The organism is Bacteroides sp. OM08-11 (assembly GCF_003438665.1).
Taxonomy (GTDB): Bacteria; Bacteroidota; Bacteroidia; order Bacteroidales; family Bacteroidaceae; genus Bacteroides; species Bacteroides cutis.
The window spans coordinates 173,015-230,685 of record NZ_QSTJ01000005.1 but is presented as its reverse complement, the minus strand read 5'-3'; the positions used below and the strand labels follow the sequence as shown (position 1 = coordinate 230,685).

At 38.5% G+C, this 57,671-nt stretch carries 46 protein-coding genes, 3 tRNA genes and 2 pseudogenes (1 of these 51 cut by a window edge); 21 read left to right on the top strand and 30 right to left on the bottom strand.

Translation table 11 applies throughout. From position 1 onward, the window contains the following. Positions 1 to 396: 396 nt before the first annotated feature. The 5 genes from DXC10_RS11115 (at position 397) to DXC10_RS11095 (ending at position 7,787) form a co-directional block, all read left to right on the top strand. Complete coding sequence (locus tag DXC10_RS11115) at positions 397 to 2,925, top strand: ATP-dependent Clp protease ATP-binding subunit (protein WP_101542801.1); 2,529 nt, start codon at positions 397 to 399, stop codon at positions 2,923 to 2,925. 98 nt (positions 2,926 to 3,023) lie between these two features. Next, complete coding sequence (htpG, locus tag DXC10_RS11110) at positions 3,024 to 5,072, top strand: molecular chaperone HtpG (RefSeq protein ID WP_101542802.1); 2,049 nt, start codon at positions 3,024 to 3,026, stop codon at positions 5,070 to 5,072. A 180-nt stretch (positions 5,073 to 5,252) separates the two neighbouring features. Further along, on the top strand, positions 5,253 to 7,547 hold the full coding sequence (locus tag DXC10_RS11105; protein WP_101542803.1) for a patatin-like phospholipase family protein: 2,295 nt from the start codon (positions 5,253 to 5,255) through the stop codon (positions 7,545 to 7,547). 75 nt (positions 7,548 to 7,622) lie between these two features. Continuing rightward, positions 7,623 to 7,696 (top strand) — tRNA-Arg (locus DXC10_RS11100). Positions 7,697 to 7,713: 17 nt separating this feature from the next. Continuing rightward, a tRNA-Arg gene (locus DXC10_RS11095) sits at positions 7,714 to 7,787 on the top strand. A gap of 131 nt (positions 7,788 to 7,918) precedes the next feature. On the opposite strand, the gene dapA is transcribed toward DXC10_RS11095, so the two are convergent. Together dapA and ligA are read right to left on the bottom strand one after the other, a co-directional pair. Continuing rightward, on the bottom strand, positions 7,919 to 8,812 hold the full coding sequence (gene dapA / locus DXC10_RS11090) for a 4-hydroxy-tetrahydrodipicolinate synthase (protein ID WP_101542804.1): 894 nt from the start codon (positions 8,810 to 8,812) through the stop codon (positions 7,919 to 7,921). A gap of 103 nt (positions 8,813 to 8,915) precedes the next feature. Then, positions 8,916 to 10,913, bottom strand: coding sequence for an NAD-dependent DNA ligase LigA (ligA, locus tag DXC10_RS11085; RefSeq protein WP_117737882.1), 1,998 nt, complete (start codon positions 10,911 to 10,913; stop codon positions 8,916 to 8,918). A gap of 110 nt (positions 10,914 to 11,023) precedes the next feature. Between ligA and trmD the strand changes: the two genes are divergently transcribed. After that, complete coding sequence (trmD, locus tag DXC10_RS11080; RefSeq protein WP_101542806.1) at positions 11,024 to 11,701, top strand: tRNA (guanosine(37)-N1)-methyltransferase TrmD; 678 nt, start codon at positions 11,024 to 11,026, stop codon at positions 11,699 to 11,701. 93 nt (positions 11,702 to 11,794) lie between these two features. Here trmD and DXC10_RS11075 read toward each other — a convergent pair whose 3' ends face one another. From DXC10_RS11075 to DXC10_RS11055, 5 genes are all read right to left on the bottom strand, one after another. Then, entirely contained in the window at positions 11,795 to 12,706 is a 912-nt protein-coding gene (locus DXC10_RS11075; RefSeq protein ID WP_101542807.1) for a dihydroorotate dehydrogenase, read from the bottom strand. Continuing rightward, complete coding sequence (locus tag DXC10_RS11070; protein ID WP_101542808.1) at positions 12,694 to 13,470, bottom strand: dihydroorotate dehydrogenase electron transfer subunit; 777 nt, start codon at positions 13,468 to 13,470, stop codon at positions 12,694 to 12,696. Before DXC10_RS11070 ends, DXC10_RS11075 begins: the two co-directional genes overlap by 13 nt. 96 nt (positions 13,471 to 13,566) lie before the next feature. Next, the gene (locus tag DXC10_RS11065; protein WP_101542809.1) at positions 13,567 to 14,037 is read right to left on the bottom strand and encodes a helix-turn-helix domain-containing protein; all 471 of its coding nucleotides are present in this window, start codon (positions 14,035 to 14,037) and stop codon (positions 13,567 to 13,569) included. An 874-nt stretch (positions 14,038 to 14,911) separates the two neighbouring features. Further along, entirely contained in the window at positions 14,912 to 15,931 is a 1,020-nt protein-coding gene (gene holA / locus DXC10_RS11060) for a DNA polymerase III subunit delta (protein ID WP_101542810.1), read from the bottom strand. A gap of 6 nt (positions 15,932 to 15,937) precedes the next feature. Beyond that, positions 15,938 to 16,714, bottom strand: coding sequence for an AMP nucleosidase (locus DXC10_RS11055; protein ID WP_101542811.1), 777 nt, complete (start codon positions 16,712 to 16,714; stop codon positions 15,938 to 15,940). 66 nt (positions 16,715 to 16,780) lie between these two features. Between DXC10_RS11055 and DXC10_RS11050 the strand changes: the two genes are divergently transcribed. Beyond that, positions 16,781 to 17,230 (top strand): type I restriction enzyme HsdR N-terminal domain-containing protein, encoded by a 450-nt coding sequence (locus tag DXC10_RS11050; RefSeq protein ID WP_101542812.1) that lies wholly within the window; start codon positions 16,781 to 16,783, stop codon positions 17,228 to 17,230. Between the two features lie 252 nt (positions 17,231 to 17,482). Here DXC10_RS11050 and DXC10_RS11045 read toward each other — a convergent pair. The 6 genes and pseudogenes from DXC10_RS11045 to DXC10_RS11020 all read right to left on the bottom strand — a co-directional run. Next, positions 17,483 to 17,608 (bottom strand): annotated as a pseudogene (locus DXC10_RS11045) (class A beta-lactamase); the annotation flags it as partial. A gap of 91 nt (positions 17,609 to 17,699) precedes the next feature. Beyond that, positions 17,700 to 20,822: an efflux RND transporter permease subunit gene (locus DXC10_RS11040; RefSeq protein WP_117737881.1), complete on the bottom strand. Its 3,123-nt coding sequence runs from the start codon at positions 20,820 to 20,822 to the stop codon at positions 17,700 to 17,702. Between the two features lie 30 nt (positions 20,823 to 20,852). Then, complete coding sequence (locus DXC10_RS11035) at positions 20,853 to 21,953, bottom strand: efflux RND transporter periplasmic adaptor subunit (protein WP_117737908.1); 1,101 nt, start codon at positions 21,951 to 21,953, stop codon at positions 20,853 to 20,855. 22 nt (positions 21,954 to 21,975) lie between these two features. Then, positions 21,976 to 23,391 carry an efflux transporter outer membrane subunit gene (locus DXC10_RS11030; protein WP_117737880.1) on the bottom strand — a complete coding sequence of 472 codons (1,416 nt, stop codon included), beginning with the start codon at positions 23,389 to 23,391 and terminating at the stop codon, positions 21,976 to 21,978. Positions 23,392 to 23,472: 81 nt separating this feature from the next. Then, positions 23,473 to 24,300 (bottom strand): zinc ribbon domain-containing protein, encoded by an 828-nt coding sequence (locus DXC10_RS11025; RefSeq protein ID WP_101542815.1) that lies wholly within the window; start codon positions 24,298 to 24,300, stop codon positions 23,473 to 23,475. A gap of 5 nt (positions 24,301 to 24,305) precedes the next feature. Beyond that, a complete protein-coding gene (locus DXC10_RS11020) occupies positions 24,306 to 25,400 on the bottom strand; it encodes a Nif3-like dinuclear metal center hexameric protein (protein ID WP_101542816.1) in 1,095 nt (364 codons plus the stop codon). A 106-nt stretch (positions 25,401 to 25,506) separates the two neighbouring features. Between DXC10_RS11020 and DXC10_RS11015 the strand changes: the two genes are divergently transcribed. Then, complete coding sequence (locus DXC10_RS11015; RefSeq protein ID WP_101542817.1) at positions 25,507 to 25,905, top strand: DUF4891 domain-containing protein; 399 nt, start codon at positions 25,507 to 25,509, stop codon at positions 25,903 to 25,905. Between the two features lie 5 nt (positions 25,906 to 25,910). Here the strand turns inward: DXC10_RS11015 and DXC10_RS11010 are convergent, their stop codons facing one another. From DXC10_RS11010 to DXC10_RS11000, 3 genes are all read right to left on the bottom strand, one after another. Continuing rightward, positions 25,911 to 26,705: an ABC transporter permease gene (locus DXC10_RS11010; protein ID WP_101542818.1), complete on the bottom strand. Its 795-nt coding sequence runs from the start codon at positions 26,703 to 26,705 to the stop codon at positions 25,911 to 25,913. 61 nt (positions 26,706 to 26,766) lie between these two features. Then, positions 26,767 to 27,048: a hypothetical protein gene (locus DXC10_RS11005; RefSeq protein ID WP_101542991.1), complete on the bottom strand. Its 282-nt coding sequence runs from the start codon at positions 27,046 to 27,048 to the stop codon at positions 26,767 to 26,769. 11 nt (positions 27,049 to 27,059) lie between these two features. Further along, a complete protein-coding gene (locus DXC10_RS11000; RefSeq protein WP_101542819.1) occupies positions 27,060 to 27,683 on the bottom strand; it encodes an ATP-binding cassette domain-containing protein in 624 nt (207 codons plus the stop codon). Positions 27,684 to 27,773: 90 nt separating this feature from the next. Here DXC10_RS11000 and DXC10_RS10995 point away from each other — a divergent pair, with 90 nt between their 5' ends. Genes DXC10_RS10995 through DXC10_RS10985 form a run of 3 tightly spaced genes read left to right on the top strand, consistent with a single transcriptional unit; the run spans position 27,774 to position 30,390 of the window. Beyond that, complete coding sequence (locus DXC10_RS10995; RefSeq protein WP_101542820.1) at positions 27,774 to 28,310, top strand: ferredoxin domain-containing protein; 537 nt, start codon at positions 27,774 to 27,776, stop codon at positions 28,308 to 28,310. 18 nt (positions 28,311 to 28,328) lie between these two features. Beyond that, on the top strand, positions 28,329 to 29,444 hold the full coding sequence (locus DXC10_RS10990; RefSeq protein WP_101542821.1) for an agmatine deiminase family protein: 1,116 nt from the start codon (positions 28,329 to 28,331) through the stop codon (positions 29,442 to 29,444). Between the two features lie 58 nt (positions 29,445 to 29,502). Beyond that, positions 29,503 to 30,390 (top strand): carbon-nitrogen hydrolase, encoded by an 888-nt coding sequence (locus DXC10_RS10985; RefSeq protein ID WP_117737879.1) that lies wholly within the window; start codon positions 29,503 to 29,505, stop codon positions 30,388 to 30,390. A gap of 1 nt (position 30,391) precedes the next feature. Here the strand turns inward: DXC10_RS10985 and DXC10_RS10980 are convergent, their stop codons facing one another. The 3 genes from DXC10_RS10980 to DXC10_RS10970 all read right to left on the bottom strand — a co-directional run bounded on the left by DXC10_RS10980 (position 30,392) and on the right by DXC10_RS10970 (position 33,747). Beyond that, positions 30,392 to 30,772, bottom strand: coding sequence for a GtrA family protein (locus tag DXC10_RS10980; RefSeq protein ID WP_101542993.1), 381 nt, complete (start codon positions 30,770 to 30,772; stop codon positions 30,392 to 30,394). A gap of 19 nt (positions 30,773 to 30,791) precedes the next feature. Then, the gene (gene aspS, locus DXC10_RS10975) at positions 30,792 to 32,549 is read right to left on the bottom strand and encodes an aspartate--tRNA ligase (RefSeq protein WP_101542822.1); all 1,758 of its coding nucleotides are present in this window, start codon (positions 32,547 to 32,549) and stop codon (positions 30,792 to 30,794) included. Positions 32,550 to 32,703: 154 nt separating this feature from the next. Continuing rightward, a complete protein-coding gene (locus DXC10_RS10970; RefSeq protein WP_101542823.1) occupies positions 32,704 to 33,747 on the bottom strand; it encodes a diacylglycerol kinase family protein in 1,044 nt (347 codons plus the stop codon). A gap of 208 nt (positions 33,748 to 33,955) precedes the next feature. On the opposite strand from DXC10_RS10970, the gene DXC10_RS10965 reads away from it, so the two are divergent. After that, complete coding sequence (locus DXC10_RS10965; RefSeq protein ID WP_101542824.1) at positions 33,956 to 35,143, top strand: aminotransferase class I/II-fold pyridoxal phosphate-dependent enzyme; 1,188 nt, start codon at positions 33,956 to 33,958, stop codon at positions 35,141 to 35,143. 183 nt (positions 35,144 to 35,326) lie between these two features. After that, positions 35,327 to 36,013, top strand: coding sequence for a hypothetical protein (locus tag DXC10_RS10960; RefSeq protein WP_101542825.1), 687 nt, complete (start codon positions 35,327 to 35,329; stop codon positions 36,011 to 36,013). On the opposite strand, the gene DXC10_RS10955 is transcribed toward DXC10_RS10960, so the two are convergent. From DXC10_RS10955 to DXC10_RS10935, 7 genes are all read right to left on the bottom strand, one after another. Beyond that, on the bottom strand, positions 35,987 to 38,326 hold the full coding sequence (locus tag DXC10_RS10955) for an ABC transporter permease (RefSeq protein ID WP_117737878.1): 2,340 nt from the start codon (positions 38,324 to 38,326) through the stop codon (positions 35,987 to 35,989). The two genes, DXC10_RS10960 and DXC10_RS10955, sit on opposite strands and share 27 nt — an antisense overlap. 87 nt (positions 38,327 to 38,413) lie before the next feature. Continuing rightward, positions 38,414 to 39,088, bottom strand: a complete 675-nt coding sequence (locus tag DXC10_RS10950; protein ID WP_117737877.1) for an ABC transporter ATP-binding protein — start codon at positions 39,086 to 39,088, stop codon at positions 38,414 to 38,416. Positions 39,089 to 39,126: 38 nt separating this feature from the next. Next, complete coding sequence (locus DXC10_RS16335; protein ID WP_158557846.1) at positions 39,127 to 39,288, bottom strand: hypothetical protein; 162 nt, start codon at positions 39,286 to 39,288, stop codon at positions 39,127 to 39,129. A gap of 151 nt (positions 39,289 to 39,439) precedes the next feature. Further along, positions 39,440 to 39,571, bottom strand: a complete 132-nt coding sequence (locus tag DXC10_RS16645; protein ID WP_255419810.1) for a hypothetical protein — start codon at positions 39,569 to 39,571, stop codon at positions 39,440 to 39,442. A gap of 13 nt (positions 39,572 to 39,584) precedes the next feature. Beyond that, positions 39,585 to 41,987 carry an ABC transporter permease gene (locus tag DXC10_RS10945; RefSeq protein ID WP_117737876.1) on the bottom strand — a complete coding sequence of 801 codons (2,403 nt, stop codon included), beginning with the start codon at positions 41,985 to 41,987 and terminating at the stop codon, positions 39,585 to 39,587. Positions 41,988 to 42,205: 218 nt separating this feature from the next. Further along, the gene (locus DXC10_RS10940) at positions 42,206 to 43,456 is read right to left on the bottom strand and encodes an efflux RND transporter periplasmic adaptor subunit (RefSeq protein ID WP_117737875.1); all 1,251 of its coding nucleotides are present in this window, start codon (positions 43,454 to 43,456) and stop codon (positions 42,206 to 42,208) included. A gap of 123 nt (positions 43,457 to 43,579) precedes the next feature. Further along, the gene (locus DXC10_RS10935) at positions 43,580 to 45,067 is read right to left on the bottom strand and encodes a TolC family protein (RefSeq protein WP_101542830.1); all 1,488 of its coding nucleotides are present in this window, start codon (positions 45,065 to 45,067) and stop codon (positions 43,580 to 43,582) included. A gap of 176 nt (positions 45,068 to 45,243) precedes the next feature. Between DXC10_RS10935 and DXC10_RS10930 the strand changes: the two are divergent. Together DXC10_RS10930 and DXC10_RS10925 are read left to right on the top strand one after the other, a co-directional pair. Then, positions 45,244 to 46,617, top strand: a pseudogene (locus tag DXC10_RS10930) (sigma-54-dependent transcriptional regulator). Further along, on the top strand, positions 46,614 to 47,579 hold the full coding sequence (locus DXC10_RS10925) for a PAS domain-containing sensor histidine kinase (RefSeq protein ID WP_101542832.1): 966 nt from the start codon (positions 46,614 to 46,616) through the stop codon (positions 47,577 to 47,579). The pseudogene DXC10_RS10930 and the gene DXC10_RS10925 overlap by 4 nt, the downstream one beginning before the upstream one ends. Before the next feature lie 48 nt (positions 47,580 to 47,627). On the opposite strand, the gene DXC10_RS10920 is transcribed toward DXC10_RS10925, so the two are convergent. Both DXC10_RS10920 and DXC10_RS10915 read right to left on the bottom strand, forming a co-directional pair. After that, on the bottom strand, positions 47,628 to 47,984 hold the full coding sequence (locus DXC10_RS10920; RefSeq protein ID WP_101542833.1) for a lipocalin family protein: 357 nt from the start codon (positions 47,982 to 47,984) through the stop codon (positions 47,628 to 47,630). A 24-nt stretch (positions 47,985 to 48,008) separates the two neighbouring features. After that, positions 48,009 to 48,344, bottom strand: coding sequence for a hypothetical protein (locus tag DXC10_RS10915; RefSeq protein ID WP_117737874.1), 336 nt, complete (start codon positions 48,342 to 48,344; stop codon positions 48,009 to 48,011). Positions 48,345 to 48,536: 192 nt separating this feature from the next. On the opposite strand from DXC10_RS10915, the gene DXC10_RS10910 reads away from it, so the two are divergent. Then, a tRNA-Pro gene (locus tag DXC10_RS10910) sits at positions 48,537 to 48,611 on the top strand. 70 nt (positions 48,612 to 48,681) lie between these two features. On the opposite strand, the gene DXC10_RS10905 is transcribed toward DXC10_RS10910, so the two are convergent. After that, positions 48,682 to 49,389: a tRNA1(Val) (adenine(37)-N6)-methyltransferase gene (locus tag DXC10_RS10905; RefSeq protein WP_101542835.1), complete on the bottom strand. Its 708-nt coding sequence runs from the start codon at positions 49,387 to 49,389 to the stop codon at positions 48,682 to 48,684. A gap of 173 nt (positions 49,390 to 49,562) precedes the next feature. Between DXC10_RS10905 and lon the strand changes: the two genes are divergently transcribed. From lon to DXC10_RS10890, 3 genes are read left to right on the top strand one after another with little or no spacing between them, the layout of a single operon-like run. After that, on the top strand, positions 49,563 to 52,043 hold the full coding sequence (gene lon / locus DXC10_RS10900) for an endopeptidase La (RefSeq protein ID WP_117737873.1): 2,481 nt from the start codon (positions 49,563 to 49,565) through the stop codon (positions 52,041 to 52,043). Next, the gene (tgt, locus tag DXC10_RS10895) at positions 52,040 to 53,170 is read left to right on the top strand and encodes a tRNA guanosine(34) transglycosylase Tgt (RefSeq protein WP_101542837.1); all 1,131 of its coding nucleotides are present in this window, start codon (positions 52,040 to 52,042) and stop codon (positions 53,168 to 53,170) included. Before lon ends, tgt begins: the two co-directional genes overlap by 4 nt. Continuing rightward, positions 53,167 to 54,309: an LptF/LptG family permease gene (locus DXC10_RS10890; RefSeq protein WP_101542994.1), complete on the top strand. Its 1,143-nt coding sequence runs from the start codon at positions 53,167 to 53,169 to the stop codon at positions 54,307 to 54,309. Before tgt ends, DXC10_RS10890 begins: the two co-directional genes overlap by 4 nt. Before the next feature lie 244 nt (positions 54,310 to 54,553). Here the strand turns inward: DXC10_RS10890 and DXC10_RS10885 are convergent, their stop codons facing one another. Continuing rightward, the gene (locus DXC10_RS10885; RefSeq protein ID WP_101542838.1) at positions 54,554 to 55,057 is read right to left on the bottom strand and encodes a thioredoxin-like domain-containing protein; all 504 of its coding nucleotides are present in this window, start codon (positions 55,055 to 55,057) and stop codon (positions 54,554 to 54,556) included. Positions 55,058 to 55,336: 279 nt separating this feature from the next. On the opposite strand from DXC10_RS10885, the gene serB reads away from it, so the two are divergent. Further along, entirely contained in the window at positions 55,337 to 56,566 is a 1,230-nt protein-coding gene (gene serB, locus DXC10_RS10875) for a phosphoserine phosphatase SerB (RefSeq protein ID WP_101542839.1), read from the top strand. A 41-nt stretch (positions 56,567 to 56,607) separates the two neighbouring features. Then, on the top strand, positions 56,608 to 57,671 hold the 5' portion of the coding sequence (locus DXC10_RS10870; RefSeq protein ID WP_101542840.1) for a DEAD/DEAH box helicase. The gene runs 205 nt beyond the window's last position; only the first 1,064 of its 1,269 coding nucleotides appear in the window; the start codon lies at positions 56,608 to 56,610; its stop codon lies off the right edge, out of view.

Here is a 57,671-nt window from a genome sequence, read left to right as displayed (position 1 = left end):
ATTATACATTTTAGGGTTTGTGAAAAACCACGCTAAAGTACTGCTTTTTTACGATATACAAAAGTTTTCATCTATAAACTTTGTTGCCATTGTGCACAATTTCGCTTTATACTTTTTTATAGCGTGTAGCCATTTCCTGACGAGCTGCCTATCAACTCATACATATACCAACAAACACCCACACTTGGTCCGTTTTCCTCTTTAAAAACGTTTATATATGAAGCGAAAACCTGTTTCTAATCTAGCAGCTGTATATAATAATATGTATAAAACAAAAACACTCTTTATTTGTGGCATAAGATTTGTACAGTAATAAATTGAATTATATGATACATGAATTTAATTAATACGTATCTTTGTATATAATAACCTTTTAATTGAGGAGAAATAATAAGTATGAACAATCAATTTTCACAAAGAGTTTCGGATATCATCACTTATAGCAAAGAAGAAGCCAATCGATTGAGGAATAGATATATTGGTCCTGAACACCTCCTACTCGGTATGTTGCGAGACGGTGGAGGGAAAGCTATTGAAATTATGATGAAACTCGATATAGATTTAAAACAGGTTAAGAGTCGTTTAGAGAGCTTCTTAAAGGATGCGGAAGATGATACTCTTTTGCCTGATGCAGATGTGCCCCTATCTCCAATGGCTGCCAAAATATTAAAAATGTGTATATTGGAGGCTCGTCTATTGAAGAGTGCAACTGCAGATACCGAACATGTATTGCTGGCTATTTTGAAAGATGGAGATAATTTGGCTGCGACAGTTTTGGAAGAGAACCAGATAAACTATCAGTCTGTATTCGAACTGCTTTCGATGAAATCTACCAATCCTAATGCAGGAATGGGATTTACGGAAGACGATGAAGAAGATGAAGAAGATATGAATATGTCACGTTCTTCGCGTGATTCCGCTAATGGTCCATCATCATCTGCACAAACAACTTCTAAGAAACCATCCAATGATACTCCTGTATTGGATAATTTCGGTATGGACATGACTCATGCCGCCGAAGAAGGGAAATTAGATCCAGTGGTGGGTCGTGAACGAGAGATCGAACGTCTGGCACAAATTTTGAGTCGCCGCAAGAAGAACAATCCAGTGTTAATTGGTGAGCCGGGAGTCGGTAAATCTGCTATTGTAGAAGGGTTGGCATTACGTATCGTGCAGAAAAAGGTATCACGTATCCTGTTTGACAAACGTGTGGTAATGCTTGATATGGCATCTGTTGTAGCCGGAACAAAATATCGTGGTCAATTTGAAGAACGTATCCGTTCTATAATCAATGAATTACAGAAAAATCCGAATGTCATTCTTTTTATCGATGAAATCCACACAATCGTAGGTGCCGGTGCCGCAGCCGGTTCCATGGATGCTGCCAATATGCTGAAACCGGCTTTAGCACGTGGTGAAATACAATGTATTGGTGCTACTACACTCGATGAATATAGAAAAAACATCGAAAAAGACGGTGCCTTGGAACGTAGATTTCAAAAAGTAATTGTAGAACCTACCACTGCTGAAGAAACTCTTCAGATATTGAAAAATATCAAAGAAAAATACGAAGATCATCATAATGTGAATTATACGGACGAAGCTCTGGAAGCATGTGTCAAGTTGGCAGACCGTTATATCACAGACCGCAACTTCCCCGATAAGGCTATCGATGCCCTGGATGAAGCTGGTTCACGCGTACATTTGACAAATATCAACGTTCCTAAAGAAATTGAAGAACAAGAAAAGTTGATAGAAGAAGCACGCAATCTAAAGGCTGAAGCTGTAAAATCGCAGAATTTTGAACTTGCGGCCAGCTATCGTGATCGTGAAAAAGAACTGTCCGCGCGTCTGGATGAAATGAAAGATGAATGGAAAGCTCGTTTAAAAGATAATCGTCAAACTGTAGGAGAAGAAGAAATAGCAAATGTCGTATCCATGATGTCCGGTGTGCCTGTACAGCGTATGGCACAGGCAGAAGGACTGAAGCTCGCAGGTATGAAAGAAGAATTGCAAGCCAAAGTCATTGCTCAGGATGCCGCTATTGAGAAATTGACCAAAGCTATTCTGCGAAGTCGTGTGGGATTGAAAGATCCGAATCGCCCTATCGGTACGTTTATGTTTCTTGGCCCTACTGGGGTTGGTAAAACACACTTGGCAAAACAGTTGGCCCAATACATGTTTGGTTCCAGCGATGCATTGATACGTATCGATATGAGTGAGTACATGGAGAAATATACCGTATCTCGTATGATTGGTGCAGCTCCGGGATACGTCGGCTATGAAGAAGGTGGGCAGCTGACTGAGAAGGTGCGCCGTAAACCTTATTCCATAGTCTTGTTGGACGAAATAGAGAAGGCTCATCCGGATGTGTTCAATATCCTGTTGCAAGTATTGGATGAAGGACGTCTGACTGACAATTATGGCAGAACCATTGACTTCAAGAATACGGTCATCATTATGACTTCAAATATCGGTACCCGACAATTGAAAGAGTTTGGTCATGGTGTAGGTTTTACTGCACAAAGCCGTACTGACAATAATGAACATTCTCGTGGCGTGATACAGAAAGCCTTGAACAAGACTTTCGCTCCCGAGTTCCTAAACCGTCTCGATGAAATCATTACTTTCGATCAGCTTTCATTGGATGCTATTACTAAAATTGTCGATATCGAGCTGAAAGGATTATTTGAACGCGTTGAAGCTATTGGATATAAATTAGTTGTAGATGAAGACGCTAAAAAATTCCTTGCTTCCAAAGGTTATGATGTACAGTTTGGTGCACGTCCTTTGAAGCGTGCCATCCAGAATTATCTGGAAGATGGACTTTCTGAACTAATTGTATCATCCGGTATACAACCGGGAGATACCGTAAATATCTCCGTAGATAAAGAGAAGGATGAATTGAGTATCAAGAGAGCATAACAGTCCTTTCGATAAAAAACCGTCAAAATGTCAGTCCATAGTGGCTGGCATTTTTTTTGTTTCATCTTTACCAAAAACAATAAAAATATAAACGTAATATGCAAAAAGGAAGTATTGGGGTAACTACCGAGAACATTTTCCCCGTCATTAAAAAGTTTTTGTACAGTGATCATGAAATTTTTCTTCGCGAGTTGGTTTCTAATGCAGTAGACGCTACTCAGAAACTGAAAACCCTGGCCTCAATAGGTGAATTTAAAGGCGAGATTGGAGATTTGACCGTTCATGTTTCTTTGGATAAGGATACGATTACCGTGTCTGATCATGGTATCGGTTTAACAGCAGAAGAAATCGATAGATATATCAATCAAATTGCATTCTCTGGAGCTAACGACTTCTTGGAAAAATACAAGAATGACGCAAATGCCATCATTGGACATTTCGGATTGGGTTTCTATTCAGCTTTCATGGTAGCCAAGAAAGTTGAAATTATCACCAAGTCCTATCAAGAAGGTGCTCAAGCTGTAAAGTGGACATGTGACGGTAGTCCTGAATTTACTATTGAAGACGTTGACAAGACTGAACGCGGTACTGATATCGTACTTTATATTGATGATGATTGCAAGGAATTCCTTGAAGAAACCCGTATTTCTTCTTTATTAAAGAAATATTGCAGTTTCCTCCCTATCCCTGTCGCATTCGGTAAAAAGAAAGAATGGAAAGATGGTAAGCAAGTGGAAACAAACGAGGATAATATTATCAACAATGCCAATCCATTGTGGACTCTGAAACCCAATGAATTAAAAGATGAAGATTATAAAAAGTTCTATCGTGAGCTCTATCCGATGTCCGACGAACCTCTATTCTGGATTCATTTGAATGTAGATTATCCGTTCCATCTCACCGGTATCCTTTACTTCCCTAAGGTAAAGAGTAATATCGAATTGAATAAGAATAAGATACAGCTTTATTGCAATCAAGTATATGTGACGGATTCTGTTGAAGGAATTGTTCCCGATTTCCTCACTCTACTTCATGGAGTACTGGATTCACCGGATATTCCGTTGAATGTATCCCGTTCTTATTTGCAAAGCGACTCTAACGTAAAGAAGATATCCACCTATATCACCAAAAAAGTATCAGACCGTCTGCAATCAATTTTTAAGAATGATCGAAAACAGTTCGAAGAAAAGTGGAATGATTTGAAAATCTTTATCAATTACGGAATGCTCACACAAGAAGACTTCTATGATAGAGCGAAAGATTTTGCCCTTTTTACCGATACAGACAACAAATATTATACTTTTGAAGAATATAAGACTCTGATTAAAGATAACCAAACAGATAAGGATGGAAATTTGATATATCTGTATGCCAACCATAAAGATGAACAGTACAGTTATATTGAAGCAGCCAAGAATAAAGGTTACAATGTATTGTTAATGGACGGTCAACTGGATATCGCTTTAGTTAGTATGTTGGAGCAGAAGTTTGAAAAAACACGCTTCACTCGCGTAGATAGCGATGTGATTGATAATCTGATTGTCAAAGAAGACAAAAAGAACGATGTTCTGGAAACCGAAAAACAAGAAGCATTGTCTACTATCTTCAAGAGTCAACTGCCCCAAATAGAGAAGGCCGAGTTTAACATAACGACACAAGCTTTGGGAGAGAATTCTGCACCGGTAATGATTACTCAGAGCGAATATATGCGCCGTATGAAAGAAATGGCCAATATTCAGGCAGGAATGAGCTTCTATGGAGAAATGCCGGATATGTTCAATCTGGTACTGAACTCCGATCATAAGCTTGTAAAAGAGATTTTATCGGACGAAGATAAGGAATGTGCCTCAAAGATTGTGCCTATTCAGAAGGAAATGGATGAGGTAAACCAACAACGAAACGATCTGAAAAAGAAACAGGAAGGTAAGAAGGATGAAGAAATACCTACTACTGAAAAAGATGAGGTGAATAAATTGGATCGGAAATGGGAAGAATTAAAGGTACAGAAAGAAAATATATTTGCCGGATATGCTGCTAAAAATAAGACCGTTCGTCAACTGATTGACTTAGCATTACTTCAAAACGGTATGTTAAAGGGAGAAGCCCTGAATAACTTTGTTAAAAGAAGCATAGACTTAATTAAATAATCCCCTTTAGATTTTATTTATATACAAGGGTATTGCAACTCATACGAATTGCAATACCCTTTTTTGTTCGTTTTTACTGTTATACAGGTGTTTTTTCCCGTTGGATACGATGTTTTTGGAAACTATTGTTTATATTTGAGCGTTGAATAAATCAGCACGTTTCACTCGGAATTATTAGTCATGAAGAGAATTCTGTTGTTTTTGTCGTTTTACCTATGTTTGTTATCAGTAGTTCAGGCTCAGAAAGTGGGGCTTGTTCTTAGTGGTGGTGGTGCGAAAGGTATGACACATATTGGTATTATCCGTGCCCTAGAAGAAAACAATATCCCAATTGATTATATTACCGGCACTTCTATGGGAGCCATTATCGGTTCATTATATGCGATGGGATATTCTCCAGACGATATGGAGGCTCTGTTACGATCTCCGGACTTCAAACGTTGGTATTCTGGAAAGGTAGAACCTAAATATGAATATTATTTTAAGAAAAACCGTCCTACCCCTGAATTTTTCAATATTCGATTTGCTTTCAGAGATTCAATGCATCTGAAACCACAGATACTTCCTACCAGTATGGTCAATCCCATACAGATGAACTTGGTGTTTGTAGAACTATTTGCACGAGCTACGGCATCTTGTAACGGCGATTTTAATAAGTTGTTTGTTCCTTTTCGCTGTATCGCTTCTGATGTGTATAATAAAAGGCCTCTTATAATGAGAAAAGGAGACTTAGGAGATGCTGTACGTGCCTCCATGAGCTTTCCTTTTGTTTTTAAACCTATAGAGATTGATAGTGTATTGGCTTATGATGGAGGAATTTACAATAATTTTCCTACGGATGTGATGCGGGAAGACTTTTGTCCCGATATAATTATTGGTAGTGTGGTGGCAGCCAATCCCAGTAAACCGAAAGAGAACGACTTGATGAGTCAGATAGAAAATATGGTAATGCAGAAAACGGATTATTCTCTTCCCGATTCTTTGGGTATTATAATGAATTTCAAGTACGATGACGTAAATCTGCTGGATTTTGACCGTTTACAAGAATTACATGATATCGGTTATAACCGGACTATCAGTTTAATGGACTCTATAAAAAATCGCATCCATCGACGTGTAAATGCTGATAACGTGCGATTAAGACGATTGGTCTACCGAAGTAATCTGCCACAACTCCGTTTTCGCGATATTCGTATCGAAGGAGCTAATGAACAACAACAAGTCTATATCAAAAAAGAATTTCACGATGAAGATCATGAAGTGTTTACTTATGAAGACTTGAAACGGGGTTATTTTCGTTTATTAGCAGATAATATGATATCAGAGATCATACCCCATGCTGTTTATGATCCAGAAAATGATTTGTATGAACTCCATCTAAAAGTTAAAATGGAGAATAATTTTTCGGTCCGCATGGGTGGAAGTGTTTCTACTACAAGTTCTAATCAGATATATCTAGGATTAGGATATCAAAATTTAAACTATTATTCCAAAGAAATTACTTTCGACGGCCAGTTAGGTAAAGTTTATAATAACGCCCAATTGATGGCAAAAATTGATTTACCCACCCGTATCCCTACCTCATATCGTTTCATCGCGTCCATAAGCACCTTTGATTATTATAAAAAAGATAAACTCTTCTCCAAGAATGACAAACCGTCTTTCAATTCAAAGGATGAACGTTTTGTAAAGCTGATGGTTGCTCTGCCTTTCCTTTCAAACAAGCGTGCGGAATTTAGTATTGGATATGGAGCGCTTGAAGATAATTACTTCCAGTCCAATGTAATAAACTTTGATGAAGATCGTTCGGACAAGAGTACTTATAAGTTGTTAAGTGGAACTATTGGGTTTTATGGAAGCACTTATAATGCCCGTCAGTATGCAACAAGAGGGTATTATGAAAAACTGATAGCTCAGGTGTTTACCGGAAAAGAAAAGTTCCGCCCCGGAAATCCTAAAGAGGAAGTTTCTACCAAAGGGCGCCAATCTTGGCTTCAAATTTCTTATATGAAAGATGCTTATCACTCCATGAGCCCTAAATTCACTTTAGGATGGATGGCAGAAATGCTCTATTCATCGAAAAATTTTTCAGAGAATTATACGGCAACAATGATGCAGGCTGCAGAATTCACACCTACTCCGCATAGCAAGTTGATGTATAATGAAGCTTTTCGTGCCAACCAATTCCTGGCAGTGGGTATCAAGCCAATATTCATTTTTAATGATATGTTTCAGTTCCGTACCGAATTTTATGGATTCATGCCAGTATTTCCCATTGAAAAAAATGCATTAAATAAAGCTTTTTACGGAAAAGCATTTTCAAAGTTTGAGTATATGGGAGAAATTTCTGTAATATGTCAATTACCTTTCGGTACTATAGCAGCATATGTAAATCATTATAGCTCACCGAAAAAGGAGTGGAATGTAGGATTAACCATCGGTTGGCAGCTGTTTAACTACCGTTTCATCGAATAAAATTCTTCAAAAAAAGTTGGCGTAACATTTGCTAATTCAGAAAAAGTACGTATCTTTGCACCCGTTAAACAAAAAGGCCGCGTAGCTCAACTGAATAGAGTAGCTGACTACGGATCAGCCGGTTACAGGTTTGAATCCTGTCGCGGTCACAATGTTTTAGTAAAAGGGTCGCGTAGCTCAACTGAATAGAGTAGCTGACTACGGATCAGCCGGTTACAGGTTTGAATCCTGTCGCGATCACTAAGAACCTCTGCAAAACTTTGTAGAGGTTCTTTTTTATTTATATATTTTAAGTTGTTCCCCTATAATAAAAGAGAATAAAAAAAGCCCTGCAATGACAAGGCTTTTTCATATAACATAAAAGGGATACCTCAACACTTAATATTCAATTCATCCAAAATCTTCCGCATTGCTTCAAAAGTGGTAATTCTTGTTGGTACTAGTGGCAAACGAAGTTTATTTTCAATCATACCCATCACATTCAACATAGCTTTTACACCTGCAGGATTACCATCAACAAATAAAAGTTTAAATAACTCAGCAAATTTATGATGAATAGTCAGGGCATTAATATAATCTCCTTGCAATGCCAGACGCACCATACGGCTGAATTCACGCGGAAACGCATTTCCAATGACCGATATGATACCAACTGCCCCTAAGGTAATCAGAGGGAAGGTTATACCGTCATCCCCCGAAATAACGTCAAAATTAGCAGGTTTATTCTTGATTATATCATCCATTTGGGAAATATCCCCTGACGCCTCCTTAATAGCAATCACATTTTTAAAATCACGTGCAATACGTAATGTCGTTTCAGCTTTCATATTTACACCCGTACGTCCCGGTACATTATAAAGTACAATAGGCAACTCCGTCGCTTCAGCAATAGCTTTATAATGTTGATATATCCCTTCTTGTGAAGGCTTATTATAATAAGGAACAACGGAAAGAATAGCATCGACACCAGTAAAGTCATCATTTTTCAGCGTTTCTACTATGGCACGGGTATTATTACCACCTACTCCAAGCAAAATAGGAATTCTTCCATTCACACGCTCAATGACCATTTTCTTGATTTTTCTCTTTTCATCGTCCGTAAGAGTAGGAGTTTCTGCCGTGGTGCCCAATACGCATAGGAAATCAGCATTATTTTGCAACAAATAGTCTACCATACGTATCAATGCATCATAATCAACGCTTTCGTCCTCTTTAAATGGAGTAATTAGCGCTACCCCCATTCCTTTCAATCTTGTCTGTATCATGAGTATTATAAAGTAATCTCTAATTAAATGACTCGCAAAAGTACGATTTTTTTCGATTTAGTCTACAAAAACAAGCTATAAAAAAGTTTTTTGCAGAAATTTGTTAGGATAATAACTCTAGAAAATCATCTTCACTCATAATCTTTACCCCCAGCTTCTGAGCTTTCTCAAATTTGGCAGGTCCCATATTCTCACCGGCCAGTATAAAACTAGTCTTAGCAGAAATACTCCCCACATTCTTTCCACCATTTTTTTCGATCAATTCTTTATATTCATCTCTTGAGTGGTACACAAACACACCGCTGATAACGATGGATTGTCCAACAAGTTTGTCAGTATATCCACTCAAGTCTTCTTCTTTCCTGCAAAATTGCAAACCCGAGATTTTCAGTCGCTCTATTAACTCTCTATTTGAGGGATTAGAAAAATAGTTAATAATACTTTGCGCTATCTTTTCACCGATTTCATCGATGTTTTTGAGTTTTTCAAGGCCTGCACTCTCTAATTCTTCAATATTTGCAAATGACTTTGCAATCTTCTTCGCTACAGTCTCTCCCACAAACCGGATACCCAAAGCAAAAAGAACTCTTTCAAAAGGCACCTCCCGACTAGCAGCTATACCATTAATTATATTTTCAGCCGATTTTACACCCATTCGGTCCAAATTCTTGATATCATCTATTTTCAACCGATAGAGGTCTGCTGTATCTTTGATTAATTTCAACCGATAGAACATATCTACGGTTTCAGGACCTAATCCATCTATATTCATAGCCTTACGACTGATAAAATGCTCTATCTTACCCTTTATCTGAGGTGGACAAGCCGTTTCATTAGGACAATAGTGTGCAGCTTCTCCCTCATATCGAATTAATTTACTGCCGCACTCAGGGCAATGAGTGATAAATCTCACTTTTTCACCGATAAGCATATTACGTGCCTCTTTGTCAACCCCTGTGATTTTAGGAATTATCTCTCCACCTTTTTCCACGTAAACCATATCACCTATATGTAAATCAAGCCCTTCAATAATATCTGCATTATGTAAAGAGGCCCTTTTCACAATAGTTCCAGATAATTGTACCGGATCTAAATTAGCAACAGGAGTAACAGCACCAGTACGTCCCACCTGATAAGAAACTTTGTTCAAACGTGTCAATGCTCGCTCCGCCTGGAATTTATAAGCAATTGCCCATCGGGGAGATTTTGCGGTGAAACCGAGATTTTTCTGCTGTTTCAAACTATTTACTTTTAGCACAATACCATCAGTTGCCACTGGCAGATTTTTACGTTCAGTATCCCAATATCTGATATATTCAAAGACTTCTTCCAGACTATGAGCCTTTTTCACATGCTCTGAAATCTTAAATCCCCAACTGGCAGCCACTTGTAGGTTTTCGTAATGACCGTCACAAGGTAATTCTTCTCCCAATAGATAATACAGGTAGGCATCAAGCTTGCGTGATGCTACAATTGACGAATTTTGCAGTTTCAATGTACCCGAAGCGGCATTACGCGGATTGGCAAAAAGTGGTTCCTCACGAGCCTCTTTTTCGCGGTTAAGCTCCTCAAATACTTCCCAAGGCATCAATATTTCTCCCCTAATCTCAAACAATGGAGGATAATTACCATGAAGTACCAATGGAATAGCGCGGATAGTCTTCACATTATCCGTCACATCATCACCTTTTTCACCGTCACCACGCGTAACAGCACGTAGCAACTTACCATTTTCGTATGTCAGTGAAATAGAAGTACCATCATACTTCAATTCACAGCAGATTTCAAAATCTTCATTCAATGTTTTTTTGACTCGATCATAGAAATCCGCCACTTCACTTTCCGAGTAGGTATTGCCCAAGGAAAGCATTGGATATTTGTGAGGGACTTGCGTAAAGTTCTTATTCAAATCACTTCCTACGCGCATAGTGGGAGAATTCCCATCTTGATATTCAGGATATTCTTTTTCAAGATCCTGCAATTCACGCATCATATCATCAAACTCCTTATCGGATATTTCAGGAGTGTTCAACACATAATAATTGTAGTTATGCTGATGCAATTCGGCACGGAGCTGGTTTATTTTTTCTTTTGCAGTCATAGCGATTTCAGATTGTTTTAACGCAAAAATACAGGTTTCTAACCGAATATTTATGTTTTTGTTTTATGAAAATAGAATGTATCACTATTTTTGCAGAAAAATAAAGTTTTATGCGAATTGATATTATCACAGTCTTACCGGAGATGATTGAAGGTTTCTTTAATTGCTCCATTATGAAACGTGCTCAAAATAAGGGGCTTGCCGAAATTCACATCCACAATCTCCGTGACTATACAAAAGATAAATATCGTCGCGTGGACGATTATCCCTTTGGTGGATTTGCCGGAATGGTGATGAAAATAGAACCTATAGAACGATGTATCAATGCTTTAAAAGCCGAAAGAAATTACGATGAGGTGATTTTTACTACCCCCGATGGCGATCAGTTTTGCCAGCCGATGGCAAATGCACTCTCGCTAGCCCAAAATCTTATTATTCTTTGCGGACATTTTAAGGGTATTGATTACCGTATTCGCGAACATCTCATTACGAAAGAAATCAGTATAGGAGATTATGTACTGACAGGAGGTGAACTCGCCGCCGCCGTTATGGCAGACGCTATTGTACGAATTATCCCTGGCGTAATCTCCGATGAGCAATCTGCACTTTCCGACTCATTCCAAGACAATTTACTGGCTGCTCCAGTTTATACACGGCCTGCTGATTACAATGGTTGGAAAGTTCCTGATATTTTACTATCTGGCCATGAGGCAAAAATTAAGGAATGGGAACTTCAACAGTCACTCGAAAGGACTCGGAAATTACGCCCGGACTTATTGGGAGAGTAAAGTCAAAAGTGTAAATAAAAAGAAAAAGGACATTTGCTTACAAATGTCCTTTTTTATGAATTATACCTGCGAATGGCAATCTTTTGTTTTTCATTACACCTCAAGTGCGCCGATAATCTCCTTTACAGACTTATATCCATGTCTATTAAGATAGTCATCGATACCTTCCTCAACCTTTATTGTAATCTCCGGATCTATGAAGTTTGCCGTACCTATTTGAATAGCAGAAGCACCTGCAAGCATAAATTCCACTGCATCTCTCCAGTTCATAATACCCCCCAACCCAATGACAGGTATTTTTACCGCTTTAGCAACTTGCCATACCATGCGTAGCGCAATAGGCTTCACAGCCGCACCGGACATTCCACCTGTTACCGTAGATAGTACCGGACACCTACGTTCCGCATCTACAGCCATTCCTAGCAAGGTATTAATGAGTGAAACACTATCTGCCCCCCCATTTTCTGCCGCACGAGCAATTTCAGTGATATCCGTTACGTTCGGTGAGAGCTTTACGATAAGTGTCTTTTTATATACCGCACGTACAGCTTTTACCACTTCCTCAGCTCCTTTGGTCGTGACCCCAAATGCCATTCCTCCTTGCTTCACATTAGGACAGGAAATATTCAATTCTATAGCAGGAATATTTACAAGATCATTGATAATAGATGCAGTTTCAACATAATCTTCTATAGCCGACCCCGAAACATTTACAATCATATTAGTTTTTATATCCTTGATACGCGGATATATATGTTCAACAAAGTAATGCACACCCTTATTTTGCAGTCCCACAGCGTTTAACATGCCCGATGGAGTTTCCGCCATACGCGGATAAGGGTTACCTTCACGTTTGTGAAGAGTAGTTCCCTTTACAATTATACCACCTATTCGCGATATATCGACGAAATCGGCAAATTCTTCACCATATCCAAATGTCCCAGAAGCCGTCATAACGGGATTCTTCATTTGTAATTCACCTATATTTACATTTAAATCTGCCATAATAGTTTGTTTATATTAAAAACCGGACCTTCTTTACATACACACAAATGGCCTTCTGTAGTATTCTCCACGCAACATAAGCAAGCACCTATACCACAAGCCATCATATTTTCCAGAGATACTTCGCAGTTGATATCTTTACTTTTGGCATATTTTGCCACAGCCATCATCATCGGTTTCGGACCACAAGTATATATCTGTTCAAAATCCACCTTATTTAATATAGAATGCTGCGTAACATAACCTTTTTCTCCATGACTACCATCTTCTGTAGTAGTATATACTTCACCATAGGCAGCAAATTGTTCCAATTGGAGCAAATCATTATCACTTCGAGCCCCTAACAAGAATACTGGTCTACTACCATTTTTGGCTAATTGTTCACCTAAATAAAGCATTGGAGCCGTACCCACACCACCTCCTATCAAAAGAAGCTTATCAGAGGGATTTTCAGGCATTGTGAAGCAATTTCCCAGCGGGAGTACCACATTGATCATATCGCCAGCTTTAGCTTCCCCTAAACGCTTGGTTCCGTCACCAACAAGTTGTATAAGGAACCATACCTCATTCTTCTGTCTATCCACATAATTGATAGAAATAGGACGACGTAGGAAAGTAGTAGGTGAACCGTCTACGCGAATTTCCGCAAATTGTCCCGGCAGCATTTCCGGAAGCGGAGACGGAGAAGTCAGTTTTAACAATACATAGTTAGCATGCAATCGGACATTCTCTGTCACAGTCAGATCTAAAATATATTTTTTCATATCATCAAAAAAGAAGGAATTATATCTTTTGTTTGCAAAGATAGTGCAAACTGAATGCAGACACAAATTTATTTGCACTATCCATCTTTACACTCCTTAATTTTCGGGTTTAAATGTTTCATAAGTATTGTCATCAAAGAAAATCCTTATTTCAGTAATTCTCCTAGGAGGTCTTTCTTTATAGATAATCTCTTGTTTTACAATCTCTTTAGGTACTTTTTGGAGCATTTCTGATGCAATTTCCTTGCGATTTTCCGCTGCACTCGGTCCATTGGACAGATTTTCGGGATTCTCAGCAAATAAAGGGTAGTCGAAACTACCGTCTTCAACAAAATCGGAATTATTACCATCATTACTCATATTACCATTGCCGGTAAGTAACCATTCCAGATTTATGTCATTATACCGCTGATGTAGCCGAAGAATAACTTCCGTACTTGGATACTTATTACGGGGACCTAAAATATGAGAGATAGTAGCTTGAGCTACTCCAATACTTTCTGCAAATGCTCCAGCTGTCATTTTCTCCCGATCCATAATCATTTTAAATCTGTCTTTTATACTCATAATACAGGCATAATTACAATTGTATATTCATCAATCTTGATCACAAAAGTAAAAAAAGAAAATCACAAATGCAAATTATAATTGTAAATACCAAAGTTTTACATTTGTATAATAAATATTCCAAAAGTTAATAACACAGTTGTTACTGCCAAAAACAAACTACTTATAACATTACATTTTAGCTCTAACAAAATATTATAATATACTGAAATTCACTATATTATATCTCATAATATTCATTTAAAAGCCTATATTACATTTGTTTTATCGACATCTTCCCCCTTATCTTCATTAAACTATTTAATAAAATACAATATTCAATAGATATTCAGAAGTTTATATATACAAATACATCTTGTTAAGCCGTATCGATAAACATTTGTAAAACATCTATTCCTTGATTTAATTCACATTATTTACATCCGTAAACAGCTTAATATATTCACAAAAGAAATATCACAAAAGGGATTGCCATATAAACGTAATAGTCAAATATTACAATAATAAACTTACATAGTTGCATACAACAACTATCACATCGATTAATTTTCTTATTTTCTTATAAATACTTTTGGGAAACATGAAAATTGGCTGACAATGCTTTATTTCCGTATAAATCTCCGACTGATTGAAAAAAAACAATTCTGAGAGCCTTATTTTTAACACAATAAATTGTATGTCAATGTATTATCCCAATATTGTAAGATTTAGAACAACCGCCAAATAAAAAAATTGAATGATTTTACTTTTTGAATAAAAGAAGAAGGGATTATTTAGGTAAAAGGATCTAGCTATAGAATTTAAAATGATACAACCATATTGGGTAAAGGGGTACACCCATTACCCGTAGTAAAGCAATACACTTTTCAAAGAATTAATGTAAGATTTTAAATACCAATTCCCGCAGAATATCTCCGTCATTTAGTGAAGAATTGCCTACTCCTTTAGATTTGGCATCTGCGTATCTGATTTCTCCAATAATTTGCATTGTTTTCACTCCACTATACCGTCTCATAGCAGATATATATTCGCGAGATTGCCAAGGACTTTTCAGGCCTACAAAATTAGCGATACCCTGCTCTGTTTTTTCAGGTGCATAATATGCCAACATTAAATTAGAGAAGAAGCCGAAAAGTAAAGATAAAGTCATTTGAATTGGATTTGTTTTCGGATTTTCTTCAAAATATTTTATTATCTTATTGGCTTTTAAAATATCCTTTTCGACGATTGCGCTACGAAGCTCAAAATTATTGTAGTCTTTACTAATTCCAATGTTCCGCTCAATCTGTTCAGGAGTAACACGTGTCTGACCTTTTGGAAGTGTAATAATCAGCTTTTCCAGTTCTCCGGTGAGACGGCTAAGATCAGTTCCTACAAAATCAGCAAGCATTGCAGTTGCCTTAGGTTCGAGGTCTACTCCCTTACGTTTCATATAAGAAGAAATAAATGCCGGTAACTGGGCATCCTTCATCTTCTTAGATTCAAATAAAACACCTGATTTTTCTATTTCGGCTGCTAATTTTTTCCTTCTGTCCAATACGCCATGTTTGTGGCATATCACCAATATAGTAGAAAGCAAAGGTTTTTGAAGATAGAAAGAAAGTTCTTCCATATTACGGATATTCTGAGCCTCCTTTACCACTACAACCTGATACTCAGACATCATCGGATATCGCTTAGCAGCATTGATAACCGTAGCTATATCTACATCCGCGCCATAAACAACAGTCTGATTGAATTCTTTCTCCGTTTCAGTCAGGACATTATCTGTAATATAGTCGGCAATAAGATCGATATAATACGGTTCTTCTCCCATCAGATAATAGACAGGACGATATTGTTTAGCTCTCAACTCCTTCAAAATATCGTCACAAGTAATCTCTTGTTTTGCCATATTGGTTTACCAGTCGAATTTCAGATGTTTTACAGTTTTCTTTTCATCAATAATCATCTTTAATGATGCAATACCGATTTCTACATGTTCGGTCACATAATTCTTAGTTACCAAATTGTCACTTTTATCCGTTTTCACTCCTTCAGGAATCATGGGCTGGTCTGACACTAACAGAAGAGCACCGGTTGGAATATGATTGGCAAAGCCACAACTGAATAAAGTTGCAGTTTCCATATCAACAGCCATAGCACGTGTTTTCTTCAGATATTCCTTAAATGCTTCGTCGTGTTCCCAAATACGCCGGTTAGTAGTATATACAGTACCTGTCCAGTAATCACGGGCATAGTCACGGATGGCAGAAGAAACAGCACGCTGCAACATAAAAGCCGGAAGTGACGGCACCTCGGGTGGAAAATAATCATTGGAAGTACCTTCACCACGAATAGCGGCAATAGGAAGAATAAGATCCCCTATCTTATTTTTCTTGTCGATACCACCGCATTTACCTAAAAACAAACAGGCTTTAGGATGTATGGCACTCAGCAAATCCATGATAATAGCAGCATTAGGACTACCCATACCGAAATTGATAATAGTAATTCCTTCTGCACTGGCCGATATCATATTGGCGTCTTTACCAAGGATCGGAACATTGAATTGCCCCGCAAATATTTCTACATACTTGTTGAAGTTAGTCAGCAGAATATACTCCCCAAAATCCTCCAGGTTACGTTTTGTGTAACGAGGTAGCCAATTAGCTACGATTTCTTCTTTTGTTTTCATAAGATTTTATTAAATTTGTATTCCCCAAGGTTTGGGAGACCATTATTTAACTTACAAATGTAGTAAATGTTATCGTTAAACCTACCAGCATTCGATGCTAAAATTGCCGCAAGGAACGGAAAAAATGTTATATTCGACGTAATACGTCGTCGATATGTTGCTCTCACCCCTGAGGAATGGGTACGGCAACACTTCGTACACTTTCTTCTTGCTCATAAAGGATATCCACAGGCACTTATGGCAAACGAAGTCCAGGTTCAATTGAACAGTACAAAGAAACGATGCGACACGGTGCTTTACCGACGTGATCTTACCGCCCGGATGATTGTGGAGTACAAAGCTCCCGATATTGAAATCACACAGAAGGTTTTCGACCAGATAACTCGTTACAACATGGTATTGAAAGTAGATTACCTCATTGTCAGCAACGGATTACAGCACTATTGTTGCCGGATGGATTACGAACATAACACATATATTTTTCTGCACGATATTCCTGAGTATCAAAGCCTATAGCTTTGAACGTCTTTCTCGCCAGGACCAAATCCTTTTCACTACCATACCGAAAGGCAATAACCCCCGGATATATTCCATCAAAACACCCGGATGTTTTATATGAAAACACCCGGATGTTATCACTCAAAACATCCCCATGTTTTACAGCGTAACATCCGGGTGTTTTGGGAATTCTGTATAAAACAGAAAGGGGATAAGTCCCTATTTCATTACAGTTAAGCTACCATATCATTACGGTAAAGCCCCCACTCTTTATTTCATCACATCATATATCATGCGCGATACATGAGCAATGATCTCAGCATTGGTTTCATCCGTTTCACACGAATTCATGATGAAAACGGCTATGTAATATTTCCGCCCGTCAGGAAGAATAATGGCAAGATCCTGATTGGGAATTTTTTTCCGCAAAGGGCTGTATGTATCTTGTCTCAGTTGGGTAGTCTTTATATGAAAACTACGTTTCCTCTCACTTCACTTCCTTCTTACTGCTGAACTTCTCCTGCAACTTCTGCATCAGTTCATAGAAATTCGGAATATAAACCGTAGCAAGTAATGTATTTAAAGCCATACCAAACACTACGGCGGCACCAAGGGCAACACGGCTACCCGCTCCCGCTCCTGTTGCAAATAATAATGGCATCACACCCAACACAAATGCCAGCGAAGTCATCAGGATTGGGCGTAGCCGGATATGCCCCGCCTGGAAAGCAGCATCGCGGATAGAATTACCTTGTGCGCGGAAATCACGGGCAAATTCCACTATCAGAATACCATTTTTAGCAGAAAGAGCAACAAGCAGAATTATACCGATTTGAGTATAAATACTGACCGGTGTCCCCATAACGTAGCATCCAAACATGGCACCGAGCAAAGCTACCGGAAGTCCCATAACCGCCGCCACCGGACTGGTCCAGCTCTCGTATTGAGCAGCAAGAACAAGGAATGCTACAATCAATGCCATAATGAAAACTACGGAAGTAGTTGTTCCCGCCTGTGTTTCCTGATAGGCCACTGATGTCCACTCGTAACCGAACTCATTGCCAAGCTGGTCTTTTATCAGGTTTTCCATTTGCTTGATAGCTTCTCCCGAACTACTTCCAGGAGCTATATTACAAGTAACGGCAGCGGTGGAATACATATTATAACGATTAATTTGATCCATGCCCAACCGCTCCTTCACCCGGGTAAATGACGAGAAAGGAACCATTTCTCCCGAAGCATTTGGAACACTCAAATTCAGCACATCTCCGATGATACGCTGGGCGTGGTCACCCGCTCCCAGTTTTACCTGATAAATATGCCCGAATTGTACATAATCATTCACGTATGCATCTCCCATATAATATCCCAAAGCAGTAAACACACCGTTCAGTGGAATCCCCATGAGTTGCACTTTGTCACGATCGATATCCAGGAAATACTGTGGTACATTTGCCTGATATTGACTACTGACAGATGCCAATGCAGGATAATCATGATAATTCTCCATCAGTGTTTCTATAGCACGTTGCATTTCAGTGGAACCGAGGTTATGACGATCCTCCAATTGCAACTGCAAGCCCCCCGTAGCTCCCAAACCGGGAATGGCGGGAGGAACCATAGCGAATATTTCAGCTTCTTGTATACTATATGCCTCCATATTGAAACGTTGGACAACGGCGGCAGCCGTATGCTTCTTACCTTTACGCTGATCCCAGTTCTTCAACACGACAAAATAGGTAGCGGCATTACTTTGTTCACCTCCTCCCATTACCGAAAAGCCGGAAATGCCGATATAATCTTTTACTTCCGGATAGGTATCCAATATCGCATTGATTTGTCGGCCAACCACTTGAGTACGTTCCAAACTTGAAGCCGGAGGTAGTTGTACCACAGCCAAGAAATAACCATCATCCTCCTCAGGAATAAATGTAGAGGGCCATTTAACGAACATCATAATGGCAATCAACGTGAAAACAGCATAAGACAATACTGCTGCCGACGGACGTTTCAGCAGAAAGTTTACTATTTTGTCATACGCACCTTGTGTCTTATCATACAAGTGATTAAATCCTTTATAAAGAGGAAATTTAGAAGGTTTTGTAGGTTGCAGCATCAATGCGCAAAGTGCCGGTGTAAGTGTCAATGAGTTTATTCCACTCAATACGGTACTGGCGGCAATTGTCAAAGCAAATTGTTTATATAGCTGCCCTGAAATACCACTCACCAGCGTAGTCGGTATGAATACTGCCAACAACACCAAAACTACTCCTACAATAGGACCTGTAATCTCCCCCATCGCCTCCGTAACAGCCTGGCGTGCTGAGTATTTTCCCGTATCCAATAAACGGGTGGAGTTCTCCACCACCACGATGGCATCGTCTACCACGATGGCTACGGCAAGTATCAACCCGAACAACGTCAATGTATTGATAGAAAAGCCAAACAATGCCATAATTGCCAACGTACCAACCAGTGACACGGGAATTGTGATACAAGGTATGATAACCGCCCGCCAGTTCTGGAGGAAAAGGAAGATAACAAATACAACAAGGATGGTAGTTTCGAGAAAAGTCACCATCACTTCGTCAATAGAAGCATGGATAACGTCTGTTGTATCCAGCGTTACATCATATTGTATACCTACCGGAAAATTCTGCGTAAGTTCCTGCATCTTCGCCTTCACCCCTTTGGATACATCCAGCGAATTGCTACCCGGTTGCTGATAAATGGCAATGGCAGCAGTAGGTTTTCCATCAAGCTGTGAAACAACGCTATACGAAGCTGAACCAAGATCAATCTTAGCCACATCACCCAACCGCAGTATCTTCCCTCCCGCTTCGGTACGCAAAATAATATTACCGAATTCTTCGGGAGAAGTAAGCCGGCCCTTTACGGTCAAACTATATTGGTATGCATTTTTATTATCATCGCCAACGGGTTGTCCCACGTTTCCGGCACTCACCTCTACGTTTTGCGCCTGAATGGCCTGATACACATCAACAGGTGAAAGATTACGGATACGCATGGCAGCGGGATCCAACCAAATACGCATGGAGTAATCGCCCGCCCCCATTACATTGACTGCCCCCACACCGGGAACACGCGTCAACTGGTCTACGAGGTTCAGTTTGGCATAATTGCTAAGGTATAATCCATCGTAATCTTTACTGTCTGATTTCATCGTGAGAAACATCACTATGTTACTCGACTGCTTCTGTACCGTGACACCTTGTACCACAACAGGAGTCGGCAATGAGGACTGGGCTACACTGACACGATTTTGTACCTGTACGGTAGCCATATCGATGTCCGTACCTACTGCAAAAGTAATTGTCAAAGAGTAAGCTCCTGAAGAAGAAGAATTGGAAGACATATAAAGCATTCCATCTACTCCGTTGACTTGTTGCTCGATAGGGATACCCACCGTTTGGGCTACTGTCTGCGCATTGGCTCCCGGATAAACGGCACTCACCTGTACGGTGGGAGGCGTTATCTCAGGATATTGCGCAATAGGAAGGATATTGAGTGTGACCAATCCTGCCACGACGATAAGCAACGCCAGTACGGTAGCGAATATAGGACGGTCTATGAAAAACTTTGAGAACATATGGTCTTATTTATTAAAATGAGTCAATAATCAGTTGCCAACGGGATGAACTTTCATCCCGTCCCTTACTTTCATCAATGCTTTGGTAACATAGCGTTCTTGCGGAGAAAGCCCTTCCTTTATCTGGCGAAGGCTATCTCCTACTAATTGTCCGGTTTCAATATGCCGGTAGCGGACAATATCCGAATCATTGACGATATAGATATATTTTCCCAACTGGTCGGTACCGATAGAAGCATCGGGTATCAGTACCGCTTGTTTTTGTTCCCCGTAAGGTAGAGTGATACTGACGTATAATCCGCTTCTCAATAGTCCTTTGGGATTATCCAGACGGGCACGAATATCCAACGTTCCGGTATTCAGGTTTACGTTAGGCGAAAGATAGTCCAAAGTAGCCGGATAACTCGAAACTCCGTCTTTTCCCAGACTGACAGCCACTTTCCGCGGAATGGAGTCTCCTTGTTGCATCAACATAGAAATCCACTGATTATCAGATACATTAAAATAAGTATACAGATGATCATCCTTGTAGATAGTGGCCAATGTTACAGGTTGTATTCCTCCACTGATATAACTTCCAACATCAGCCCGATTGCGACTGACAGTCCCGTCAAACGGGGCGCGAATGGTACAATAACTCAAATTGGTACGAGCCGTATTCAGTGCTGCTTCTGCGTTGCTTACGGCAGCCTGTGAAGTTGCTACATTCGATTTGGACTGTAATACTTGGATTTGACTGACCGCATCCGTCTTTACAGCTTCCTGCATACGTTCATAGTTATTCTGTGCATATTCCAGATTGGCATGGGCCGTTTTAAGTGCAGCTTCTGCCTGATGCACATTATCCAGATATACCGTAGGCTCGATGACAAAAAGTACTTGTCCCTGACGTACCCGGCTACCCGGTGCATAGGCTATGGTTTGTAAAGTCCCGTTAACTCTGCCTACCAGATCCACCGTCTTTTCAGAAGTCAGATAGCCCGGGTATTCTTTCGTCAATGTAATGTCTTGCACAGACGGACGGGCCACACTTATTTCCGGAACAGGTATTGTACGTACCGTTTCTTTTTTATTCCCACACCCTGCCAATAACGGCAAGATAAGTAAAGTGATATACATTTGATTTTTCATATATATGTTTCGGCTTAAATTATCAATTATCAATTAACTCATATCCTCCTCCCAATGCTTTGTAAAGTGATATTAACTGTTGTAATGAACCACCTTGTGCCTGTACAAGCTGATTTTGGTAAGTTAGCAATGACCTAAGAGCATCCAATACATTCTGAAAAGGTGACAACCCCTGTTTGTACAGATCTAAAGACAGTTTCAACGTTTCTTCACCTTGGTTACATACTTCACGCAAAGCAACAATCTGTTGTATGGAATTATGGTATCCGTTCATGGCATTATCCGTTTCTTGTACGGCAGTAAGTACCGTCTGATTAAACTGATGGATCGTTTCGTCCAGTTGTGCACGTGCCAATCGAGTAGCATTCACCAACTTGGTACCACTGAATAATGTCCAAGTGACACTTGGGGCTATCTCAAAAGTCATACTGTTCTGTTTGGTTAAATCTTTTATATCACGCGAAGAATAACCGATAGAACCTTTTAGGAAAAACTGAGGCAACCAATCGCTTTTCGAGGCACCTAACAGGGCGGCTTGTGCATTGACTTGCCGTTCAGCTTGGCGAATATCAGGACGGCGAAGTAACAGGTCAGCAGGAATTCCCATCCCGATGAGTTCTATATAGTCAGGTAGCTTCGAGGTTCTTTCCAATATAGGACGGATATATTGGGGATAAGTACCCAACAAGACAGCAAGGGCTGTAACATACTGATTGATACCCGATTCCAATTGCGGAATAGAAGCTTTAGTACTGTAATATACAGATTTGGCTTGTGATACGTCCAGTTTAGATACAAGTCCCGTCTTATAACGCGTTTCAGTAATACTGAGTACAGCCGCTTGAGTATTACAGTTATCAGTTACGACTTTCAGTTCTTGTTGTAACTCCCGTAAACCGATGTAGGCAGATGCCACTTGGGCACACAAGGAAATCATGACAGAGGTATACTCCTCTTTACTGGCCGCAAAATTTTCCCGCTGTGCTTTAACCCGCTGACGGATACTGCCAAATACATCCAGCTCCCAACTAGTATTAAGAGAAGCGCTATAAACTGAAGAAATAGATTTGGGAAGTGAACTTACATTTCCGCTACTCTGCTCCCGTTCCCACCCGGCATCCAATGAAATAGAAGGAAAGAAAGCACCTCGTTGTATCCGTAAATTCGCCTGCGCCATGTTTATACGATCCATAGCAGATAATACGGAAAAATTTTGTGTAGATGCTACTGAGATAAGCGAGTCCAACACCGGGTCGGCAAAGGCTTCCCACCATTTGTCGTCTACGGGTTGTATCTGTTCACTAAACAGATTATCATCTCTCGAAATCCCCCAACCTTGCGGAAGTTTTGTTCCCAAATAGCGGTTGCCTTTCTGAGCCAATGCCGCAGAACATAGACATAAAACGAGCAGCATACTGCTCCAGCTTTTTATATTCATAAAAAAAGGTTTAGGTTGTTATAATATTGGGATCATAACAACCTAAACCTCTATTTGTTTATCGCAATTACTGCAGATACATTAAGCTTCTGTGGCTTTCTTTCTGCTTCTTGTTGCTTTTTCTTTTATCGGTTCCTCTTTAATCTCCGGAGCTATACCCGCCAATTCCGGGTCAATCATGATACGTCCGCAATACTCACAAACGATAATTTTCTTACGAGAACGGATATCCAACTGCCTCTGAGGCGGGATTTTGTTAAAACATCCACCACAGGCATCACGTTGTACATATACAATACCCAAACCGTTGCGTGAATTTTTACGGATACGCTTGAATGACTGGAGCAAACGCGGTTCGATTTTAGTCTCAAGGTCTTTAGCTTTATCTCTCAGTTTTTCTTCTTCTTGCTTGGTTTCAGATACAATCTCATCCAATTCGTTCTTCTTTACATCAAGATCTTTCTGCCTTTCTTCAAGAGCAGCAATACTTTCTGCCGCTTCAGCGGATTTTTCAACTTCTTGTTCGGAAAATTCTTTAATTCTCTTTTCACAAAGTTCGATTTCCAAAGTCTGGAATTCGATTTCTTTGCTCAAGAAGTCGTACTCACGGTTGTTACGTACATTTTCTTGTTGCTCTTTATATTTTGCTACGGAAGCTTTTGCTGTTTCAATTTCCACCTTCTTACCGGCGATAGCAGATTTCAGTTCGGCAACTTCTGCCTTTATTCTTTCAATACGGGTACTCAAACCGGCAATTTCGTCTTCCAAGTCTTGTACTTCCAAAGGAAGTTCACCTCTCAACGTCTTGATTTCATCAATTTTAGACAGCATTGTCTGCAACTGGAACAAAGCTTTCAACTTTTGCTCTACTGTCAATTCCTGGGGATCTTTTTTTGCTTCTTTAGCCATTTTACTTACATGTATTTTATGGGATTTGTATTCACTTTGGTCATTTGAACCGCAAAATTAGGAAACAAATCCCGGATTATTGTATAAAAAATTTCTTTTGTATATTGTTCGCTTTCGTAATGTCCTATCTCTGCCAACAGGATGTCCGAATCGTGTCCAAAATAGTCATGGTACTTTATTTCACCGGTAATAAAAACGTCCGCATGATTGCCGATGGCCAATGACATAAGGAATGCTCCCGCACCACCACACAAGGCTACTTTCTGGATTTCGCGTCCGGTCAGTTTATTATGGCGCAAACATTCCACCTCAAATGTTTTCTTGATACGTTTCAAGAATTCAAGTTCTGTTTCAGGAGTTTCCAATTCACCGATAATACCAGCTCCGGCTTGTGTCCAAGAGTCCTGCAAAGGATAAAGATCGAATACAGGCTCTTCATAAGGATGTGTAGCGAGCAATACTTTAACGACTTCCTCTTTTTTATAAGCAGGTAATATAGTTTCTATGCGCACTTCTTTTTCAATATGCAATTCTCCAATCTCTCCACAATAGGGATGTGCCCCCTTCTTCGCACGAAACACTCCCTCACCTTCCACATTATAACTGCACGAATCATAATTGCCAATACATCCACATCCGACTGATGATAATACTTCACGTACTTTTTCAGCACAAGCCGTAGGAACAAAAGTTACTAACTTCAGCAACGCATTTTCCTTAACTTCCAATATGCGCACGTTTTTCAAACCTATTTTCTCGGCAATCTTAAAGTTCACCCCTCCTACCACATTGTCCAGATTAGTATGGGCAGAATATATCACAAGATCATTTTTAATGGCCTTCAATATACAACGTTCCACATAATCCTTTCCAGTAATGGACTTATAACCCTTAAAAATGAGAGGATGATGTGATATGACAAGATTGTATCCTAACGCAATCGCTTCATCCAGTATGGCTTCAGTAACGTCAAGACACAACAAAGCCCCTGTTGCTTCCGCATCTGTCAATCCAATTTGCAAACCGGCGTTATCAAATCCGTCTTGCAATGGCAGAGGCGCGAACCGTTCAAGGGCGCTAACTATCTCCTTAATTTTCATTATTAGTAGAAAATTTGGTTGCAAATATAGCAAAAAGTGGTGAATTCAAGGGAGCTTTTACGCTTTTTTTGTATATTTGAAGTCGACAAAACCCAATATAACCATTATGAAGATACTAATACTTTTGTTTTTCTCTTTGTTTATAACATTATCTTCCTGCCGTTATACAGGACAGACGCAAAATGACAGACAAGATTCCGATGAACAATATGTGGATACCACGCCGAAAGCTACGACCATCCTTTGGGTAGACAAAAAAAATAGTGGTGGTAAGAAAGACGACTTTCCAATCCCTGTACGTACGGTAAAAGTAAAAGCCAACATTCACACATCGGGCAAAGTAGAAATTCTGTCATACACGAAACCCCAGAAGAACCGCGTGAAGCACTATTTACAAGAAAGATTAGAAGTATTCAGAATTACCAAGGCAATGTTGGATAGTGGTTTTGTAAAACCGGGCGTACAGTATGTACAAATCCGCTATATGCCGGAAAAGTTACAATAATCAGGCTATTTCTTCTTCTCTATCATAACCGGTAATAGTTTGCCGTATACGTCGAACGATTTGCGCGATGCCAATGAAATAGTAATCATCAATGAAAGCATAGATGCCGTAAAAGTGATTACCATAATCATCATTTGGTATTTGATAGCAATATTCGGACTACTTCCTCCCAGTATCTGGCCTATCATTGTTCCCGGAAAAGCGACCAAACCCATTACAGAAATATTGGCTATCAAGGGACTGAATGACTTGATGATGGCCTGACGGATGAATGGTGCTTGCGCCTCTGCACGGGTAGCCCCATTACCAAGCAAGTAACGATATAGTTGTTGCTCGCGTTTCAGTCCACTATAATAAGTATTGAGAGCTATCACATTACTAGACAGCATATTTCCCATCAATATACCGAAAATGGGAATAAAATATTGAGCACTGAATATATTCTCAAGGCGAAGTACGATACCGATGAAATACATTCCTACACATACCACACTACACAGAAACCCTACTGAAATAGGAATAAGCAAAACTTTACGCTTCAGTTGCGTACGCGACAAAGCGGTTTGTGAGGCTACGAATATCATAACAATCACCCACAGGAAGTTTATCCACGGATTATTCCACAAGAAAAGATATTTCAAATAGACTCCTATAAAAAAAAGTTGTACAATCATACGTGCCGTACCTACAATGGTTGCACGTACCAATCCGGTTTTGAATTTCCAGATATAGAACAAGGGTATCAGTAATAACAGCAGCCCGATACCCAAACTAAGATAAGATATGTCTATGGTTCCCATGAAACAATTTAACTACTTTTTAGTAATATACCATTCAAATACAGATTACATATACAAACCGTCAACGGATGAATATAATTACCAATACCGAAGCAATAATAATACAGACACTGACACAAATCAAGGTCATTATTACGTTGTAATTGAGTTCCGATCGTTCTTTCTTCTTTGTCAACTTCGCTATTTCTTCCATGTCTTCGAAAGTGGTATTCTGAGGTATACCATTACTTTTTTCATACATCTTATTCAAACGTTCGTTCAAACGTTCCCGGCGAAGGTTACGCATGTCACGGTTCTCCTTATCACGCCGTATCATATCGAAAACAAATCCTGCAAAGCTCATAGTATATTTGTTTATTTCATAATTATATGCTGGTCGCATCCTTCTGCAAAGCCCTCATCATGAGACACTGCAAGTATGGCACTTCCTTTTTCGGTCTGTTTCCGAAAAAACGCAAGGACTTTTCCGGTAGTATCTGAATCGAGTGCAGACGTTGGTTCATCAACGATGGTGAGAGATTTGCCAATCATCGAAGCCACGGCTATCATCATACGTTGACGCTGACCGCCGGAAACTTCATTGACCCGTTTGTAATATAACTCACGATCCAAACCCAAATCTTGAAAACAGGCAAATAGACGTTCTTCTGAAAAAGGAGTATTCCGATTGGCTTTCAAGCTGAAAGGAAGTTGTACCATATCTTTCACCCACTCCAATGGCAAAGCCAACTCTTGTGGTATCCAAGCTATCTGTTTGCGAATGTGATCTATACTATTCTTTTCCAGCAGGATACCGTTTACTGTAATTCGACCTACTTTCAAAGGGATAAATCCCAATATGGCATTTAGCAGAGAAGTCTTCCCACATCCCGAAGAGCCAGAAATACTCACTATCTCCCCCTTATCTACTTGTAAGTTGAAACCGGAAAAGAGTACTTCGTTACCATATGCAATACTGGCATTTTCTATTTGTAACATGAATATTTTTCTTTAATCTTTCTATATTTACAAAAGTACAGAAAAAATAATTGTACTATCTTTGTCTCACTAATTAATTTAGAAAAAAATATGATACAGAACGAAAGGGATTGCCGCCATGAACATGTATTGAATGTGGCAAGGCAAATGATGACTGCTGCACGTACAGCACCCAAAGGTAAAGGTATTGATGTAATTGAGACTGCTTTGGTTACAGGTGACGACCTCAAAAAGTTATCGAACAAGATGATTGCCATGGCCGAAGAACTAGGTATGAAGTTTTTTCTGCGTGATGCCGGAAACATTCTGCAGGCAGAATGTGTAATTATAATAGGTACGCGCGAACAGGCACAAGGATTGAACTGTGGACACTGCGGTTTCCCTACTTGTGTAGAACGTCTTGAGGGTGTACCATGTGCCTTGAACACGGTTGATGTAGGCATTGCTTTGGGCTCTGCTTGTGCAATGGCGGCTGATATGCGGGTAGATACCCGTGTGATGTTCTCTGCCGGACTTGCCGTACAACGGTTGGAGTGGTTGAAGAACTGTAAGACCGTATTTGCCATTCCAGTGAGTGCATCTTCCAAAAATCCGTTCTTTGATAGAAAACCTAAAGAAGAAAAATAAATTAACGCATTAAAATACATGGGAATTGTCGTTGGATTGCCACATGGTGGAGCATCTGAAAAGGATTATCAGGTGCAGTTTGGTAAGAACATAAGCATTCAAGTAGAAATACGTGCTCCGTATTTGCCGGCAGAGTGGGCTATGCAGAGTGGCATACAGTTGACTTGGCCTCACATCGGTACGGACTGGGCCTATATGCTTGAAGAAGTCCAAAAATGCTTTGTTACGATTGCTACCGAGATTACTAAACGCGAATTATTACTTATCGTGACTCCTACCCCCGATGAGGTGAGAAAGCAAATCTCTGCAACAGTGAATATGGAGAATGTTCGTTTTCTGAAATGTGACACAAATGATACTTGGGCACGCGATCACGGTGCCATTACTATGTTGGATATTGACGGACCTTCCCTGCTTGACTTTACATTCAATGGTTGGGGGCTGAAGTTTGCTTCAGACAAAGATAATGAAATTACCCGCCGAGCTGTAGAAGCCGAAGTTTTAAAAGGAAAATATGTCAATCGTTTGGGATTTGTCCTGGAAGGCGGTTCTATCGAAAGCGATGGTGCAGGTACTTTGCTTACTACTTCTGAATGTCTATTGTCTTCCAATAGAAACGGACAGATGAATAAAGTAGAAATTGAAGAATTTCTTCGTTCTACATTCCATTTGGAACGGATACTTTGGCTTGATTATGGTTATTTAGTTGGAGATGACACCGATAGCCACATTGATACGCTTGCCCGTTTCAGTTCTACCAATACGATTGTTTATGTACAATGTAATGATGTACAAGATGAACATTATGAAGAACTTCATAAAATGGAAGAACAACTGAAAACATTCCGCACTTTGAACGGAGAACCTTATCGTTTGTTGGCGTTACCTATGGCTGATAAGATTGAAGTAGAAGGTGAACGGTTACCTGCTACATATGCTAACTTTTTGATTATGAACGATGTGATACTATATCCAACCTATAACCAACCAAGTAATGACGCACGTGCCAAAGAGGTATTACAGGAAGCGTTCCCCAATCACGAAATTATAGGTATAGATTGCTGTGCCTTGATAAAACAACATGGGTCATTACATTGCGTCACAATGCAATATCCTGTTGGAGTATTAAAATAATATTAGATTACAGAAACGAAACTGTTAATTTATAAATCGTAAAATAACAAATATGCATATGGCAAGAAAGATAAAAGTTGGTATAATTCAGCAAGCCAATACTTCGGATATACGTACAAATCTGATGAATTTGGCAAAAAGTATTGAAATATGTGCCGTACATGGGGCACAATTGGTCGTTTTACAGGAATTACACAACTCTTTGTACTTTTGTCAGACGGAGAATACACAATTGTTTGATTTGGCGGAAACAATTCCCGGACCTTCCACAGGTTTCTATTCGGAACTGGCAGCAGCCAACGATATTGTGCTTGTTACCTCTCTGTTCGAGAAACGTGCTCCAGGTTTGTATCATAATACGGCTGTTGTATTTGAACGTGATGGAAGTATCGCAGGCAAATATCGGAAGATGCACATACCCGATGATCCCGCTTATTATGAAAAATTCTATTTCACTCCCGGAGATATCGGTTTTGAGCCTATTCAAACCTCACTTGGAAAACTAGGCGTATTGGTCTGTTGGGATCAATGGTATCCCGAAGCAGCCCGCCTGATGGCACTCAAAGGTGCTGAAATATTGATTTATCCTACTGCCATCGGCTGGGAAAGCAGCGATACAGACGAAGAAAAAAAACGTCAGCTGAATGCCTGGATTATTTCACAACGTGGACATGCGGTAGCCAATGGTTTGCCGGTAATATCGGTAAATCGCGTGGGGCATGAACCTGATCCGTCCATGCAGACTAACGGTATACTGTTCTGGGGAAACAGTTTTATCGTCGGTCCCCAAGGGGAATTTCTTGCACAGGCCGGAAATGATAGTCCTGAAAATATTGTGGTAGAAATAGATATGGAACGTTCTGAAAACGTACGCCGTTGGTGGCCGTTTTTGCGCGATCGCAGGATAGATGCATACGAAGGATTGACGAAACGATTTTTAGATTAATTTATTTGAATGTAACCCGTTTATTCATCAAGAAATTAACTCCTCCATAGACAAATAAACCCAGAAATTGAGATAGGTATTCATCGCAATTCAAACCTTCGACCAGTCCGATCAAAAAGAGGAATTGTGCTCCGTAGGCCATTCCAAAAGCCACAGAAAAGAGCAACACTTGACGCCAAGTGTTGCCTCTTTTTTCTGTAGGAAATATCCAATACTTGCACCAGATAAAATTATGTATCTGCGCTAGTGTATAAGCAGTTATGTTGGAGAGCATGTAATTGATATCCAATTCATCCATCATTATCCAGATAGTGGTTGCCATAATCAAGGCATTCAACGTACCGACTATCATAAAGCGGAAAATTCGTGTGGACTCTTTCACTCTCTCCTGTTCTATATTTTTATTCTTTGATGTCGACAATCAGATTTAATTCGTCCAATTGTTTCTGATCGATACTTGAAGGAGCATCCAGCATAACATCCCGTCCACTATTATTCTTCGGGAATGCAATACAGTCACGGATACTGTCAAGACCGGCAAAGATACTTACCCAACGGTCGAGTCCGTATGCTAAACCACCATGAGGAGGTGCACCGTACTTGAAAGCATTCATTAAGAAGCCAAATTGTTCCTGGGCTTTCTCCGGAGTAAATCCAAGAATTTCGAACATCTTGGCCTGTAACTGTGCATCATGGATACGAATAGAACCACCACCTACTTCAATGCCATTACATACCATGTCGTATGCATCAGCACGAACCGCAGCCGGATCTGTATCCAACAAAGGAATATCTTCATCTTTAGGATGGGTGAACGGATGATGCATTGCCATCAGACGCCCCTCTTCATCACTCCATTCAAACATTGGAAAATCAACCACCCATAAAAGAGCAAATTTATTCTTATCACGTAACCCTAATTGATTACCCATTTCAAGACGCAACTCATTCAGTTGTTTACGGGTCTTCATGGCATCATCACCACTTAAAATCAGAATCAAATCGCCCGGCTGTGCATTGAACGCAGCTTTCATTTCCTGCAAAACTTCCTGAGTATAGAACTTGTCAACACTCGATTTTACATTTCCATCAGCTTCCACACGGGCATAAACCATACCTTTGGCACCAATCTGCGGTCTTTTCACAAATTCGGTCAATGCATCCAGTTGCTTACGGGTATAGTGTGCAGCACCTTCTGCACAAATACCGCCAATATATACGGCATTATCAAAAACAGAGAAACCATGACCTTTCATGATATCCATCAGCTCTACAAACTTCATACCAAATCGGAGATCAGGCTTATCGCTACCATAATATTTCATGGCATCTGCCCATGGCATACGTAAAAATGGTTCAGTCAATTCCACACCACGAATTTCCTTGAACAAATATTTAGCCATACCCTCAAAAAGGTTAATGATATCATCTTGTTCAACGAAAGACATTTCGCAGTCAATCTGGGTAAACTCAGGTTGACGGTCAGCACGCAGGTCTTCATCACGAAAACACTTTGCAATCTGAAAATAACGGTCGAATCCGGAAACCATTAACAATTGTTTCAGAGTTTGTGGACTTTGAGGTAAAGCATAAAACTGTCCCGGGTTCATACGTGAAGGCACTACGAAATCTCGTGCCCCTTCCGGAGTAGAACCGACCAAAATGGGGGTTTCTACTTCGATAAAACCTTGATTATCCAAATATTTACGGACTTCGATCGTCATCTTATGACGTAGTTCCAAATTCTTACGCACGTTTGCACGACGTAAATCCAGATAACGATACTTCATACGTATATCATCACCACCATCTGTATTCTCTTCGATAGTGAAAGGAGGCGTCAAAGCTACATTCAACACATTCAATTCTGAAACGATGATTTCAATATCTCCAGTAGGAATATTTTGATTTTTGCTAAAACGTTCATTTACTGTACCTGTAATCTGAATGACATATTCACGCCCCAGATGATTGGCCTGGTCACAAAGCTCAGCGTTTATTTCTTCATTGAATACTAATTGGGTAATTCCGTAACGATCGCGAAGGTCAATGAAAGTCATACCTCCCATTTTACGGCTGCGCTGTACCCAACCTGCCAATGTCACTTGTTTATTAACGTCGGAGATACGTAATTCTCCGCAGGTGTGTGATCTATACATTTTTATATCTAAATTTATTGATTTACAATTTGACTATACATTTAATATACTTTGTATAATTATCATGCAAAAATACATAAAACTATTATAGAGACATCAAATTAAGAAAAGATTATTTTAGCCATAGTATCAATACATATAAATTATGGTGTAATCAGTTCTTTGTGAACTTTTTTAATTGCTCCTTACTTCTATCCAATATTTTTCTATTTTTATGTGTAATGTCTTCCATAATGGAGTCATTAATCTGTTTGAGTCCGTTTATATAATCTTGAGCACGTTGTAAAACGTTAGACGTATCTTTCTCTACATTCCGAGGAACAATAACCTGTAATCCTTTCTGGATAATCCTTACATCTATATATTCTCCCATCATCATTGGATCACCGTCAAAATGTACTACCCCTTGTTTAGTGCGATGTATACGAAGTGTCTGACAACGGAAAGTTTTGATACGGCTATTTTGGTCAATCGTTTTATTAAATAATTGAAAAGACAAGGCGGGTACATCCAACACTGTAAAAGGTTCTAATATCGTAACGTCCAATAGACCATCGTTTAAAGTAGCTTGTGGAGCAATATAAGCATTATTACCATATTGCGAAGCATTTCCACAAGCTATCAGAAAAGCTTTATAGCGTGAAGTGTTACCATCCATTTCAAGTTCATAAGTTTCAGGACGATACTTTAAACTCTCCAGCAATGTTTTTTCCAAATAAGTCAGTGGTCCTCTTCTACCTGCTTTTGAAAATTGCAGACTGACAAAAGCATCAAAACCGACACCACATGTACAAAAAAACGGTACATCATTTATTTTACCATAATCAATAATATCTATCAGACCATCATTGATTATATCAATCGCTTTTTTTATTTCCATCGGAATTTGCAAATGACGTGCAAGCCCATTCCCTGAACCACAAGGGATAATACCTAAAGCAGTTTTTGTATGCACCAATGAGCGGGCTATTTCATTGATCGTTCCATCTCCACCAATGGCAACAACTGCAAAAACCTTTTCTTTAGCTTTTTGCGCGGCTATCTCCACAGCATGTCCTGCCCATTCAGTATATATAACTTCGGGAATATATTTATCCTTATCCAGTTTTTGATCAAGCCATTTCAAAATCTGCTCCTTACTTTGTGTGCCAGATATCGGATTTATTATAAATGATATTCTTTTCTTATTATCCTCCATGCGAAAGAAATGTTATAATGCAATTCTCTAGTCTTGCAAAAGTAATATAATTCCTTTAAAAATTAACCATCTGACTGTTTTAAAACGAATAGAAGCAGATTTTTTAGAGTAAATGGAACATATAACAACATATTTTGCTATCTTTGCCCCCTGTTTTTAAGGACTCGTATTTAATAGAATTAAATATTCATTATATAATAGACATTTCATGGGTTTACTACAAGACAAATTTGCGAAATACGACCTGCCGCAACAGTTTATGGCAAAAGGCGTATATCCTTATTTCCGTACAATTAATAGCCATCAGGATACTGAAGTAATGATGGATGGCAAGAAAGTTCTGATGTTCGGTTCGAATGCGTACATGGGACTTACTTATGACAAACGAATTATTGACGCTTCAATAGCCGCTACAGAAAAATACGGTACAGGTTGTGCTGGTTCCCGTTTTTTGAATGGTACTCTTGATATACACGTTGAACTGGAAAAAGAATTGGCCGAGTTCGTTGGAAAAGATGAATCTCTCTGTTTCTCCACCGGTTTCACTGTTAATGAAGGTATTATCCCCGCTGTTGTAGGACGTGGTGACTATATTATATGTGATGATCGTGACCACGCTTCTATCGTAGATGGACGCCGTCTATCTTTTGCCACACAACTGAAGTATAAGCACAACGATATGGAAGATCTTGAAAAGGAACTCCAAAAATGTGAACCGGATGCTATAAAGTTGATTGTTGTTGACGGAGTATTTTCTATGGAAGGTGATTTAGCTAATTTACCGGAAATTGTTCGCCTGAAGAAGAAATATAATGCCAGCATTTATGTAGATGAAGCCCACGGTTTAGGTGTTTTCGGAAAACAAGGTCGTGGTGTTTGTGACCATTTTGGAGTTACTGAAGATGTTGATTTAATTATGGGAACATTCAGTAAATCATTAGCTTCTATCGGTGGGTTTGTTGCCGGTGACAAAGAGGTTATTAATTGGTTGCGTCATAATGCTCGTTCTTATATATTCCAAGCAAGTAGTACTCCAGCTGCAACAGCTGCTGCTCGTGAGGCACTTCATATTATTAAATCTGAACCAGAACGAATCCAGCGTTTGTGGGATATCACCAACTATGCATTAAAAAAATTCCGTGATGCAGGTTTCGAGATAGGTGAAACAGAATCTCCTATTATACCTTTATATGTACGCGATACCGAGAAAACATTCGTAGTAACAAAAATGGCTTTTGATGAAGGAATTTTCATTAATCCAGTTATCCCGCCTGCATGTGCACCTCAGGATACATTGGTACGTGTAGCTTTGATGGCTACTCACACCAAGGAGCAAGTAGATTATGCAGTAGATAAACTGACTAAATGTTTTAAATCACTTGGAGTGATAAAATAAATTTTATAAGAATATTTTTAAAGAGGTAAAAATCAAACAAATGATTTTTACCTCTTTTTCTTTTATAGGGAATATACTTTTAACATACTGCTTACTTTATTTTAAATATTATATCTTTTCTCTTTTAAATTTCTGATAATTAAGTATCTTTGTCACATTATTAATGAAAAACACATCTTTCGCATGAGAAAACAAGATTTTTTTTTCGTTTTGGCATTGATTGCATTTTTTTTGCCATTCTTTATAAGTGAGCCCATTTATGATTGGTATAAGTCATTCAATGCATCACATGGTATGGTAATGAGTTTTCTAAAGTTTGGTATCCTTGCAACATTGGGTGAAATGTTAGGGCTTCGTATCAGTGCCGGAGTATACAATCGAAAAGGATTTGGTGTTTTTCCTCGTGCTATTGTATGGGGAGTACTAGGGATGGGTATCAATATGGCTATGATCGTTTTCTCAAAAGGAGTTCCACAATTCATGATATATATGGGAATGACAGACGCTTCAACCATTATCAACGGTGACTTCTGTTTAGATAAACTATGGGTGGCACTTGCTATTTCCGTTACAATGAATACGATATTCGCCCCTGTATTTATGACATTCCATAAAATTACAGATATACACATATTGAATTGTGGTGGTTCTCTTCTTAGCATAATCACCCCTATCCCAATGACACGTATCATCACGCATCTGAATTGGAATTCCCAGTGGAATTTTGTTTTTAAGAAAACAATTCCTTTCTTCTGGTATCCGGCACACACTATCACATTTCTCCTTCCTGGAGAAATGCGGGTACTTTTTGCTGCCATCTTAGGAGTAGTTCTCGGAGTACTTTTAGCTATTGCTGCACGGATGAAGTGAAGTAATAGCTGTACGATATCCATTTAAACATACCGTAAACAGAGTGACACCAATCGTGAAAAGTAAAGGCAACAGGAAATGGTATATATTGAGAGTTATATGATATGCAAACTGTTGTAGCCAACCAATCATAAAATAATAAGTAATAGGAATAATTACTAGAAATGCAATTCCTATATAACTAAGAAATGGATAATTAATAAGCCATAAGATTTGGAGAATGGATGCACCATGTATTTTTCGGATATTAATTTCATATTTACGCTGTTCTATAGCATAACGAGTGATACCAAACAATCCAAAGAGAGTAAGGAACAGGCTGATACAAGCATACATCAACAAAATATGCGAAAAACTTGAAACCTTCTGATTATATGATACGAATTCAGAATGTATATCCCTATATTTGAAAGGGACACCTGGATATTTTTTCTCATATAACCCACATAATTGATTAACTATTCCATCTTTATAACCAGATTTTACTTTTATAACTAAAACTGAGAAATTATCTTGCGGAGTATCGTAAAGAAACATACGTAATGGAGCTACCTGATCTGTCATAGAATACTTCTTGAAATCTTTCATTACTCCGATTATTATACCTTTTGCCAGCTCTTCTTTTAAACCTATATACTTGGAAATAGGTTGTCCTATAGGATTTTCTCCTTCTGGAACAAGTAAATGTATAAATGTCTCATTGACCAATGTCGGTTGTGGAACCCGGGATATAAGGTGAAATGTTTGAGTGGAATCCAACAACTCAAGATGATGGATTGTCAGGAAGTCAATAGTTTCTTCATATAATTCCAACATCAACAAATTTTCGTCAATGTTATCTTTACCAGGAATAGCTAAACTCATAGGATAAATCCCTTTGTTTGAAACTACAACATTCTCGACTCCTTCTATATTCTTCACTTCATTCATCCATGTTTTTATAGGAGTATCTGTATGTGTTTCAGAGTATATGTTAATAATATTCTCATAACGTTCTCCCTCTCGCTCAATCAAATGCATCTGTGCACGGATAATCATGAAAGCACCCATCAATCCAATAGAAATCATAAATTGTAATATAACCAATACACCTACGATGAAACGTTTCTTACGTCCGGTAAAGAAGTTACGATAATTGGTTTCAGATATTGAATGTAATTTATGACTCATATAACTTGCTGGTATAACTGATAGTATAACTATAAATAGTAAAATAAAGGAAAATATCTGCCACGAAAACAAATAAGCCATTGTCAGGTGTGTGGAAACAATACCATTAAACACCGACAACAGATCGCTCATCAATAATAGAGATAAAAGAAATGCTACAAAAACCATCAAGAAAGTATCCAGAAATAGTTGGTAACGTATCTGTTTTTTAGTAGCTCCCATCACAGATTCAATATGAAGCATGTGCACTTGCCGTAACAGGCGAGAAAAACTGAGATTTATAAAATTAAAACAGCCAATGAACAAAATAAGTATGGCAGACAGCAATCCCACGTTTAGTAAGGTACTCTGCTGATGCCTCATATTCTGATTACTATCTTTTACCGTAGAATCAAAGTAAGATTCTTGTAATGTTTGTGTACGGAAATATCCCTTACCCGTTAAAGTCGGTAATTCAGTTTGCTCAAATCGTTGCCGAAAACTTTTAATATCAGTTCCTTCTCTAAGTAAAAGCATACAATCAGCCCCCTTAGTAGCTTCCAATGATAAAAGAATATCCATTTGTAACATACTTTGTTCCGGTTGACTATAAACCGCAACAATACGATTTGTAGACACCCCTGATAATAAAATATCCACATTTTTCCCTATACAATCTTTTGTACCAAAGCATTTTCTAGCAAACTGTTCACTAACAGCTATTTCTCCGGGTTTAAGTAAAGCATCTTGTACATTTCCGGCTATATTACGAAAAGGGAAAAAGTCTATTAACGTTGAGTCTGCTGCAACTATTTTCCAATCCTGAAATTCCTGTCCGTCTATTTTTACTCTTGCATTACCAAATGTTTGTGTACGTAGATATGATTCTACTTCGGGAAACTCTGATACTATCTGCGGAACACTCCCACCATAAATAAATGTCCCCTCTACTTCTTGTTGAGCAAAAGGTAGACTTTGAATTAATCGAAGAATACGATTTCTGTTTGGATTATTACTTTCAATATTATACTCATGTATCACAAATGCCATTAATAAAATGGTACAAGCAATACCAATGACCAAACTAATAAGAGAGATAGCAACAAACAATTTATTCCGTTTCCAGCTTCTTATCATTAATTTCAAGGAAAGACAAGAGTTCATAGCTTTATTTTTTATTGTAATAGGAAATGGAGGTACAGCCTTACTTTTATTCTTCCTGTGTACCCCCAGTATGTAGACAGATATCTGTTACAAATTAGTTTCTGTCATTACCTGTCCATCAAACAAATTGATGGTACGTCCTGCATATCCTGCATCATGTTGTGAATGGGTTACCATAACAATAGTAGTACCTTCTTTATTCAATTCACTCAACAACTCCATTACTTCCTTTCCGTTTTTGGAGTCCAAATTACCAGTAGGCTCATCGGCCAGTATCAAATTCGGATTGGCAACAACAGCACGTGCTATGGCCACACGTTGCTGTTGACCTCCGGAAAGCTGTTGCGGAAAATGTTTACTACGGTGCATGATAGCCATACGCTCCATCGTAGTTTCTACGCGACGCTTGCGTTCGGCGGAAGGGATACCCATGTATAATAATGGAAGTTCGATATTTTCATACACATTCAGTTCATCAATCAGATTAAAACTTTGAAATACAAAGCCGACAACCCCCTTACGCAAATTAGTTCGTTGAGCTTCTGTGTATTTGGAAACTTCTATCCCATTTAGATAATATTCTCCGCTTGTGGGATTGTCCAACAATCCTAAAATATTGAGCAAAGTTGATTTACCACAACCAGAAGGTCCCATAATCGCCACAAACTCACCTTCTTTTACTTCAATATTCACATCATTCAAAGCCAAAGTTTGTACTTCTTCGGTTCTGAAAATTTTCTGCAAATTTACTGTTTTAATCATAATGCTTTGTTTTTATAATTTATAATATATTAATTCTCTTATTCACTTTTAATAACCTCAGCCGGATTTTCATTAGCAGTACACCATACCCGCCAACTAATACAAACAATAATCATCATGATAATAGCAACAAAGATGTATAGGAAGATCCATCCACTGATAACTATCTGTCTTTCATAATTTTCCAGCCAGTTTTTCATCAAAAATAACCTATTTATAAAGCAATGAGGGCAGCTATAACGACTTGTATCAGATATTCTTAAAAAAATAAAAACAATATGTCTCTCACTCGTGCACCATTTACTTTCCGAATAGCTATTTCTTTACGCCTTTGTTCGCTAGTTTGTACCATTAATCATAATAATTCCAAAATAACGATAAAGCTATACAAGTAAAGCCAATAGCAATACTTACGATACTAATAGTCTGTAACTTATATTTCAACAAATTACGCAATGCTACAATGAAGTAATGTTTTATCATTTTATTGCATTTTTTATTCGTTCTTTATTACCTCTACCGGATTTCTCCTCGCTATCTTCAGAATACGAAAAATAATAGTAAAAATAGTAATGACAGCCACTATCATAAAGATTGAAATCCAAAATAACGGTCCATCATTAAAGAATACAATATACATTTCTTTCCATAACTGGAATATGGCATAGCATAACGGAAATGCTGTTACTGCCGATAATACAAGTAAACTTATATACATGTGGGCAAACAACATGATGATTTGTTTCACCCCTGCCCCATTTACCTTACGGATAGCTACTTCCTTTTGTCGACGTTCCGTATCCAAAGTAATGGCTGAATAAACACCCAGCAAGGTAATTATCAGGCTGACAATAGAAAAGAACAGGACAATACCTTTCATTTTATTCTCCATAGCTTGTGCCTGGTATATATCTTCCCGTAAAGTAGAGATCTGTGGTTGTACACTTGATGGAAGATTCTCTTTCAACATCTTTTCAACGAAAACTTTCACTTCTTCTACTTTTCCGGGTTCACACTTCAGATAACAATGACCTACATAATCGCTGAAATCAGAAGATGGAAAGACAAATCCCTCGCTTCGATTATAAGTACAGACTATGAAATCGGAACAAATACCGCATACGGTGTAATCATCCTCATTATTATATAAGGTAGTACCCAGCCAATCCTTCTTCATACGTTCTGCTAATCTATGGTCTATTACCATATCTTTATCCGTCTCCAATGCATGACCAACGATAACAGGAATATTCATAAAATCAAAGAAGTTATTTGGTACACGCATAATATTCACCTCTATATAACTATCTCGATTATTCTTTTCTGTCTGCATACCGGTACCCGAAAGCCCTTCTAAATAGTTTATATCAGTCAGCAATTTATCCTTTACACCCGAATGTTGGCAGATACGTTCTATCAAAGCAAACTTCTCATCATTTTTCATAAAACGGTAATCCAATGAAATACTTATAATTTCTGACTTCTCTTTTTCAGTTAACGTATAGAATAGAGTGGATCCTGTCTTTTTCGCTTGTAAATAAAGGGCAACTGCAAAGACAATGAACAACCAGCAAATGAAGAACTGGATACCTAAAAGTAAATTCCGCGTAATCCGTTTGTGACGTCTGGATTTATTTATGGAGATACTTACATGAATAGAAATATGTCTCATCCGCCATACAACGAAAAGGCAAAGTAATAAACATAGTAAAATAATAGCAGCCATGTATTCTGCCGTCTGTATCAATAATATATTTTGTTCTACTATTAATGTAAAATTGAACAGAGAGAATGACAATAATGGACTAAGTATCTCTATCAAACAAAAAGTCAGGAAAAAAGCAATCAGTAATATAACAATAGCTTGGATAAAAAGTAACTGGAATAACTGTCGACTACCACTACCCGTAACTTTACGTATACCGAATTCATGTGAACGATTTAAATAGCTACCTGCCAGAAATTGAAAGAAATTAAGTAATCCAATTAGTAAAATAAGTACTCCAACAATGAACGTTATTCTGGCAAAATAAGGAGCCACGGATCCCTCCTGAAAATTCTTTCCAAAGGTAGAAGCTGTCACAACATATTCCTTATCGACAAATGAATGCTTCAAATTCATAGTACGAAAATGTGCCTCCAACTCTAGAGGGAGTGTACCCGGACGCAACAAAGCAAATCCGAAACCACCACTCATATTATTCCGCTTTTTAAATTGCATAAGCCCCTCACTGTCGTTCAACGTCAACATATCAACTTTCTTAAGAAAACTCAGACTGGTATTGAGTGGAATATCTTCTATCATGGCTTGAACTGTATAAGTAATACCTCCTGTCCTCGGTGTAGTACTAGGTGAAGAAAATAATCGCTGAGCCAAAATCATCTGTTTTCCGATCGGATTTTCTTTAATACCAAATATCTTCTGTGCCAAAGAGCGTGTCAATATCACAGTATTGGGAGTCTGTGAAGCAACTTCCCATGAACCTTGTAGTACTTTGGGAGTAAACACACTATAATAGGAAGAATCTACTTCCATAGTATACAAATCTTCATAGGGTAATTTCTTTCCATCCAATGTTTCTACATTATAACTACGTGAACGAGGATAAGTAACAAAAGCAAATTGTTCTACTTCGTTGAACTGTATCCGGCGCAATTCTTCAATTAATGTAGCAGGGATACCAGAAAAAGAACGTTTGGCCGAAGTATGATACAAATTTATATCTACAATGTGTTCGTGATGAATAAAACATTGATTGGTCGAATTTATAAACCGGCTACAATAAATGCAAATACTAAAACATAATATACCTACCGACAATCCAATAATGGAAATTACATTCTGTGTTTTGTGTTTCAATAAGTTTCTGAATGCTGTTTTAAAATAATGTAATATCATAATATGTGTGTTTACAAAATATAAAATCAAATTATATGCCAGAATACAAATCTCTAATAATCAATACTAAATAATCTCATTTACTTTCAAAATCTGTGCAATTCCGCACGAATACCGTGCGAAAAAACACAGACACTCATGTGACATTACCAGATAAGTACACGAGAAAACTACAAATGCTATTTTTAGATGATATTGTATCATAATTCTGTTTACATTCATTTCAAGATCAATTCTTCCACCTCGCCAAAGTTATCATATCCTGTCGTAATAACCCAGTCTCCCGGTTGCAAACCATCTGTAATTTCATATTGTTGCGGATTTTGGCGACCTATGTTCAACGGAACACGGATGGCTTTACTTTGAGATGCATTTAACTTATAAATCCATTGTCCTCCGGTATTTTGATAGAAATTACCTCTAGGAATGACGAGTGCTTCTTCCGGCTGTCCAAGTTCTATCTGTACACGAAAACTCTTTCCTACTCTCACATTATCGGGCATGTCCTCCGTAAAAACAAGATCCACATCGAAGGTACGATCTTTCACTTCTGGTACCACTTTACTGATGCGTAACGGGTGCTTTTTTCCTTGATAATGGATAGTGGCAGGTAATCCCGTAGTGATACGATCAATGTAATATTCACTTAAAGCAGTGTGTACTTTGTATTGATCCAGCACTTTGATTTCAGCAATATTTTCTCCTGAGTTAACTTGTTGTCCAGGAGTTACTTTTACAAAACTAAGTTGTCCTGCGACAGGAGATCTTACAATCAAATTATCCATCCGTTCGCATGCACGTTCGTATTTTTTCCGCTCTCTTTCGCGATCATTGCAGATAAGGTCTTTACGAATGACGGTAACGACAGAATCATGCTGTAAGCTTTCACGTTGCAAACGAGCAGTTTTTACTTTATAATTGTATTCGTCTTCAGAAACCTCCAATTGCGCTTTACTTTTAATTCCCATTCTATATTCTTCACGATCAAGCTGAAAACTTTTGCGTAACCGTTCCAATTCATAGTTAGTTTGCAATGTCTGTTGTTGAAGATGAAGACTCTGCTGATCCATTTCTATTTCCTTTTCACGATACGTTATCAATTGCTTTTCCAAATCATCGCGTTGATCTTCTATACTTCGTAGCAGATCAGGATTCTCTAGTACAAGTATAGTATCACCTTTATCCAACAAACTTCCCTCTTCCGCAATGATACGTTCCACACTCCCAGTTTCGCGAGCATTGATTTTTATAGTGAGAATAGGTTGAATCAGTCCTTCCACATCAACATATTCCATAAACTTCCCATTTTTCACTTCAGCTATCTGTATATTATCTTTTTCGATACGTAATTTGCTGGGACCCAAAGAAAGACTAATCACATAAATGAGGAAAGCAAAAAAAAGGATGCTTCCTGCCAAATAATAACGGTAACGAATATACCAAGGTTTCTTTTCAAGTTTAATATCCATGATTTATCAAATATATAATCTATATTTATTTTCAATTTATCCCTACCTAAAAACATCTTTTAAATAGGGACGGAATTCTTACTAAATCTTCATTCTATTTTTACTAAAAATTCTCTTTTCTTTCTACTGTGTAAATTTTTCTTCAATAATCCTGTTCAAATCTTCTGTTAGTGGACTGTTCTTCTCAAAGTCATAAAGTGTCAGGCTCCGAAGAGTATAATACAGACTCCAGTAATTGTAGAGGGCTGTTATATAATTCCGCCGAGCAGTATCTTTTTCTGTAATGGAAGCGTTTAAATCGAGTACGGAAGATTTTCCCAATAAATAGAGCCGACGGGCAACTTCAGCGCGTCTTTGCGCAGTTTCATCTGTACGGGCAGCAATGTGTACCCGTTGCGCCTGCAGATTGAACTGCTTGACTAATTTTCTTACATTAAGGTTGAAATCCGTCTTATCTTGCTCTATCTGTGTGTGAACCAAGTCACGGTTAGAACGAGCCACACGTATCTGTCCCTTTCCCCGCCCCCAGTCCAGAATAGGCAAACTGATACCCAAGCTGATATATTGTTGCTCCAAAGGATTATGATAAGCATCTTTCAGTTTCTCGGCAGTCTGGGTCAATCCAAAACGTAAATAAATATCAGCTTTAAGTCCGGCATTAGCACGTGCTTTTGAAACGGCACTCTCACTTTCTAACTTACGGCGTAACATACTTTGGATTTCCGGACTGTTTTCGTTCGCTAATAAAAGTGCAGTATTCAAGTCTACGTTCAAATCCGGAACATGATCGTCAATATCAGTCTTCAGTTCTATATCTTCCTGGATGCCGAGATAAGAACGAAGTTCCTGCATGCAATTGTCCATATCAATACGTGCATTCATCTGATTGGCTTCTTCAGTAAGTTTATTAAGCTCCAGTTGGAGCATTTCATTTTCAGAAATAGTACCGATATTATAACGTCCTGCAGCATATATATATAAGGTGTCTGCGTTGGCGTAATTGGTATTGGCTATCTCATAATTGCTTTGTGCACGGGCAAGGTCGAAAAACTTCTCCGTAGCACGGGCGGCAACTAATTCTAAAGTTTCCATGTATTTTTTTTTAGCTTCCCGATAACGTATGGGTTCTATACGACGATCCCATTTCAGATTATTGTATCCAAACAATGATTGACTGTAACCGATATTGACAGGAGACGTTTGCCACGAATGACTGTCATTGCTGAACAAGTCTATTCGTTGGGCTGCTGTTTCCACAAACAATTTACCACCGGTCCAAGGAATATTTTGCGTCAAACTCAAAGTTAGATCGCTATTCAATAAATTCTGTTCTATAAACTTCACACTACCATCTCCCAATGTCACCTTATTAATAGCCCGGTCTAAATAAGGGGTTGATGTCAGTTTAAGTGTTGGTAAATAATTGGCTCGATAGTATTTGTAATTCCAATAGGCAGAACGAAAACTATGGCGAGCATTTTGCGCATCAGGCGATTGCCGGCAGGCATATTCCACAGTCTGTTGCAGTGTCAGTCTCATTTCATGTTCCTGAGCTGAGACAGAAATGAAAGTAATACAAGTCAGTAAGGATAAATATATATTTAATTGCATAGTATGTTTTTCTGCAAAACATTCAAATCTTGTGCCAAACAGATTATATACTATTAATCAATACATTACTAATAAATTTGACATTTTCTCAATGTGCATTTTCGCACAAAAACAGTGCGAATTCACACGTACAACACATTGATATATTTCCTATCTTTGTCCCATAAGTAAATAATATGGAACAATTAGGAAAAATATTAGTAGTTGATGATAATGAGGATGTACTTTTTGCCCTCAATTTATTATTAGAACCTTACGTAGAAAAAATAAAAGTAGCTGTTACACCTGATCGTATCGAACATTTTATGACTACTTTTCAACCGGATATCGTATTATTAGATATGAATTTCAGCCGTGACGCAATAAGTGGCCAAGAAGGGTTTGAAAGCTTGAAACAAATCCTACATATCGACCCGCAAGCCATTGTTATCTTTATGACAGCATATGCTGATACGGATAAAGCCGTACGTGCCATCAAAGCAGGTGCTACGGATTTTATTCCTAAACCGTGGGAAAAAGAAAAATTGCTGGCAACCTTATCTTCAGGCATGAAGTTACGACGTTCGCGGTATGAAATCAATCTGTTAAAAGAACAAGTCGAGATCCTGAGTAACGGAGCAGTAGGAAACATAGAAGATATAATCATCGGTGAGTCCAAAGTAATGAAAGATGTTTTCTTGACAGTGGAGAAACTGCGCGATACGGATGCCAATATCCTGATATTAGGCGAAAACGGTACGGGTAAAGATATTATAGCTCGTTTACTCTATCGTAATTCTCCACGTTTCGGAAAACCATTTGTAACCATTGACCTTGGTAGTATCCCAGAACAATTGTTTGAAAGTGAATTATTCGGTTATGAAAAAGGGGCATTTACCGATGCCCGAAAACCCAAAGCTGGACGTATGGAAGTGGCGACAGGAGGTACACTTTTTTTGGACGAGATAGGAAATCTATCGCTTCCTATGCAGGCTAAACTATTGACTGCCATTGAAAAACGTCAAATCAACCGTTTGGGAAGTACACAGACTATGTCTATCGATGTAAGATTGATTTGTGCCACCAATGCTGATATCTGCCGCTTAGTGGAAGAAGGTACTTTCTGACAGGATTTATTATATCGTATCAATACCATTGAGTTACACATTCCTCCATTAAGAGAACGTGGGAATGATATTATTTTATTGGCTGAGTTTTTCCTTCAACGTTATGCCCGAAAATACCAAAAAGAAATGCGAGGGTTAACTCGCGAAGCGAAAAATAAACTTTTGAAATATGTCTGGCCGGGTAATGTACGAGAACTACAACATACTATGGAACGAGCGGTAATACTAGGAGATGGCTCTTTGCTTCAACCGGACAACTTTCTTTTTCAGGCTGTTACTCCCCGTATAAAGGAAGATGAAGACATACTCAATCTGGAGCGATTGGAGCGTCAAGCTATAGAAAGGGCGATGCGTCTGAGTGAAGGTAACGTAACTCGTGCAGCAGAATATCTGGGTATCACACGCTTCGCCTTATACCGTAAACTTGAAAAATTAGGCTTATGAAACGTTATTCTTTTGTAGTCATACTACATATTATCGGTATTGTACTGATGTCGATAGGATTGTATCTGCTGATGGATGCCAGATTGTGGTTTAGTATGTTAATGATAACTATGCTATTGATGTTAACGGTCGTACACTTGTATCATCTTCAGATGATGCAAGTACGAATGATGCGTCACTTGGCAGAAAGTCTCCGTTATGATGACATGATGCTTTCGTTCCATTCTCCTTATCGTAATCGTTCCATGGAAGAAATGGTCGATGAACTTTCAGAGGCAATGAAGAACTTCCGTACACGCGTATTAGAACGGAATGAAATGGAAGCTTGGCAAAAACTTATTAGAGTATTGACGCATGAAATAATGAACTCGATTACTCCGATTCTATCTCTTTCTGAAACTTTAAGTGAACGGGAGGTGACAGAAAAAAATTACCCTGTGATGCAGCAAGGTATGAAGACAATCTACAGACGTAGCAAAGGATTACTTGAATTTGTAGAAAATTATCGTCGATTAACACGTCTACCCGCTCCTGTCCGTCATCCAGTATCTGTTAGCGAACTTTTTCTGGATTTGCAAAAGCTGTTTCCCGAAAGATATATCCATATTGAAATACCCAAGAAAGACCGAATTTTACAAATTGACAGAACTCAAATAGAACAAGTACTCATCAATCTGATTAAGAATGCACGGGAAGCATGTAGCAAGAAAAACAAACCGGAAATCAAAATAAAAATGCTTCCTTCCATTTCATGGCAATGTTTGATTGTCGTTGATGATAATGGGGACGGAATGTTACCGGAAATACAGGATAAGATATTTGTTCCATTTTTCACAACAAAGGTATCAGGTTCAGGCATCGGACTCAGTCTATGCAAACAGATAATGAATCGACATGGAGGAAATATTATAGTAAAATCGACAGTAGGAAAAGGCAGTTGCTTTACGCTACAATTTGGATGATACAGTTGTACCACAGATTACTGTGGTACAAATCTTTTTTGACCAGAATTATTTCTCTCTTACGTAACGCAATGTGTATCCGTAATTAGAGTTTAAAATTAATGAATCAGCAGTCAGCTTTTCTATTTTCAAGGTATCTATGCCCTCTATTTCAATACCATTACCAATACTTTTAACTGTCAAAAGTAAGTTATCACCTTGTTGTTCCCAATACTTATATACTAACGTTGCCATATTAATGGAAGATGCTTCACCCCCTTCTTCCAGCTTAATTCCTTGCATTTTTCCCGGCTGTCCCTCAATAGGCATCACCCATGAACCGACAACAGAGTCTGCACTCTTTTTACTGTCACAAGCTACGAATACCATTGCAAACACAGCAACTCCTAAAATAAGTTTCTTCATAATATATTTTATTTAAATGTAATTTTAATGTACTTTTTTTACAAATGAAATCATATTAATGCCCGGTTCATCATCTGTAACCGTATAAGAAACATCCAAAGTATCTCCCAAAAGCAATCCACCTTCCAAAGATATATTCTGATCCATGGTACTGAAATATAATGTATCGTTTTTCGATGTTATCATTGTAAAACCATTCATTGTAGCATCTATCACTACACCTTGTACATGACACAACGAATCATCCGCAACAACTATCTTCGTTTCAGTATTTACTACTGACTTCTCTGCCTTACTCTTACAAGAGATACATCCCAACGAGATAATGACAAAAAATAAAGTCTGTTTGATTACATTCATATTTTTAGAATATTATAGATTTTCTTTTTACAAAGATAGAAAAAAAAATAAAGCAAAGAAAAGATTTTTTTATTATCGTTGATTATTGCATTTCAGTCTATTATAAAATTCTTGAATATAAAATAATAAAAATATTTGGTTCATATAAAAAAAGTATTTACCTTTGCACACGCTTTTAGGAAGTAAAGCACTCGGGGTGTAGCGCAGTCCGGTTAGCGCACCTGCTTTGGGAGCAGGGGGTCGTGGGTTCGAATCCCGCTACCCCGACTAAAAAAATGCAATCGGTTATTAATTAACTGGTTGCATTTTTCTTTCGGAGTGTTATAAAGTCTCTCTACTACATCTTTAGATAAAAATCACGGGTTAAAGCTATATATTCGGGAGTATACCGATTATGTTCTATTTCAATACAAAGATCTTCCTCTTTACATACTTTTTCCAGAAATCCAAAAGTAATTAATACCCGACGACAAGGCTTTCCAGGTTTTGTATATACATGTAAACGATGATGTGGATACAAATTATAATTCCAGGCAGTATCAACAACTTCCTTTTCTACTTCTACAGGAATGATAATACTAACAAAACCTTTTTCAGACAATAAATACGCCGAATTACAAAATAAAAGTTCATAATTCAGCCTTCCAGTATGACGAGCCATCCGACGCTGTTCATCTGGACATTTCAATGCATCAATAAAATAAGGTGGATTTGAAACTATCAAATCAAATTTCTTTTCAGGTTGATAATATCTAAAATCATTACATACCACCTCTATTCTGTCGGCCCAAGAAGAACAAGCTATATTTTCTTTAGCTTGCTCTACAGCCACTTCATCAATTTCAATAGCCGTTATTCTTGCTTGTTGATTTCGTTGAGCTAATTGTAATGCTATCAACCCAGTACCAGTACCCACATCGAGTATCTGTTTTATATCATCAACCGGAGCCCATGCTCCTAAAAGTACACCATCTGTACCGACCTTCATTGCACATTTATCATGATAAATGGTAAATTGTTTAAACTTAAAACAAGAATTTGACATAGTTTATCTCTGTTAATCGGGCTCAAAAATAATCAAAGACAAGAAAAGAGTTACAATTTTGGCATCGTTTTTGTCTTTTTAAAGAAAGGAACAGCCATTTAATGAAGAAATAAGCTTAACTTTGCAAACACTTTATAGGTCTGCCAATATGACATAAACTAAAAAGGAAAGAAATGAAGAAAAGAAATTACTTTAGTGATATCGAAGATAGGAGAGAAAATGCATTTTCTGTGATTGCTGATTTTGAGGGAAGTGAAGAACAATTGATGGATATAGAGGTTGATGAAATCCTACCGGTATTACCTCTTCGGAATATGGTCTTATTTCCGGGTGTGTTTATGCCTGTATCTGTAGGAAGAAAGGCTTCTTTAAAATTAATACGCGAAGCGGAGAAGAAAAATCTCTATATAGCTGTAGTATGCCAGAAAATTGCAGAAACAGAATCTCCTCTGTTTGAAGATTTACATAGTGTAGGTACTATAGCCAAGATTGTTCGTGTACTGGAAATGCCAGATCAAACAACGACTGTTATTTTACAGGGTTCCAAACGTATGGAATTAAAGGATATTACAGATACTATACCTTATTTGAAGGGACATATAAGCACATTAAATGAAGAAATACCTGCAAAAGACGATAAAGAGTTCCAAGCTTTGGTAGAGGCTTGTAAAGACTTGTCTGTACGTTATATAAAATCGTCCGACATGTTTCCTCAGGACTCTTCGTTTGCAATCAAGAATATCACGAATCCAATGTTTCTGGTAGACTTTATCTGTACGAATTTACCTTTAAAAAAAGATGAAAAAATTGAATTGCTTCGTATTGATTCATTGCGTGCTCGTACTTACCGATTACTGGAAATTCTAAATCGCGAAGTACAGCTTGCCGAAATAAAAGAATCTATACAGATGCGTGCACGTGAGGATATCGACCAACAACAGCGCGAGTATTTCTTACAACAACAAATTAAAACCATTCAGGATGAATTGGGTGGTGGTGGTCAAGAGCAGGAAATCGAAGAAATGCGTAAAAAAGCTGAGACCATCAAGTGGAGTGAAGGAGTGAAAGCTCTTTTTCTGAAAGAAGTAGATAAATTGGAACGTACGCATCCGCAGTCGCCAGATTACAGTGTACAGTTAAATTATCTGCAAACCATGCTTAGCCTGCCTTGGGGTATATATACTATGGATAATCTGAACTTGGTAAATGCAGAAAAAACGTTAAACAAAGATCATTATGGTTTGGAGAAAGTTAAGGAGCGTATTCTAGAACATCTTGCTGTACTAAAGTTAAAAGGTGACATGAAATCACCCATTATCTGTTTGTATGGTCCGCCGGGAGTCGGAAAAACATCTTTAGGACGTTCTATTGCCGCGGCTCTGAAACGAAAATATATTCGTATGTCTTTGGGGGGGGTGCATGATGAAGCTGAAATTCGTGGACATCGTAAAACATATATCGGTGCTATGCCCGGACGGATTATCAAAAACCTAATTAAAGCAGGTTCTTCTAATCCTGTATTTATTTTAGATGAGATAGATAAAGTAAGTGCAGACCGTCAGGGTGATCCTTCCTCTGCCCTTTTGGAAGTACTCGACCCTGAACAGAATACGACTTTCCATGATAATTTTCTAGATGTGGACTATGACTTGTCAAAAGTCATGTTTATCGCTACTGCCAATAATCTGAATACTATCCCCGGGCCATTGCTCGATCGCATGGAGCTGATTGAGGTAAGTGGTTACATCACAGAAGAGAAAATAGAAATTGCTCGTCGTCACCTGGTTCCTAAAGAATTAGAAGCTAATGGTATGAAAAAGAATGATATTAAAATTCCAAAAAATACTTTGGAAGCAATTATAGAATCTTATACCCGTGAGAGTGGTGTACGCGAACTTGAAAAGAAAATTGGAAAAATATTGCGTAAATCCGCACGTCAATATGCTACAGACGGTTATTTTGTAAAAACAGAAATCAAACCAGGAGATTTGTACGATTTCCTCGGAGCTCCTGAATATACCCGTGACAAATATCAGGGAAATGAATACGCAGGTGTTGTGACCGGTTTAGCATGGACAGCTGTAGGCGGTGAAATTCTTTTTGTTGAAACCAGTTTGAGTCGTGGAAAAGGTGGTCGTCTGACATTAACCGGAAATTTGGGTGATGTAATGAAAGAATCAGCAATGCTGGCTTTGGAATATATCAAAGCACATGCATCATTGCTCTATTTGGATGAGAATATTTTTGATAATTGGAACATCCATGTTCATGTACCGGAAGGAGCAATTCCCAAAGATGGTCCTTCTGCGGGTATCACCATGGCTACATCATTGGCTTCTGCCCTCACTCAGCGTAAAGTGAAAGCAAATCTTGCCATGACAGGTGAAATAACACTCCGTGGAAAAGTACTTCCTGTGGGTGGAATTAAGGAGAAAATTTTGGCTGCCAAACGTGCTGGGATCAAAGAGATTATTTTGAGCGAAGAAAACCGTAAAAATATTGATGAAATTCAGGATATTTACCTGAAAGGACTAACTTTCCATTATGTGAAAGATGTGAAAGAAGTATTTGCCATTGCACTTACTAATGAAAAGGTAGTCGATGCAATTGATTTGTCCGTAAAAAAAGAAAAGACTGAAAAGAAAGAAGAATGACATTTGAGTTACAGTATACAGACAGCAAGACAAATGCACGTGCAGGATTGATTACTACCGATCACGGGCAGATTAAAACGCCTATCTTTATGCCGGTAGGTACGTTAGGAACTGTAAAAGGAGTACATTTGACAGAACTGAAAGAAGATATTGAGGCACAGATTATTCTAGGTAATACATACCACCTTTATCTTCGTCCGGGATTAGATGTTATTGAAAAAGCCGGTGGACTGCATAAGTTCAACGGCTTTGATCGTCCGATGCTGACTGACAGTGGTGGTTTTCAGGTCTTTTCTCTGGCAGGTATTCGTAAACTACGAGAAGAAGGTGCTGAATTTCGCTCTCATATTGATGGTAGTAAGCATATCTTTACACCGGAAAAAGTGATGGATATTGAACGTACTATCGGAGCAGATATTATGATGGCATTTGATGAATGTACTCCTGGAGATGCAGAATATGCATACGCAAAAAAATCAATGGAAATGACTCATCGCTGGCTAGACCGTTGTCTCAAACGTTTCAATGAAACTGAGCCTAAATATGGATATCACCAAGCTCTTTTTCCTATTGTCCAAGGATGCGTTTATCCTGATCTGCGGAAACGATCGGCAGAGTTCATTGCTTCTAAAGGAGCTGAAGGAAATGCTATCGGTGGATTGGCAGTAGGTGAACCTACAGAGAAGATGTATGAAATGATAGAACTGGTCAACGAAATCCTTCCGAAAGACAAACCACGATACCTGATGGGTGTAGGTACGCCAGTAAATATATTGGAAGGTATTGAACGTGGAGTGGATATGTTTGACTGCGTGATGCCTACCCGCAACGGACGTAACGGTATGCTGTTCACCAAAGATGGTATCATCAATATGCGTAACAAGAAATGGGAGACGGACTTTTCTCCCATCGAAACTGATGGTGCATCCTGCGTAGATACCTTATATAGTAAAGCATACTTGCGTCATTTGTTCCATGCACAAGAATTACTGGCAATGCAGATTGCTTCCATTCATAATTTGGCGTTTTATTTGTGGTTGGTGAGAGAAGCCCGTAAACACATCATTGACGGTGATTTCTCAACTTGGAAACCAATGATGATAAAACGTGTATCGACAAGATTATGAGAAAAATCGACTGGAAAATATTTAAGGATATAAAGATGCCTGTCGGAAGGGATAAGTTCCTAAAACGGTTGGATTGGTACATCATTAAGAAATTCTTGGGAACGTATGTGTTTGCCATCGCTCTGATTATTTCTATTGCAGTAGTATTCGATTTCAATGAGAAAATGGATCGTTTTATGTCGCATGAAGCGCCATGGAAAGCCATTGTCTTCGATTATTATATGAACTTCATCCCCTACTTCGCCAACCTTTTCAGTCCGTTGTTCGTATTTATTGCTGTAATCTTCTTTACATCTAAATTAGCGGAGAACTCTGAAATTATTGCGATGTTTTCCACAGGAATGAGTTTCAAACGTATGCTTCGACCTTACATGGTATCAGCTGCAATCATTGCCGTGGTTACTTTTTGCTTAGGTTCGTATGTTATTCCTAAAGGTAGTGTGACGCGTCTTAATTTTGAAGATAAATATTACAAACCTCGTAAAGAAACGACAGCACGAAATATTCAACTGGAAGTTGATTCCGGTGTAATAGCTTATATCGAACGGTTTGAAGATTACAGCAAAACAGGTTATCGCTTCTCATTAGATAAATTCAAGGATAAACAATTGGTATCTCATTTGACAGCGCGTAGTATCACGTATGATACGGCATGTGTACATAAATGGACGATTAAAGATTACATGATTCGCCAGATGGACGGCATGAAAGAGAGTATTATTAAAGGTGAACGAATTGATACTACCTTGTTTATGGAACCTGCTGATTTCCTGATAATGAAAAACCAACAAGAAATGTTGACTAGTCCTCAGCTAAGCGAATATATTGACAGACAACGTCAGCGTGGTTTTGCTAATACCAAGGAATTTGAGATAGAATATCACAAGCGTATCGCCATGTCATTTGCTTCATTCATTTTGACGTTAATAGGTGTGTCTCTTTCTTCAAAAAAGACCAAAGGAGGTATGGGATTGCATTTAGGTATAGGTTTGGGGTTAAGTTTCTCGTATATTCTATTTCAGACAATCGCATCCACTTTCGCCATAAACGGTAATGTTCCGCCATTTGTTGCTGTATGGATACCTAATATGCTATATGCATTCATTGCATTCTATCTATATAAGAAAGCACCGAAGTAAGGACAGTAGAATACCGGATAAAAAGAACATGTTCTGAAATAACAAGAAATAATTATAAAAAATAAGAGACCCTCCTACTCTTGTGTTTTTACAAGTGCGGGAGGGCTTTTTTGTTGTATTATTTCCTCTTTTGTTTTGTCCTTTCTTTCAACAAACAAGATAGTTATATCTGTCTATTTTCAGAAGAACCCTCACTTTCGTCTTACAGGTTCTTTAAGTGTTCATAGTTAACTTCATTGAAACTCTAATTCAAGTAAGATGAAAGTTCTGCAGCAGAGATGTTTTTGGCAATAATTACACCATTATCATCCAATAAATAGTTTGTAAATCCACGGCTCAAACGATATTTTTTAAATAAGCCGGAAGATTCGCCTTTAGTTTCCACGAAACAAGTGGGCGTAACTATTTGATCCTTACGAATGGTTTCCTTGAAGATGGATGGATATTCATCAAACGAAACAGAAACCATTTCCACATTATTATTAAAGGGATCGGAACGAAGCGCGTTACTAAAACTTGCGTTTTGCATCCGGGAATGCGCATCATAACTTGCCCAAAAACTAAGCAGTACATATTTACCTTTCATACCAGAAAGCTCGGCAGATGGCTGCTCAGCCGACATAGTTTCGATTTTAAAATCTGGGGCTATGTCACCCACATTCAAACCTCCTGTAGGTTTGTCTTTTTCTACGAAAGATGTTAAGGAACTTACTAGTAATACAACAAAAATCCATTTTACATATTTCATGTAACGCGGTTTTAGTTAATACTATCTGGGAGACTGTCCTCTATGACAGTGATTTCTTCCCAGAACATCGTCTTCTCTGGCTTTACAATGAGAGGAATTCATTGATAATCAAAGCCTTTAATTCTGAAATCGGGTGCAAAGGTAAGTAAATATTAAAGTAAGTTCCAAATAAACAAGTAATTTTCTCGTTATTTTAATATACATTTTTATGTTATTTAGCATAAATAGCAAGAATTTTCCTTACTTTTGTAACCTATATTATTCTTTTAAAGATAGCTTATGCAACTATTGAACACTGAATTAATTCTTATCCGGATTACGGGCGAAGACCGTCCGGGATTAACAGCCTCGGTTACTGAAATCCTTGCCAAATATGACGCGACTATTCTTGACATCGGTCAGGCAGACATTCATAATACTTTATCATTAGGCATTTTGTGCAAGACGGAAGAACAACATTCCGGATTCATCATGAAAGAACTACTTTTTAAAGCTTCTTCCCTGGGAGTCACCATCCGCTTCTATCCCATCACGGTAAAAGAATACGAGGATTGGGTAAACATGCAAGGTAAAAACCGATATATCCTTACCTTACTCGGACGTAAACTATCTGCCCGCCAAATCTCAGCCGTTACCCGTATCCTTGCAGAACAAGGCATGAATATTGATGCCATCAAGCGCCTGACAGGACGTATCCCGCTAGACGAATGTGAAGCAAGGACACGCGCTTGTATTGAGTTTTCAGTTCGTGGTACACCCAAAGACCGTATAGCTATGCAAGAACAACTTATGAAACTGGCAAGTGAACTAGAAATGGATTTCTCTTTCCAACTGGATAATATGTATCGTCGTATGCGCCGATTAATTTGTTTCGATATGGACTCTACTTTGATTGAAACAGAGGTAATCGATGAACTGGCAATGCGTGCCGGTGTAGGCGACCAAGTGAAAGCTATAACAGAACGTGCCATGCGCGGAGAAATTGATTTTACAGAAAGCTTCCGTGAACGTGTGGCGCTATTGAAAGGATTAGACGAGTCCGTGATGCAGGAAATTGCAGAAAACTTACCTATTACCGAAGGTGTTGACCGTTTGATGTATGTATTGAAAAAATATGGCTATAAAATAGCCATTCTCTCCGGTGGTTTCACTTATTTCGGACAATACCTGCAAAAGAAATACGGAATAGACTACGTTTATGCCAATGAATTGGAAATTGAAAATGGAAAATTGACTGGCCGTTATCTGGGCGATGTAGTAGACGGAAGACGGAAAGCTGAACTCCTACGCCTAATCGCTCAAGTAGAGAAAGTGGATATTGCCCAAACAATTGCTGTAGGTGACGGAGCAAACGACCTACCTATGTTGGGCATTGCCGGACTAGGAATTGCATTCCATGCCAAACCGAAAGTTGTAGCAAATGCCAAACAATCTATCAACACAATTGGATTAGACGGAGTTCTTTATTTCTTAGGGTTCAAAGATTCCTATATAGATATTCCCAATTAACTCTTTTTTTTCTATCTTTGTTGACAAATTAATAAAGAAACATGAAGTTTTCCGAACTACAACTAAATGATAAAGTGCTTGAAGCACTTGAAGCGATGCGTTTTGAGGAGTGCACTCCAATACAAGAAAAATCAATTCCCGTCATACTCGAAGGAAAAGACCTAATTGCCGTAGCACAAACTGGTACAGGAAAAACGGCAGCCTATCTGTTGCCTATATTAAACAGACTCTCAGAAGAAGGACATCCTGAAGATGCCATTAATTGCATCATTATGGCTCCCACCCGCGAGTTGGCGCAGCAAATAGACCAACAAATGGAAGGTTTTTCTTACTTTATGCCGATCAGTAGTGTAGCAGTGTATGGCGGTAACGACGGAATACTTTTTGAACAGCAAAAAAAAGGTCTGACTTTGGGAGCTGATGTGGTTATTGCTACTCCCGGCCGATTGATAGCTCATCTAAGTTTAGGATATGTAGATCTTTCGCGTGTATCTTATTTCATTTTAGATGAAGCGGATCGTATGTTGGATATGGGTTTTTATGATGACATTATGCAGATTGTCAAATTTCTACCGAAAGAACGACAGACGGTCATGTTCTCAGCAACAATGCCTGCCAAAATACAACAATTAGCCAACACCATCTTAAACAATCCCGTAGAAGTTAAATTAGCGGTATCCAAACCTGCTGAAAAAATCATTCAAGCTGCTTATATTTGTTATGAAAACCAGAAATTAGGTATTATCCGTAGTCTTTTTGCGGAGCAAGCACCGGAACGCGTTATTATATTTGCTTCTTCCAAACTGAAAGTAAAAGAAGTAACCAAAGCTTTAAAACAAATGCAGTTGAATGTTGGAGAAATGCACTCTGATTTAGAGCAAACGCAACGAGAAGAAGTAATGTATGAATTCAAAGCCGGAAGAATTAATATACTGGTAGCTACGGATATTGTGGCAAGAGGGATTGATATAGATGATATTCGGTTGGTTATCAACTATGATGTTCCGCATGACAGTGAAGACTATGTACACCGTATTGGTCGTACGGCACGTGCTAATAATGATGGCGTCGCTTTGACTTTTGTCTGTGAAAAAGAACAAACCTA

What these genes read in the sequence shown, in the direction of transcription:
- DXC10_RS11115 (WP_101542801.1), top strand. Translation starts at nt 397, where the DNA reads ATGAACAATCAATTTTCACAAAGAGTTTCGGATATCATCACTTATAGC.
- htpG (WP_101542802.1), top strand. Translation starts at nt 3,024, where the DNA reads ATGCAAAAAGGAAGTATTGGGGTAACTACCGAGAACATTTTCCCCGTC.
- DXC10_RS11105 (WP_101542803.1), top strand. Translation starts at nt 5,253, where the DNA reads ATGAAGAGAATTCTGTTGTTTTTGTCGTTTTACCTATGTTTGTTATCA.
- dapA (WP_101542804.1), bottom strand. Translation starts at nt 8,812, where the DNA reads ATGATACAGACAAGATTGAAAGGAATGGGGGTAGCGCTAATTACTCCA.
- ligA (WP_117737882.1), bottom strand. Translation starts at nt 10,913, where the DNA reads ATGACTGCAAAAGAAAAAATAAACCAGCTCCGTGCCGAATTGCATCAG.
- trmD (WP_101542806.1), top strand. Translation starts at nt 11,024, where the DNA reads ATGCGAATTGATATTATCACAGTCTTACCGGAGATGATTGAAGGTTTC.
- DXC10_RS11075 (WP_101542807.1), bottom strand. Translation starts at nt 12,706, where the DNA reads ATGGCAGATTTAAATGTAAATATAGGTGAATTACAAATGAAGAATCCC.
- DXC10_RS11070 (WP_101542808.1), bottom strand. Translation starts at nt 13,470, where the DNA reads ATGAAAAAATATATTTTAGATCTGACTGTGACAGAGAATGTCCGATTG.
- DXC10_RS11065 (WP_101542809.1), bottom strand. Translation starts at nt 14,037, where the DNA reads ATGAGTATAAAAGACAGATTTAAAATGATTATGGATCGGGAGAAAATG.
- holA (WP_101542810.1), bottom strand. Translation starts at nt 15,931, where the DNA reads ATGGCAAAACAAGAGATTACTTGTGACGATATTTTGAAGGAGTTGAGA.
- DXC10_RS11055 (WP_101542811.1), bottom strand. Translation starts at nt 16,714, where the DNA reads ATGAAAACAAAAGAAGAAATCGTAGCTAATTGGCTACCTCGTTACACA.
- DXC10_RS11050 (WP_101542812.1), top strand. Translation starts at nt 16,781, where the DNA reads ATGTTATCGTTAAACCTACCAGCATTCGATGCTAAAATTGCCGCAAGG.
- DXC10_RS11040 (WP_117737881.1), bottom strand. Translation starts at nt 20,822, where the DNA reads ATGTTCTCAAAGTTTTTCATAGACCGTCCTATATTCGCTACCGTACTG.
- DXC10_RS11035 (WP_117737908.1), bottom strand. Translation starts at nt 21,953, where the DNA reads ATGAAAAATCAAATGTATATCACTTTACTTATCTTGCCGTTATTGGCA.
- DXC10_RS11030 (WP_117737880.1), bottom strand. Translation starts at nt 23,391, where the DNA reads ATGAATATAAAAAGCTGGAGCAGTATGCTGCTCGTTTTATGTCTATGT.
- DXC10_RS11025 (WP_101542815.1), bottom strand. Translation starts at nt 24,300, where the DNA reads ATGGCTAAAGAAGCAAAAAAAGATCCCCAGGAATTGACAGTAGAGCAA.
- DXC10_RS11020 (WP_101542816.1), bottom strand. Translation starts at nt 25,400, where the DNA reads ATGAAAATTAAGGAGATAGTTAGCGCCCTTGAACGGTTCGCGCCTCTG.
- DXC10_RS11015 (WP_101542817.1), top strand. Translation starts at nt 25,507, where the DNA reads ATGAAGATACTAATACTTTTGTTTTTCTCTTTGTTTATAACATTATCT.
- DXC10_RS11010 (WP_101542818.1), bottom strand. Translation starts at nt 26,705, where the DNA reads ATGGGAACCATAGACATATCTTATCTTAGTTTGGGTATCGGGCTGCTG.
- DXC10_RS11005 (WP_101542991.1), bottom strand. Translation starts at nt 27,048, where the DNA reads ATGAGCTTTGCAGGATTTGTTTTCGATATGATACGGCGTGATAAGGAG.
- DXC10_RS11000 (WP_101542819.1), bottom strand. Translation starts at nt 27,683, where the DNA reads ATGTTACAAATAGAAAATGCCAGTATTGCATATGGTAACGAAGTACTC.
- DXC10_RS10995 (WP_101542820.1), top strand. Translation starts at nt 27,774, where the DNA reads ATGATACAGAACGAAAGGGATTGCCGCCATGAACATGTATTGAATGTG.
- DXC10_RS10990 (WP_101542821.1), top strand. Translation starts at nt 28,329, where the DNA reads ATGGGAATTGTCGTTGGATTGCCACATGGTGGAGCATCTGAAAAGGAT.
- DXC10_RS10985 (WP_117737879.1), top strand. Translation starts at nt 29,503, where the DNA reads ATGGCAAGAAAGATAAAAGTTGGTATAATTCAGCAAGCCAATACTTCG.
- aspS (WP_101542822.1), bottom strand. Translation starts at nt 32,549, where the DNA reads ATGTATAGATCACACACCTGCGGAGAATTACGTATCTCCGACGTTAAT.
- DXC10_RS10970 (WP_101542823.1), bottom strand. Translation starts at nt 33,747, where the DNA reads ATGGAGGATAATAAGAAAAGAATATCATTTATAATAAATCCGATATCT.
- DXC10_RS10965 (WP_101542824.1), top strand. Translation starts at nt 33,956, where the DNA reads ATGGGTTTACTACAAGACAAATTTGCGAAATACGACCTGCCGCAACAG.
- DXC10_RS10960 (WP_101542825.1), top strand. Translation starts at nt 35,327, where the DNA reads ATGAGAAAACAAGATTTTTTTTTCGTTTTGGCATTGATTGCATTTTTT.
- DXC10_RS10955 (WP_117737878.1), bottom strand. Translation starts at nt 38,326, where the DNA reads ATGAACTCTTGTCTTTCCTTGAAATTAATGATAAGAAGCTGGAAACGG.
- DXC10_RS10950 (WP_117737877.1), bottom strand. Translation starts at nt 39,088, where the DNA reads ATGATTAAAACAGTAAATTTGCAGAAAATTTTCAGAACCGAAGAAGTA.
- DXC10_RS16335 (WP_158557846.1), bottom strand. Translation starts at nt 39,288, where the DNA reads ATGAAAAACTGGCTGGAAAATTATGAAAGACAGATAGTTATCAGTGGA.
- DXC10_RS16645 (WP_255419810.1), bottom strand. Translation starts at nt 39,571, where the DNA reads ATGATAAAACATTACTTCATTGTAGCATTGCGTAATTTGTTGAAATAT.
- DXC10_RS10945 (WP_117737876.1), bottom strand. Translation starts at nt 41,987, where the DNA reads ATGATATTACATTATTTTAAAACAGCATTCAGAAACTTATTGAAACAC.
- DXC10_RS10940 (WP_117737875.1), bottom strand. Translation starts at nt 43,456, where the DNA reads ATGGATATTAAACTTGAAAAGAAACCTTGGTATATTCGTTACCGTTAT.
- DXC10_RS10935 (WP_101542830.1), bottom strand. Translation starts at nt 45,067, where the DNA reads ATGCAATTAAATATATATTTATCCTTACTGACTTGTATTACTTTCATT.
- DXC10_RS10925 (WP_101542832.1), top strand. Translation starts at nt 46,614, where the DNA reads ATGAAACGTTATTCTTTTGTAGTCATACTACATATTATCGGTATTGTA.
- DXC10_RS10920 (WP_101542833.1), bottom strand. Translation starts at nt 47,984, where the DNA reads ATGAAGAAACTTATTTTAGGAGTTGCTGTGTTTGCAATGGTATTCGTA.
- DXC10_RS10915 (WP_117737874.1), bottom strand. Translation starts at nt 48,344, where the DNA reads ATGAATGTAATCAAACAGACTTTATTTTTTGTCATTATCTCGTTGGGA.
- DXC10_RS10905 (WP_101542835.1), bottom strand. Translation starts at nt 49,389, where the DNA reads ATGTCAAATTCTTGTTTTAAGTTTAAACAATTTACCATTTATCATGAT.
- lon (WP_117737873.1), top strand. Translation starts at nt 49,563, where the DNA reads ATGAAGAAAAGAAATTACTTTAGTGATATCGAAGATAGGAGAGAAAAT.
- tgt (WP_101542837.1), top strand. Translation starts at nt 52,040, where the DNA reads ATGACATTTGAGTTACAGTATACAGACAGCAAGACAAATGCACGTGCA.
- DXC10_RS10890 (WP_101542994.1), top strand. Translation starts at nt 53,167, where the DNA reads ATGAGAAAAATCGACTGGAAAATATTTAAGGATATAAAGATGCCTGTC.
- DXC10_RS10885 (WP_101542838.1), bottom strand. Translation starts at nt 55,057, where the DNA reads ATGAAATATGTAAAATGGATTTTTGTTGTATTACTAGTAAGTTCCTTA.
- serB (WP_101542839.1), top strand. Translation starts at nt 55,337, where the DNA reads ATGCAACTATTGAACACTGAATTAATTCTTATCCGGATTACGGGCGAA.